Consider the following 56,314-nt stretch of genomic DNA (forward strand, 5'->3'; position numbering starts at 1 on the left):
GTCGCGGGCGGCGACGCTGCCCGAGATCATCCAGGAGATGCTGCTGACCCGCACCAGCGAGCGCTCGGGTCGGGCCATCGACCGCGATCAGGCGGGGTCGATGGAAAAAAAGAAACGCGAGGGGTACTTTTAAATGTCACACCAGTCTTCGCTCATCGCCGACAATATCGAGCAGTATCTCCACGAGCACGAGAACAAGGATCTGCTGCGCTTCATCACCTGCGGCAGCGTCGACGACGGCAAGTCGACCCTGATCGGGCGGCTGCTGCACGACTCCAAGATGATCTACGAGGATCAGCTCGCCGCCATCACCCGGGACTCCAAGACCAGCGGCACCACCGGTGACAAGGTCGACCTGGCGCTGCTGGTCGACGGCCTGCAGTCGGAGCGCGAGCAGGGCATCACCATCGATGTCGCCTACCGCTTCTTCTCCACCGACAAGCGCAAGTTCATCATCGCCGACACCCCGGGGCATGAGCAGTACACCCGCAACATGGCCACCGGGGCCTCCACCGCCAGCCTCGCGGTGATCCTGATCGACGCCCGCCACGGGGTGCAGACCCAGACGAGCCGGCACAGCTTCATCGCCGATCTGCTGGGTATCCAGCACCTGGTGATCGCGGTCAACAAGATGGACCTGGTCGACTACTCCGAAGAGCGCTTCAACGAAATCGTCGCCGAGTATCGCGCCTTCGCCGAGAAGCTCGACGCTCGCGACATCCGCTTCGTGCCGCTCTCGGCGCTGGAGGGCGACAACGTCGTCAACCCCAGCGAGCAGATGGATTGGTACGCCGGTCCGCCGCTGCTCGAGCTGCTGGAGGCGGTCGAGATCGCCCACGACGCCAACCTCTCCGATCTGCGCCTGCCGGTGCAGTACGTCAACCGCCCGCACCTCGACTTCCGCGGCTACTGCGGCACGCTCGAAGCCGGCATCCTGCGCCCCGGCCAGGCGGTCAAGGCGCTGCCCTCGGGCAAGCGCTCGCAGGTGGCACGCATCGTCACCTTCGACGGCGACCTCGAAGAGGCGTATCCGGGGCAGGCGGTGACGGTGACCCTGACCGACGAGATCGATCTTTCCCGCGGAGACTGGCTGGTGGCGGCGGATGCCGAGGTGACCCAGGCCAGTGCGCTGGAAGCGGACATCGCGTGGATGCACGAGAACGCCCTCGAACCCGGCCGGCTCTACGACTTCAAGCTGGGCACCCAGGAAGTGGCGGGGCGAGTGGCGGAGATCGACTACCAGATCGACGTCAACAGCCTGGCGCAGATGCCGGCGGCGGCACTTGCGCTGAACGCCATCGGGCGCTGTCGGGTGGAGCTGACCGCGAGCGTGCCGCTGGACGACTACCGGCGCAGCCCGGGAACCGGCAGCTTCGTGGTGATCGACCGTCTGAGCAACGTCACCGTGGGCGCGGGCCTGATCCGCGGCGCGGCGGCGGGTCGCGAGGCGAGTGGCGAGGTCGACTGGCAGGCCTTCGAGGTCGAGTTCAACGCTCTGATCCGCAAGCACTTCCCGCACTGGGAAGCGAAGGATCTGCGCACCGTTCTGCGCGGGATCGGTGACTGACCCGCGCCGACACGCTGCCAAACCCCACCGCCATGTCAAGCCCCCGGTGCGTCGCCCGACGCCGCCAGGGCATCGATTCACGCTGCGATCACTCATCGACGGGAGTGCCATGAGCCTGCTGATCCAGACCCGCTATCGTCTGAAAAAGAGCCCCCTGGCCAAATCCTTGATCCTGGGCCTCAACGACCGTCTGCCGCTGGAGGTGAGGGATCGCCTCTATCGTCACCTGGTCGACCCCTATTCCGAGCAGGAGGAGAACAACGACGTGGTCTTCGTGCATGTGCCCAAGACCGCCGGCAACAGTATCTTCCAGGCGCTGTTCGGGGTGCCGGCCCACGGCCACGACCCGGCAGAGCGTTACCGCCGCTTCGATGCCGAACGCTTCGCGCGCTACTACAAGTTCGGCTTCGTGCGTCATCCGCTGGACCGTCTGGTCTCCGCCTACGCCTATCTCGAGAAGGGCGGCATCGGCCGCTACGACCGCGCCTTCCGCGACAAGTATCTGCGCGGCGTCTCCGGTTTCGATGAGTTCCTGCGCCGACTGGCCTCACGGCCGCGCTATCGCCGCCGGGTGATGCGCTGGATCCACTTCCGGCCCCAGGCCGATTTCCTGTGCGACGCCCAGGGCCAGCCGCTGGTCGACTATGTCGGGCGTTACGAGAATATCGATGCCGACTACCGGCGTATCGCCGCCGATCTGCGCATCGGCCGGGTGGTGCCGCTGGCGGTGGTCAACGCCACCGCGCGCCGGGACTATCGCGACTACTACGACAGCGAGCTGACAGCGATCGCGGCGCGCCTCTACCGGCGCGACTTCGAGATCTTCGGCTACACGCCCTGAGCGCCGCATGACCCCTTCGTACTCACGGACCCGAGACATGCTGGTCATCGATGCCAAGCGCGTTTTCGTGGCGCTGGTGGCGATCTTCGCCATCGCGCTGCCCAAGTCGGGTGTCGCCCTCGGCGGCATTCCGCTCAATACCATCTATCTGCTGATCGTGCTGACGTTCCCGATCCTGTTCCTCAAGGCGATGCTGGGTAGTGGCCAGCTCTTCCGCCAGGACCGCTACGCCTGTTATCTGTGGCTGCTGGTGCCGTTCTGGCTGCTGTTTCTGGCGGTCACGCTGCTCAACGGCATTGCCAGCGTGGGCATCTACTTCGGCTACGTGATGGCACTGATCGTGGTGCCGATCTTCTTCTACGTCTGGTCGAAACGCCTTGGGCCGGCGCAGATCGCCTATCTGCTCGTCTGCCTGCGCCACTGCATCCGCTTCGCCATCGTCTTCGGGCTGGCGCTGTTCCTCTACAAGATCGCCACCGGCCAGTACTTCTCGATCCCCATGCTGACAACCACCTACGGGGCGGAGCTGACGCTGGAGGCGAAGATGAACGATCGCGGGGGGCTGTTCAAACTCTTCTCGACCTACAACAACGGCAACATCTACGCCGTGTGCATGATCATGCTGCTACCGCTCTACAGCGTGATCGAGACCCGCCGGCTGTGGGTGCTGGGGCTGATGCTGACGATCATGCTGACACTGTCACGCACCGCCTGGGCGCTGCTGCTGGTCTACTGCGTGTTCGAATATCTGCTCTTCAATCGCGCCATCTCGGTCAAGAAGTTGATCCTGATCTGCTTTGCGCTGTGCCTGGTGGTGCCGGGCATCGTCGGCCTGCTGGGGCTGATGGGCCGCGACATCACCTTCCTGTTCGACAGCGACCTGGGTGGACGGGCGGGGTACCTGCAGTACTTCTTCGACGCCGGCCTGATCTCGCACACGCCACTCTACTGGTCCTACGAGATTCCCTACGTCTCGATCGCCGAGTTCGTGGGGCTGATCGGCCTGCTGCCGTTTCTGCTGTTCTTCGCCAACGTGGTGATGGCGCGCAGTCTGTTCGACCCCTCGCGCCCCGTGAGCCGCAGTGCCTGCATCGGCTGCGTCATGTACTGGGTGGCCACCTTCTCCGATGCGGCGCTGGTTCTGGTGCCGACCTTCATCATCTTTTCTTTGCTGGTAATGCTCTCCTTCAGCGAGTGATCTCATGAAAATCATGCATGTATGCGAGACGGTGACGGGCGGCATCGCCACCTATCTCAACAATGTCGCGGGTGAGCAGCTGCGCCATCCTGATGTCAGCGGGGTCTCTCTGGTGCTGCCGGCGGCACAGCGTGAGGAGATCGCGCTGGGGGCAGCGGTGCGCATCCACGACTTCCCCGGGGAGAGCCGCCCGCAGCGGCTGCGCCACCTGGCGGCGTGTCTGTCGGCGGCGCTGGCCGCCGAGACACCGGATGTGGTCCATGTCCACAGTACCTTCGCCGGACTCGTCTGCCGCCTGCTGCCGCTGTCGCTGCGCGGTGCCAAGCTGGTCTACCAGCCACACGGGGTCGCCTTCGATCCGCACCGGGTCGGCGGGCTCAAGCGCCGCGGTATCCAGTGGGTGGAGCGCGCGCTCTACGCACGCAGCGATGCGGTGGTCGCGATCTCTGAATATGAGCAGACGCTGCTGAACGAGGCGGGCATGGGCGAGCGCACGCTGTTGATCAAGAACTGCGTGCGCGACACCCGCGACTCCCGTGTCGGCGCCGCCAAGGAGGATTTCTACCTGTTCATCGGACGCTTCGACCGCCAGAAGGGATTCGACCGTCTCTACGCCAGCTGGGGTGAAGCCCATGGCGAACTGCAGGTGGTCGGCGGCAGCGTAGTGGATGCCGGGGCGGCGTTCGCGCCCAAGCAGAACATGCAAATGCTCGGTTGGCTCGACAATGCCAGCCTCGATGGTCTGATCGCCCGGGCCAAGGCGCTGATCGTGCCCAGCCGCTGGGAGGGATTCGGGCTGGTAGTGCTCGAGGCCTACCGTAATGCCACCCCGGTGATCTGTTCCAACCGCGGCGCGCTGCCGGAGCTGGTGCGCGATGGCGAGACCGGCCAGGTGTTCGATTTCGACGACTTCACGCCGTCGTTGAACGCCGCCCTGGCGCGCTTCGAGGCGAGCGACCGTGAAGCCATGGGGCGTCGCTGTCGGGAGTGCTACGAGCGTGAATTCTCGCCCGCCAGCATGAATGCGGCGCTTCTCAAACTCTACCGCGCAAGCGAGCAGTGCTATGTATAGTCGGATCCTGATCAATATCTCCAACCCGGAAGACTACCGCTTCTTCAGGCGGGTCTTCGCCGCCCCCGGCGCGCAGGCGTGCCGTGTCGATTTCGTGGCCAACAATCTGATCATGTACGTCTACTTGAAGCTCAAGCGCGAGACGGTGTTCATGCCGCGCCGCGGGCGTGGCCGGCACTGCCGCGAGGACAACTTCAGCATCAAGACAGGGCGGCTGACGCAACGCCAGGCGGATCGGGTCTATTCGGGCTTCGCCGACTTCATCGAGCGTGAGCAGCCGCGCCACGGCTGGGAGCTCTACATCCTCCCCAGCGGTCGGCTGGCGTCGCAGTCGGCACTGGCGGCTCACGCCCGGGCCCAGGGGATCGATGTGCTCTATACGGGCTACGGCAATATCGGCAACAAGACCTTCGCCGATCCCCAGGGCACCGACATGCAGTCCTATCTCTACGCCCATGTGGAGCTGCTCGACGGCTATGCGGTCGACCTCGACGCCTTCCGCCGCTGGAAGCGTGACTACACCCAGGCGCGCATGCAGAAGCACGTGATCGGGCAGGCACGCAAGCTGGATCTGAAGACGGTGCTGCAGAAGTGCGTGCAGGTGGCGGGCTGCCGGCTCGAGGCACTGCTCGGGCTCGCTGGCGAAAACGCCTATGGCCTCTCGGAGCTGGCCAAGCTGCGCAAGGCCGATGACGTCGCGCTCGACACCATGGATTGGCAGACGCCCTATCTGTTCTTTCCGATGCAGGTGAGCACCGATGCCCAGATCATTCTCAATTACCCCCAGGGCAGCGTGATCGACGGGCTCAAGCGGGCGATCCAGATCGCGGCGGAGAGGGGGCTTGCGCTGGTGATCAAGCCGCATCCGGCGGAGATCAATCAGGCGATCCCGGCGGTTCTGGCCAGGCTGCGCCGAGAGCACGGCTTCAGGATCGTCAACGAGAACACCTTCCGGCTGCTCGAGGGGGCCGAGTCGGTGGTGACGATCAACTCCACCGTGGGGCTCGAAGCCAAGCTGCTCGACAAGCCGGTCACCTTTCTCGGCAACACCTTTTATGCGCGTTTCGACGAGCGCCGCCTGGCAGCTTATGTCGACCATTACCTAGTGAACGAAGACTATTTTCGGGATACTCCGTTCAGCGAGGCGAACTTCGCCAAGCTGATGGAAAGAGCCAGATTGCCCATTTTGGATCGAAGCGAGGTAGCTTGATGAAATCCGTACCCATTGCCGGTCTGACGGTTGCGAACGATGCCCCTTTCACGCTGTTCGGTGGCATCAACGTGCTCGAGGACAGGGAGAGTACGTTGAAGGCGTGCGAGACCTATGTCGAGGTCACGCGCAAGCTGGGCATACCCTATGTGTTCAAGGCCAGCTTCGACAAGGCCAACCGCTCCTCGATCCACTCCTTCCGCGGTGTCGGTCTGGACGAAGGGCTGGAGATCTTCGCCGCGGTCAAGCGCGAGTTCGGCGTGCCGGTGATCACCGACGTGCATGAAGTCGCCCAGGCGGCACCGGTGGCCGAGGTCGCCGATATCATCCAGCTGCCGGCGTTCCTCGCCCGCCAGACCGATCTGGTGGTGGCGATGGCGCGTACCGGCCGCCCGATCAACGTCAAAAAGCCGCAGTTCCTGAGTCCCGCGCAGATGAAGAACATCGTCGACAAGTGTGCCGAGGCGGGCAACCAGCAGATCGTGCTGTGCGAGCGCGGCAGTTGCTTCGGCTACGACAACCTGGTGGTCGATATGCTCGGCTTCCGCGAGATGATGGACGCCAGCGGCAATGCCCCGGTGATCTTCGATGTCACCCACAGCCTGCAGCGCCGCGATCCCGCCAGTGAGGCCTCCGGCGGACGCCGGCGCCAGGCACTGGAACTCGCTCGCGCCGGCATGGCCGTGGGACTGGCGGGGCTGTTCCTGGAAGGGCACCCGGACCCGGATCGTGCCCGCTGCGACGGTCCCAGTGCGCTGCCGCTGGACAAGCTCGAGCCGTTCCTGGCCCAGATCAAGGCGCTCGATGATCTGGTCAAGGGGTTCCCCACGCTGGAGATCCGCTGATGGCCGCCGGTGTCCACGCCGATTCCCGCGGTGGCATCGAGCTGATGCTGTTCGACGTCGATGGCGTGCTCACCGACGGTACGCTGTTGATCGGCCCCGAGGGCGAGGCGCTCAAGCCTTTCAACGTCCGCGACGGCGTGGCGGTGGGGCTGCTGCGCCAGCATGGAATCAAGAGCGGGGTGCTCTCGGCCAAGTCGAGCCAGCCGCTGCTCACCCGGGCTACCCAGCTGGGGATGGATGTGATCAAGCTCGGCTTCAGCCGCAAGCTGGAAGCGATCGCCCAGATCAGCGCCGAGTGGCAGATTCCGCCGGCGCGTATCGGCTTCGCCGGTGACGACATCATCGATATTCCGGTGATGCGCCGGGTGGGGGTCGCCTATGCCCCGGCCGACGCCCATCCGCTGGTGCGCGAGGCCGCGACTCACGTGACCGCCAGCCGTGGCGGCCGCGGCGTGGCGCGCGAGATCGCCGAGGATCTGCTCTCGGCCCGCGGCCTGACCCTGGCCGAGATGTACGCCCATCTGCTCGAGGACGATGACGCCCTGGGGGATCTGGTCCAGTAGTCATTCGGCCACGCAGGGCACCTACTTACCCCATTGACCCCGTGTATCCCTTGGCGCCAGGCGCCAACGGGTGCCGAGGGGGCCGCCGCCATCGCCCGATGGCGGCGGTATCGCTGAGGCAATGCTGAGGTTTTCACTCGGCATGGCCACCAGAACGGCAGGGCGACGCCCCTGCACTAGTGACTTGATACGTTCGCGCTGATTCAGCGCTATCCGGCACTCATCCAGCCCTATCCCGCGCTACACCAGCAGATGCCTGCGCCGCCGGTGCGGCTTGCCTTGCCCGATGTCGGGTCGGGCACGTCGTCGCGCGGCCGGCCATCGCTGTCGCGGGCCATCAAAACGGTCATGCAGTCGGTCATGAGACACATGGAGGTCCCTATGAATCTGACCTATCTCGATACCGCCCGGCAGGTCTTCGCCAAGGAAGCCGAATCCCTGCTCGAAGTCTCCCGCAAGCTCGACAACGACCTGATCGCCGCGGTCGACGCCATCCTGCGTACCCCGGGGCGGGTGGTGGTGTGTGGCATGGGCAAGTCCGGCATCGTCGGGCGCAAGATCGCCGCCACGCTGGCGAGTACCGGCACGCCGAGCTTCTTCATGCACCCGGGGGAGGCCTACCACGGCGACCTGGGCATGGTCACCGAGCACGACGTCTTCCTTGCCATCTCCAACTCCGGCGAGACCGAGGAGGTGGTCAAGCTGATCCCTTTCCTCAAGGACAACGGCAACTACCTGGTGGGGCTGACCGGCAGCCCGGGTTCGACCCTGGCGCAGGCGGCGCACAGCCATCTCGACATCGGCGTGCTGGAGGAGGCGTGCCCGCTGCAGCTGGCGCCGACCTCTTCGACCACGGCCACGCTGGCGATGGGCGATGCGCTGGCGGTGACACTGATGAAGGCGCGCGATTTTCAGCCAGAGAACTTCGCTCGCTTCCACCCCGGCGGCTCGCTAGGGCGGCGTCTGCTGAGCCGGGTCGAGCATGAGATGCGCAGCGACAACCTGCCGCTGGTCGAGGCCGACGCCCAGGTGCTCGACGTGATCCAGGCGATGTCCCGGGGCCAGCTCGGCATGGCCGTGGTTCGCCATGGCGAGCGCTGGGGAATCATCACCGATGGTGATCTACGCCGCGCGATCGAGAAGTACGGCGAGCGTGTGTTCACGCGCCGGGCGTTCGATTTCATGACGCCCCAGGCCTCGCGGATCGCGCCCACCGCCCGGGTGGAGGATGCGCTGGCGCTGATGGACAGCAAGCAGATCGGCGCACTGCTGGTGTTCGACAACGAGCGCCTGGTCGGCGTTTTCAAGAAATGAGGGACGCGGGGATGCAGGGCAAGGGAGTGCAAGGCAAGGAAGTGCAGGGCAGGAAAAAAGGCGCCTGCATGAGCGACAACACCGTCTGGCATGCCCATCGCGTGGATCGGTCGCAGCGCGAGGCGCTCAACGCCCAGCGCGCCTGCCTGCTCTGGTTCACCGGACTGAGCGGCTCCGGCAAGTCGACCATCGCCGGGCTGGTCGAGGAGCGGCTGCACCAACTCGGCAAGCTGACCTACCTGCTCGACGGCGACAACGTGCGCCAGGGGCTGAACGGCGATCTCGGCTTCTCCGATGCCGATCGGGTCGAGAACGTGCGGCGCATCGGCGAGGTGTCGGGGCTGTTCGTGGATGCCGGGGTGATCACGCTGTCGGCGTTCATCTCGCCGTTTCGCAGCGAGCGGGGTGCGGTACGCCAGCGCCTGGCGGCGGGGGACTTCATCGAGGTGTTCGTCGATGCCCCGCTCGCGACCTGCGAGGCGCGGGACCCCAAGGGGCTCTATCGGCGCGCGCGGGACGGCGAGATCGCTGACTTCACCGGCATCGACTCGCCCTATGAGGCGCCTCAGGCGCCCGAAGTGCATCTGCATAACGATGGCAGCCGCTCGCCGGCGGTGATGGCGCAGCAGGTGGTCGACTATCTCGCGCGTCGGCGCTGCGTATGACGCGGATAACGGTCACAGCTGCGCTCGGTGAGGCAAGCGGGTTCGTGGAGACTCACGCGTTCAGGGTGAACCACGCGTTCAAGGGAGAACCAAAATGAAAAGCCTGAATCCGGTCCGGCGCCTGGCGCCGCTGATGGATGTGATGGCCATAGTGCTGGCAGGCGTGCTGGCCAGCGAGGTGCGTTTCGCCACCGCGCGGCTCGACAGCGGCAACGCGCTGGTGCTGGTGCTGGTCGCACTGGCGGTGGTGCTGATCAATCTGTTCGGCGGCGGCTACAGCAAGTGGCGGTCGACCCGGCTGCGCAGTCGTGTCTATCGGCTGCTGTGGGTATGGGTGGCGGTGTTCGCGGTGATCGCCAGCCTGCTCTATCTGTTCAAGCTCTCCGACAGCGTGTCGCGGCAGTGGCTGGTGTTCACCTTCCTGCTGTCGTTCTGCCTGGTGTGCGCCTCGCGGGCGCTGTTGATGATGCTGACGCTCTACCACAACGCCAGCGCCAAGAACCGGCGCAGGGTGTTTCTGGTCGGCCCCGAGGAGAACCTGCTCGACGTGGCACGCTCGCTGCGTCGCCACCGCGAGCAGGGCTATGCGCTCGCCGGCATCTGCCGTGCGCGGGTGCTGCGCAGCCAGAAGACGCCGCGCCACCTGGCCCAGCGGGTCGAGAGGTCGGGCGCCGACGAGGTGTGGATCTGCCTGCCCGTCTCCGAAGGCGCCCACGTCAGGGCGATCATGTACAACCTGCGCCATCTGCCGCTGGAGATTCGCTTCATCCCGCACTTCGCCGATATTCCGCTGCTCAACCATCGGGTCAGCCAGGTCGCCGGCAACCACGCCTTCGATCTCAGTGTCAGCCCCATCGCCGGCAGCGCGCAGTGGGCCAAACGGCTGGAGGACATCGTGATCGGTGGCTTGATTCTGCTGTTGATTGCGCCGGTGTGCCTGGCCTGTGCGCTGGCGGTGAAACTGTCGTCGCCGGGGCCGGTGCTGTTCAAGCAGCTGCGCACCGGGGCCAATGGCCACGATGTCCAGGTCTACAAGTTCCGCTCGATGAAGGTGCACCAGGAGTCCGCCGGCCAGATCTCCCAGGCGACCCGGCGCGATCCGCGTATCACCCGGGTCGGCGCCTTTCTGCGCCGTACCTCGCTGGATGAGTTGCCCCAGTTCATCAATGTGCTGCAGGGGCGTATGTCGATCGTCGGCCCGCGCCCGCACGCCCTGGCACACAACGACTACTACAAGGATCTGGTCGAGTCCTACATGCAGCGGCACATGGTCAAGCCGGGCATCACCGGCTGGGCCCAGGTGTGCGGCTATCGTGGCGAGACCGACACCCTGGACAAGATGCAGCGCCGGGTCGAGCACGACCTCTGGTACATCAACAACTGGTCGCTGCTGCTCGACCTCAAGATCATCTTCCTCACCGTATTCAAGGGCTTCACCGGTCAGAACGCCTACTGACCCTGAGCTTCTGACCCCTCATCCGTTACGTTCGAAGGAGCTGAACGTTGGCTAGACACTCAAGCTCAAGCTACCTGTACGAGATTCAGGGCTTGCGCGCGGTGGCGGCGCTCATGGTCGCCGTCTATCACATCTGGATCCAGAAGGTCTCCGGCGGCGTCGACGTATTCTTCGTCGTCGCCGGCTTCTTCATCGTCGGTTCGCTGACCCGCGGCGGGCCGCCGACGCTGGGCGGGCTGTCCGACTACTACGCCAAGACCCTGCGCCGGGTGGTGCCGAGTGCGGCGGTGGTGATCGTGACCACGGTGGCACTGTCGCTGTGGCTGATGCCGGATTCGATGTGGCGCAATCAGATCAAGCATGCCCTGGCCTCGACGCTGTTTCTCGAGAACTGGGCGCTGGCTTTCACGGCCACCGACTATCTGCAGCAGGGCTCGCCACCGTCGCCGTTCCAGCAGCTGTGGGCGCTGGCGGTTCAGGTGCAGTTCTACTGCCTGTTTCCGCTGCTGCTGTGGGCGGCGGGCCGCGTCGGCCGGCGCGATGAGCGGGGCTATCGGTACCGGGTGATCGCCGCGCTGGTGCTGGTCGGTCTGCTGTCGCTGGGTTACAGCCTCTACATGACCGCGCGCAATCAGCCCTGGGCCTACTTCGACAGCGGTACGCGGGCCTGGGAGTTCGCTATCGGGGGCTTGCTCGCCTTTGCGGTGACGCGGCTTGCGCTGTCGCCCCTGGCGGCCAAGCTGCTCGGCTGGGTGTCACTGGTGGTACTGCTCACCTTCGCGCTGTTTCTCGAAGTGTCGTCGTCGTTCCCCGGGGCGGTAGCGCTGATACCGGTGCTGGCGGCCTGCGGCATCATCGTCGCGGCGCGCAATCACTGTGATATCTGGCTGCTCAACAACCGTGGCGTGGTGTGGTTCGGCGATCTCTCGTTCGCTTTCTATCTGTGGCACTGGCCGCTGCTCTCCTGCTACCGCTATGCCACCGGCGGTTTCGATGTCGGGCTGCTGCCGGGGCTGGCGATCATCGCAACCGCCGCGCTGCTGGCCGGCGTGACCACCTGGGGCTTCGAGAATCCGGTGCGCCGCTCGGCGTGGCTGTCGAAGCACAGGCTCGCCGCCTACGCGAGCTGTGCCGCGCTGCTGGCGCTGCCGCTGGCGGCGCTGAGTGGCTGGTATCATGACTATCAGGGGCGCCGCGCCAGCGCCGAGGCGTCCCTCGATCAGTTCCTGCGCAACGCTCGGCCGGCGGACGCGGCGGTCTATCCGCCGACCCTGATCGCGAGCATGGATCTGCCGCCGTCGTCCCGGGATGGTTGCCATCAAACGGCGACGGATGCCGCGCTGGTGGAGTGCAGCTACGGTGACCCGGATGCCGACAAGACGGTGGTGCTGGCAGGCGGCTCCCATGCCCAGCAGTGGCTGGCGGCGCTGGAGCAGGTGGCGGTGCGAGAGCGCTTTCGTCTGGTCACCCTGACCAAGGGCGGTTGCATGCTCTCCCTCGACGCCGATGCCGACTACATGGATTACCCCTCCTGCCACGCCTGGAACGAGCGGGTGATCGCACGCATTCGGCAGATCGCCCCGGACTATGTCTTCACCAACTCGACCCGCGGGCAGGGCGCGGCGGAGCATGTGCCCGAGGGCTATCTGGCGGCGTGGCGGGAACTGGCCGAGGGTGACGTGCGGGTGCTGGCGCTGCGCGACAACCCCTGGTTCGGTTTCGACGTGCCCGAGTGCGTCGATCTGCATCAGGACGCCGCGGACGCCTGCGCCAAACCGCGGGATGCGCTGCTCAGCCGGCGCTCGCCCACCGCCGACTATCACTTGGACAACGTCTATTTCGCGGATATCAGTGATCTGTTCTGCGATGACCAGGTATGTCGGCCGCTGCAGGGGCAGGTGCTGCTCTATCGCGACGACCATCACATCACCAATACCTTTTCGCAGCTGGCTGCGCCGCGTATCGCCCGCACCCTCGAGCAGGCAGAGTTAGCATTCGCCGCGAAAGAGGCGGGGCACTGGGTCGCCAGCGCCCCCGGGGGCAGTGGGCGGGTCACCCTGCAGGAGGGGTCATGAGTCTGACACGCCGTCAATTCATCAGCGCTGCCCTGGCCATGGCCGCAACCGCCGCGCTGCCTGTGCTTTCTTCACCCGCACGCACGCCGCAGGGTGGGCGTGCGGCGCGTCCGGCCGCTGGCGGCTTGCGTATCGTGGGGGATGCCAACCGGGTGATGCTCGGCTGACGCTCTTGGGCGTGTCCACGCGTTTCCCCTTGCCGGGGCCCGCCATACGCTTCTCCTCGAAGCAAGACGCCCGCCGAATTCGGCGGGCGTCTTGCGTGTCTGTCGGTGTGACTGCGGTCGCCGGCGTCAGTCGCCGGCGTGAGCCACTTCGAGGCCGAAGCGGAGGGCGGCGTAGCGCTGGGTGCCACCCTCGTTCAGCGCCTTCACCTCCACCGGGGTGAAGTCGAGGGTGCGGTTGTCGCCAGCATCGAGCTGTAGCGCGTCGCCACCCGACTGGCGGTTGAGGGCGAGATCGATGATGTCGCTGTGGGCCGGGATCAGGTTGCGAGCGAGGCGGAAGGCGTGGCCTGGGCGGCGCCCGGACTGACGCGTATCGCAGATGGCGATCGCGGTCTCGACTCCGGGGACGTCGATGCGCAGATCGTCGACATCGAAGATCGCGGTGCCGGCATAGGCGCACAGCTGGCCCAGCAGCGGCACCACGCCGGCGGGTTGCGGCACCCGAGAGACGATCGCGCCGCCTTTCCAGTAGCCGTAGTCGTCGCGGTTGGTACCCAGGGCCACCAGCACGTCACCATCCCGGGCAGGGCGGGTGAAGGTGAAGCGGCAATCCTTGAGGTAGGGCGACTGGGCGTTGCTGTGGCCGCGCAGGTCCATGACCACGTCATGGTGGCTGATGTTGCGATAGGTGACGTCGGCCCAGGAGTCGATGATCACTGCGCCGAAGCCTTGGCCCTCATAGACGAAGGCGCCGGTATCCAGGGTCACGTCCTGACTGAAATCCGGGTCCTCGAATCCGGCCAGACGGCGGAACAGAGTGCGACCCAGCCCGGGGCCGAATTTGGGTTCCGCGAGCCGCTCATGCAGGGTCGCGGCGCTGGCGCTCTGGCGGGCGACGAAGTTCTTGATCACGTTGCCGCGGGTGGCATAGAAGATCGAGATGCCGAAATTGGCCGCGTTCTCGGCATAGAGGCCGTCGAACAGACAGTAGGTGCAGCCCTCGAGATCGAAGGCAGTGTCGCTCACCTCCTTGGCGCTGCAGCCATAGACCTTGACGTTGTGGGCGTTGTTGAAATAGATCGCGCCATTGGTCCAGCGGCAGTGGACGTCCTGGATGAAGCCGTCGCGCAGGCGCCGCATCCATCGGAGCTCGCCGCCCTTGCCCGGGCGTGCCGAGCCCCCCCAGCCGGAGACGTTGCAGTAGTCCATGTGCACATGGGAGATGCTGAAGTCGCGCACGAAGTTGAGGCGCACGGCCCCGGCGCGCCTGCTGTCGCCGGGGCTGAGGGTGTAGCGACCGGCGCCGCCGGAGAGGTCGCTGATGCGGACGCGCTCGCTCAGGTCGTCGGGCACCTCGGGATTGAAACCGGCAGTCACCGCGTTGTCGCTTTCCGGGTCCTCCTCCCGTGTGGAATAGCGTCCGTTGAGCTCCAGCTCGTGGAATACCTTCAGCCCGCCGCAGCGCACGTGATGGATATCGCGATAGAGCACGTCGCGGACGCAGATCAGGGTCACTGCGCTGCGGCAGAAGTCGCGTGCCTCCAGGGTGAGGCCGCTGATCTGGATATCGTGGCTGAAGGCGGCTTCCAGATCACCGTGTGGCCGACCCTCGGCCCAGGCGGCGATCACGTGGGGCTCGCGCAGCAGGAACAGGCCGTCGCGGAAACCGCTGGCCACGTAGTCGCTGACCAGGCGGCTGTTGGCGCGCGCTCCGGCGCCGACCAGACGGGTGCCCGAGCGCAGCGCGATACGTTGCTTGCCCAGATAGAGCGCACAGCCCTGGGGCAGATCGGGCAGGTACTTGGTGCGGTAGGGGGTCTTGTCCAGGGTCTCCTGGAACCAGGCCGACTCGTCGCTGCCGCTGCCATCGACATAGTCGGCGCGAAAGCCCACCTTGAGTAGATCGATGTCGTCGCCGGGCTGGACATAGGCGGCGCCATCGGCGGCCCACAGGGTGAAACGGTGGAAGTCGTCGCGGTGCGGGTGGGCGCTGGGCAGCCACGCCATCTGATTGGCCCGCGCGGAGTCGTCGAGCGCGGCGACCCGTTGCAGCTGGATATCCAGTTCGAAGGGGCGATCGCGATAGAAGCTGCGGCAGACCAGCCAGCAGCCGTCGGCAACCCGGGCGCCGGGCCAGTCGCGCAGCGTATCCACACTGTCGACCACCACCAGACGCTGGTCGAGGGCCTGGGCCAGCGGCTGGGTGCCCGAGGCCGAGTGGATCTCGCCCTGATCGAAGAACTGGGCGTGCAGGTGCTGGCGCCGGGTGCCGTCATCCACCTCCACCACATAGTGGCCGTTGGGGGCGGCGAACTGGATGCGGCCGTCCGCATCGGCGTGGAACGGATTGGGCAGCGGCTGGCCGCGGCCATCCTCGAGATCGGCTGCCAGTGTCTCCTTGCCTCGAGGCAGCACGCTGACGGCGGCGCGCGGCAGCGCTTGACCGTCGGCGCGCTGGGCGAAGAAGGTTTTGACTTCCATGGGGCGCACTCTCCGCGTCTTGAACTCGCCGAGCATTATCCGAAACTCACCGCCCGCGCTCTTTTGCGAGTTGTTGTGGTTTTGTCAGCCAGCGGTGGAGGTGCGTATCCGCCACCGGCAGCGCTCGAGCGCTGCCGGTGGGGGCTCGGAGGGTATCTACCAATTCGCCGAGCGCAGGCATTGGGTAAACGCCCTCTCAGAGGCCGAACAGCTGTACCAAGGGCGGCAGCACGAAGGCGGTGACCAGACCGGAGAGCCCCATGGCCAGGCCGGAGAAGGCGCCGGCGATGGCCCCGTAGGTGGAGAAGCAGTAGGCGGTACCGAAGCCGTGGGCAGCCAGCCCCATGGAGAAGCCGCGAATGGCGGGGTCGGTGATGCGGGTCAGACGTAAGACCCAGGGGCCAATGATGCAGCCGATGACCCCGGTGAGCAGGACCAGACCGGCGGTCAGCGAGGGGATGCCGCCGATCTTCTCGGCGATGCCCATGGCGATCGGCGACGTCACCGACTTGGGCGCCAGCGACAGCACGGTCGCATGGTCGGCACCCATGACCAGGCTGATACCCACCGCCGAAACCACCGCGGTGGCGACGCCGGCGAGGGTGCCGGCAATCACCGGCCACAGCAGACGGCGTACGCGCTCGCGCTGGTCGAACAGGGGAATCGCCAGCGCCACGGTGGCCGGACCGAGCAGGAAGTGCAGAAACTGCGCGCCGGCGAAGTAGGTGGGGTAGTCGGTATGGGTGAGTAGCAGAAAGGCGATCAGCATGGCGATCGACAGGATCACCGGGTGCAGCAGCGGCGTGCCGCCGGCCCAGCGGTTGATGCGGCTGGCGATGACGAAGGCGATCAGGGTGGCGAACAGATGCAACAGCGGGCTGGCGGCGAGATAGACCCACACCTGGCCGAAAGGCAGCGAGCTCATGCGTCCTCCTCCTGCGCTTTGCCGCCGCGGTGGGCGAGACGCTGCATCACCTGGCTGGTCACCCACAGGGTCACCGCCGCCGACAGCACCAGCGTCACCAGCAGGACCCAGAATTCGCGCTGGATCAGCCCGACGTGTTCGATCAGTCCGACGCCGGCGGGCACGAACAGCAGGGTGAGATACTTGAGCAGACCTTCGCCCATGCTGCGCAGGCTGGGTGGGACGCTGCCGCGAATGATGAGACCGACGAGCAGGATCAGCATGCCGATGACTGGGCCGGGAATCGGCAGCGACAGTGCCAGGCTCAGCACCTCGCCGAGAAATTGACAGCCGAGCAGAATGCTCATGCCGATGATCAGGGACATGGTGACCTCTTGCGCGCGTGGAGGGGTGACAGGCGGGGCGCCCAGCAAGGGGGTCATTGTACGTCGATTGTGGCGGTGACCAAGCGTGTCCTGCCGCTGTCCCGCAAGCGATTGATAAAAAAGATGAAAGAAGCGCTTTTCATTTCCACAAACGCAAGGTAGTATACGCAGCGTTTCGCAGGGTAGCCCACGGGCAAGCCCGGGCGGAGCCGGAGCGTGGCGCAGCTTGGTAGCGCGCTGCAATGGGGTTGCAGAGGTCGCAGGTTCGAATCCTGTCGCTCCGACCAAATCGAGAAAATGGCCAATCGGATTCGCTTCGATTGGCCATTTTTTTATGTCCTGATTTTCTACTCCGACTGTTCATCGACGTGTCGGCATGGGTCGGCCACGTGCCACATCCCGCACCCCATGCGGCTATGTCTATCAACAGATTTCCACGCTCCACCTGCCGTGCCGGCCGCCGCTGAGGGTGCGGCGCGTGCGGTGGTCTAATATCATGCGTGCATGTCGCGGCCGTCCTTGGATCGGCTGCCCACCCGCTGCGCGGCGACGGCGGTAGCGCCGCCGGTGACCTAGGATGACCCCATGAGCGCTTCTTTCTATCCCTCGCTCGACGCCTTGGCGTCGCTCTGCAGGCGCGCCGGCGAGGCGATCCTGAGCGTCGCCGGCGACAGCCTGGAGACGCGCTTGAAGACCGACGCCAGCCCGGTGACCGCGGCCGATCTCGCCGCCCACCGGGTATTGGTGACGGGGCTGCCGACGCTGGACGATGCACGCTTGCCGGTGCTCTCCGAGGAGGCGGCTGCTACCCCTTGGGAGACGCGGCGGCACTGGTCGCGCTACTGGTTGATCGATCCGCTGGATGGCACCAAGGAGTTCATTCGTGGCTCCGACGAGTACAGTGTCAATATCGCGCTGATTCACGAGCAGCGGGCGGTGCTGGGCGTGATCGCCAAACCCGGTAGTGGCGAGGTGTGGGCCGGCAGCGGCGAGTCGGGTGCCTGGTATCAGGCGGCCGGCGGGGCGGCCTGGACCCGACTTGGCTGCACGTCGCGTACGCCTCCGCGGGTGATGGTGAGCCGCCATCACTGCGATGCGCGCACCCAGGCGTTCCTCGAGCGGCTGCCCGGCGCACGGGTGGAAGCTCTCGGCAGCTCGCTCAAGTGCTGTCGCATCGCCGCCGGCGAGGCGGATCTCTATCCGCGCTTTGGCCCGACCAGCGAGTGGGATACCGCGGCGGCGCAGGCAATCTTGGAGGGCGCGGGTGGGGCGCTGGTCGACCCGCGTGACTGGCAGCCGCTGCGCTACAACACCAAGGCGTCGTTGCTCAACCCGGATTTCGTCGCCTGTGCCGACCTCCAGGGAGCGTGGCGGATGGCGTGGCAGTAGGCGCCGTGAGCGTGGCGACGCCAGCGAAGACAACCGATCGGTTCAGGAGAGTGTCATGTCTGCATGGGAAGTGAGCGCGCTGCTGCTGGTGGCGCTGGCAGTGGTGGTGGGGCTGGCCCTCTACGCCCGCCGGCTGTGGCGCGAGGTGCGGCGACGCGAGGCGTTTCGCCGCGATGAGATCGCGCGTGCCAATCGCAACTGTATCGATAGCCTGGCGGCAATTTCGCAGGCGATGCTCGAGCGTCAGGTGGATCTGGTCGAGGGCGCCCTGCGCTGCAAGGTACTGCTGGACATCGTCGATCACCAGCTGGTGACCCATGAGCGCTTCAAGGTGATCGCCGAGGTCCAGGCGCAGGCGGCGCATCTGCGCACACACGGAGCGCGGAGCGAGTTGACCCCGCGCCAGCGCCATCGCGAGGACCTTGCCCGGGTGGCGATCGCCGAGCAGTACGAAGGGCGACTGGATGACGCTGCCCGGGCTTTGCAGACGCTGTGTGCCGAGTGGCCCGACAAGGGGGCGACAATCACGCAAACGGCGTGAACTTTTCGTCGCCACGCTTTGCCAATCTCGCAAATGATGCTAAAAAAGAACAGTGTTTCCGACGCGGGTTTGCATACCGGCAAGGAATCGACAATGCTGTTACGGAGCTGCAAAGAAAAAAAGGGACAATGGGAACATTGACCGCTACTCGACTCGATGGGTTTCCATCGCGAGAGATTTCTTTGTCGTTGAGGGAGGGGAATGACTTTCTCCCAACGAATTCGGCTTCTATACTCGAAGCCGCTGGGTAACGCCCGTTACGACTAGCGCTGTGTTAAGAAGGAGTCTTACATGAAAAAATCAACGACTGGCCTGCTGCTGGGCTCTGCTCTGGTAGTCGGTCTTTCTGGTTGTGCCAGTTCTGGCATGGAGTCCACCGGTAGCTCTTCCGATCAGGCGTGGTACAACTCGCCGTTCGTATGCGGCATCGCTGGCGGTCTGATCGGCGGTGGTCTGGGCTACGCAACCAGCGGTAGTTCCGACGAAGACACTGGCGCAGCCGTGGGCGGCGTTGCCGGTGCGACTGCTGGTGCTCTGCTGTGTGCCGACTACTCCTCCAACGTCGTCGACAGCGACGGTGATGGCGTGCCGGACGATCGCGACCAGTGCCCGAACACCCCGGCTGGTGTCGCGGTTGACGCGGTAGGTTGCCCGCTCGACACCGACGGTGACGGCGTACCGGACTACATGGACCAGTGCCCGGGTACCCCGGCTGGCGTCGAAGTCAACGCCCAGGGCTGCCCGCTGGATTCCGACGGTGACGGCGTGCCGGACTACCAGGACCAGTGCCCGAACACCCCGGCCGGCGCCAAGGTCAACTCTCTGGGTTGTGAAGAGAGCGTGATCCTGCGTGACGTCAACTTCAAGTTCGATTCCGCTGAGCTCACGCCGAAGGCCGAGTCGATCCTGAACGGCATCTCCGACAAGCTGATGGCCAGCTCCAACACCAACGCCCAGCTGCGTATCCGTCTCGACGGCTATACTGACTCCGTGGGTCCGGCTGACTACAACCAGAAGCTGTCCCAGCGTCGCGCTGACTCCGTCAAGGCGTACCTGGTCAACAAGGGCTTCAATGCTGACAACATCATGACCTACGGTCACGGTGAGAGCGATCCGATCGCCAGCAACGACACCGCTGAAGGTCGTGCCCAGAACCGTCGCGTCGAACTGGACGAGTGGAAGTAAGCTCGCACTAGATCGATGTGATCAAGAGGGCGCCTTCGGGCGCCCTCTGTCGTTGTGGGGCGGTTGTGACGCTCCCTGCGGCTATCGCTCCCACCGTACCTGCCTCGGACGATAGCGTAATCGATGGCATCGCTCCCCCGGCGCTGCTACGCTAGTGCCCCCAAACTCGCCACACGGCGATATCGTCAAGTCGACGCCTGTTTCCGCCGAGCATCGGCCTGCCCGTATGCGGGCTGATCGTGGATAACGGCGTCACCGTATCGAACCGTTCACGTGGTCCTTGGTGTGGACCACCACTGAACATAAGGATGTCTTCATGCCTATTGTCACGCTGCCCGACGGCAGCCAGAGAACCTTCGAGAACCCCTTGAGCATCATGGCGCTGGCCGAGTCCATCGGGCCGGGTCTGGCCAAGGCGTGTATCGCCGGCAAGATCGATGGTGTCGAGGTCGATGCTGCGGATCTGATCGAACACGATGCCGAGGTCGCCATCATCACCGCGCGCGATCCGGAGGGGGTGGCGATCATCCGCCACTCCTGCGCCCACCTGATGGGGCATGCGATCAAGCAGCTCTATCCGGCAGCCAAGATGGCGATCGGGCCGGTCATCGAAGACGGCTTCTATTACGACATCGATTTTGGCGAGTCGATCTCGTCGGAGGATCTGGAGCAGATCGAGGCGCGCATGAAGGCGCTGATCGACCAGGATTACGACGTCGTGCGCGAGTACGTCGACAAGGCTCAGGCGCTGGCGACCTTCGTCTCCCGCGATGAGCCATACAAGCAGGAGATCGTCGAGGGTATTCCCGATGGCGAGACGATTCGTCTCTACCATCACCAGGAGTACATCGACATGTGCCGGGGGCCTCACGTGCCCAATACGCGGCACCTCAAGGCGTTCAAGCTGACCAAGCTGGCCGGCGCCTACTGGCGGGGAGACTCCGCCAATCCCATGCTGACCCGTATCTACGGCACCGCCTGGGCCGACAAGAAAGCGCTCAAGGCCTATCTGCAGCGGCTGGAGGAGGCCGAGAAGCGCGATCACCGCAAGCTGGCGCGGCGCTTCGACTTCTTTCACATGCAGGAAGAGGCGCCCGGCATGGTGTTCTGGCACCCCCGCGGCTGGACCCTGTGGCAGGTTGTCGAGCAGTACATGCGCCAGGTCTATAAAAGCGGCGGCTATCAGGAGATCAAGTGTCCCCAGGTGATGGACGTGTCGCTATGGAAGAAGTCCGGGCACTGGGACAACTACGCCGAGAACATGTTCTTCACCGAGTCGGAGAAGCGCGAATATGCGCTCAAGCCGATGAACTGCCCAGGCCATGTCCAGGTCTTCAACTCGGGGCTGCGCAGCTATCGCGAGCTGCCGATCCGTTACGGCGAGTTCGGTGGCTGCCATCGTAACGAGCCTTCCGGCGCGCTGCACGGTATCATGCGTGTGCGGGCCTTCACCCAGGACGACGGTCACGTCTTCTGTACCCCGGAGCAGATCGAGCCCGAGGTGACCGCCTTCCATCGTCAGGCGCTCCAGGTCTATGCAGACTTCGGCTTCGACGACATTGCAGTGAAGATCGCGTTGCGTCCGGACAAGCGCCTGGGCAGTGACGAGACCTGGGATCGGGCGGAAGGTGCGCTGCGTGCCGCGCTCGCCAACTGTGACGTCGAATGGCAGGAGTTGCCCGGCGAAGGTGCTTTCTATGGTCCCAAGATCGAGTACCATATGAAGGACTGCCTGGGTCGCGAGTGGCAGGTCGGCACCATGCAGGTCGATTTCATGATGCCCGGCCGCCTCGGCGCCCAGTATGTGGCCGAGGATGGCTCGCGCCAGACCCCGGTCATGCTGCACCGTGCCATCGTCGGCTCGATGGAGCGCTTCGTGGGCATCCTGATCGAGCACTATGCCGGTGCCTTGCCGCTGTGGCTGGCGCCGGTCCAGGCGGTGGTGTTGAACATCACCGATGCACAGCGCGAATATGCCGAAAATCTCCTGAAGCGCTTGCGTGAAGCGGGCTTCCGCGTCGAAGCGGACTTGAGGAATGAGAAGATCGGCTTTAAAATTCGCGAACATACGCTGCAGAAGATCCCTTATCTGCTGGTTGTCGGAGATAAGGAAGTCGAATCGGGTGCCGTTGCCGTGCGTACTCGGTCCGGCGAGGATCTGGGCTCCCTGTCGGTAGAGGCGCTGCTGGCGCAGCTCGAGCAGGCAGGCAAGCCGGATCAGCACTGAGCAGCAACGTGAATCGCCAAACGGAGATCTAACGATCAAGCGTAATAATCAGCGCGGGCGTCCTCAGGAAAAGCGCGCGCCCATCAATGACCGTATTCGTGCAGACGAAGTTCGCCTTATCGATGCCGAGGGTGAGCAGGTGGGAGTCGTTCCCATGCAAGAGGCGTTGGAACGTGCCGAGGAAGCCGGTATGGACCTCGTGCAGATTTCCAATGCCGACCCCATCGTCTGCAAGATCATGGACTACGGTAAATTCCTCTTCGAGCAGAAGAAGCAGAAATCCGCTCAGAAGAAGAAGACCAAGCAGATTCAGGTCAAGGAAGTCAAATTCCGGCCTGGCACGGACGAGGGTGACTATCAGGTGAAGCTCAAGAACCTGATACGTTTCCTCGAAGGTGGCGACAAGGGCAAGGTCACGCTCCGCTTCCGCGGTCGCGAGATGGCGCACCAGGACATCGGTCGTCGACTGATGGAACGGATCGCCGGCGATCTCGAGGAGATGGCCACTGTCGAATCCTTCCCCAAGATGGAAGGCCGGCAGATGATCATGATCCTTGCGCCCAAGAAGAAGTGATCCGCGGGCAAGTCGAACGGGGTGTGGCGCCAGTGCCACGCCCGGCCTCGGGTTTTCTAAAGAAATCGGATCGGAGTTTCTACTCATGCCGAAAATCAAGAGCAACAGCGGCGCTGCCAAGCGCTTCAAGAAGACCGCCAATGGCTTCAAGCACAAGCAGTCTTTCCGTAGTCACATCCTGACCAAGAAGTCCACCAAGCGTAAGCGTCAGCTGCGCGGTATGAAGCAGGTTCACGCTGCCGACAAGCAGCTCGTGGCCCGCATGCTGCCGAACCTCTGAGCCCCTTTGGTCGACCTTTTTTAACGTCAGGAGAGTACTATGTCTCGCGTCAAGCGTGGTGTCGTCGCACGTCGTCGTCACAAGAAGATCATGAAGCAGGCCAAGGGCTACTATGGTGCGCGTTCGCGCGTCTTCCGCGTAGCCAAGCAGGCGGTCATCAAAGCCGGTCAGTACGCCTATCGTGACCGTCGTCAGCGCAAGCGTCAGTTCCGCGCGCTGTGGATCACCCGTATCAATGCGGCGGCACGCAACAACGGCATGTCCTACAGCCGTTTCGTCGCCGGCCTCAAGCAGGCGGGTATCGAGATCGACCGCAAGGTGCTGGCCGATCTGGCCGTTCACGAGAAAGCCGCTTTTACGGCGCTCGTCGAGAAAGCCAAGGCTGCATAAGCCGGTCATCCTCGGCCCCTAGCGGGTCGTGGTAGTCACGTGACCGATCCAGGGGAAGGGCAGCCGCTCTTCCCCTGTTTTTTTCCCATACCCTGTTTTTGAGTGCACCGCGGCAGCGACACGCGGTGCGTCACGAGAGACAAGCGGAGCTCGACGGATGGATCATCTTCCTGCCCTGGTCAACGAGGCGAGCGCGGCCATCGCCGCCGCCGAGGACGCCCAGGCTCTGGATCAGGTGCGCGTGCGCTACCTGGGCAAGAAAGGCGAGATCACGGCGCTGCTGAAGGGGCTCGGTCATCTGCCCCCGGAGGAGAGACCGGCTGCCGGCGAGCGCATCAACGAGGCGAAGCAGGCGCTGCAGCAGGAGCTGGAGCAGCGTCGTCAGGCGCTGGAGCAGGCGGCGCTGACGGCGCAGCTGGACGCCGAGCGCATCGACGTCACCCTGCCCGGGCGCGGCGAGACCAATGGTGGCCTGCACCCGGTGACTCAGACGCTGGAGCGTATCGAGGCGCTGTTCCAGCACATCGGATTCGATGTCGCCGTGGGCCCCGAGATCGAGGATGACTTCCATAACTTCGAGGCGCTCAACATCCCGGCCCACCATCCGGCGCGAGGCATGGCGGATACCTTCTACTTCGACGCCACGCGGCTGTTGCGCACCCATACCTCCCCGGTCCAGGTGCGTACCATGCAGGCGCAGGAGCCGCCGATCCGTATCGTCTGCCCGGGGCGCGTCTACCGCAGCGACTCCGATCTGACCCATACGCCGATGTTCCACCAGGTCGAGGGGTTGCTGGTCGACGAAGGGGTCTGCTTCGCCGACCTCAAGGGCACCATCGCCGACTTCCTGCAGGCTTTCTTCGAGCGTGACGATCTGCAGGTCCGCTTCCGGCCCTCCTACTTCCCGTTCACCGAGCCTTCCGCCGAGGTCGATATCCAGTGCGTGATGTGCCGTGGCGAGGGTTGCCGGGTCTGCTCCCACAGCGGTTGGCTGGAGGTGATGGGCTGCGGGATGGTGCATCCTGAGGTGTTCCGCCACGCTGGCATCGATGCCAGCCGTTTCACCGGCTTCGCCTTCGGCATGGGGGCGGAGCGTCTGGCGATGCTGCGCTATGGCGTCAACGATCTACGCCTGTTCTTCGACAACGATCTGCGATTCCTGCGCCAGTTCAACTGAGTTCTTCGCCAGTCAAGGAGTATCAAGATGAAGTTTTCCGAAGCGTGGCTGCGCGAGTGGGTTTCTCCTCAGCTCGATACCCAGGCCCTGGCGGACGCCATCACCATGGCCGGCCTGGAGGTCGATGCGATCGAGCCGGTCGGCGCAGTGTTCGCAGGGGTGGTGGTCGCGGAAGTGGTGGCCAAGGCGCCGCATCCGGACGCCGACAAGCTCAATGTCTGCCAGGTTCAGGATGGCAGCGGCGAGCCGGTTCAGGTGGTGTGCGGTGCGCCCAATGTCGCCGTCGGCCAGAAAGTGCCGTTTGCCCGGGTCGGTGCGGTGCTGCCCGAGGATTTCAAGATCAAGCGCGCCAAGCTGCGCGGCGTCGAGTCCCATGGCATGATCTGCTCCGCCTCCGAACTGGGGCTGGAGGAGGGGCACTCCGAGGGGATCTACGTGCTGCCCTCGAATGCGCCGGTCGGGGCGGACTTCCGCGCCTGGATGACCCTAGACGACAGCACCATCGACGTCGATCTGACCCCCAACCGCGGCGACTGTCTCAGCCTGCGCGGTATTGCCCGTGAAGTCGGCTGCGTCACCGCGACCCGGGTGGTGGAGCCGAACATCGCGCCGGTGGTGGCGCGCAGCAATGCCCAGTTCCCGATCGCGGTGAGCGACGAGGCGGGCTGCCCGCGCTATCTCGGCCGGGTGATCCGCGACGTCGACCTGAGTGCACCGACGCCGCTGTGGATGCGTGAGCGGCTGCGCCGCAGTGGCATCCGCAGCATCGACCCGGCAGTCGACGTCACCAACTACGTGATGCTCGAACTGGGTCAGCCGATGCACGCCTTCGATCTCGACGTGCTCGAAGGGGGCATCGAGGTGCGCCGGGCCCACGACGGCGAGCGACTGACCCTGCTCGACGGCCAGGAAGTCGTGCTGGATGGCACTACCCTGGTGATCGCGGATCAGGCCAAGGCGCTGGCGATCGCCGGCGTCATGGGGGGCGAGGATAGCGGCGTCGGTGCCAACACCCGCCACCTGTTTCTCGAAGCCGCCTTCTTCGCGCCGCTCGGCGTAGCGGGCAAGGCGCGTCAGTTCGGCCTGCACACCGACGCTTCCCACCGCTTCGAGCGCGGCGTCGATCCGGACATCACACGTCCGGCAATGGAGCGCGCCACCGAGCTGCTGCTGGCGATCGTCGGCGGTACGCCGGGGCCGATCTCCGAGGTGCGCAAGCCGACCCATCTGCCCCAGCGCGGCGATGTCGCGCTGAGTCGCGAGCGCCTCGCCGCCTGCCTCGACGTGCGCCTGCCCGATGAGGAGATCCAGCGTATCTTCCGCGGCCTGGGCATGACCGCATCGGCGCCCGGCGACCGCTGGCGGGTGCAGATTCCGAGCTGGCGCTTCGACATCGCCATCGAGGAGGATTTGATCGAGGAGCTGGCACGCGTCCACGGCTACAACCGACTGCCCGTGCGGCGGCCCCAGGCGCGGCTGAGCCTGAAGTCGGCCGACGAGGCGCTGCAGCCGCTGCGCCGGGTGCGCCGCCACCTGGTCTCGCGTGGCTATCAGGAGGCGGTGACCTACAGCTTCGTCTCCCCCGAGCTGCAGTCGCTGCTGCTGCCGGAAGCGGTGTCGCCGACCCTGGCCAACCCCATCTCCAGCGACATGTCGGTGATGCGTCACAGCCTCTTCCCGGGGCTGCTCAAGGCGCTGATGCACAACCTCAATCGCCAGCAGCAGCGGGTGCGCCTGTTCGAGACTGGCCTGGTGTTCCAGGGTGAGCTCGACGCGCTGGTGCAGACGCCGATGATCGGCGGGCTGGTGTGTGGTAGCCGCGACGTGGAGGGCTGGGCCGCGGGGCGTGAGAGCGTCGACTTCTTCGACCTCAAGGGCGATCTCGAGAGCCTGCTGGCGCTGAGCGGCTGCGCCGACGAGTGGCAGTTCGTCGCCGCCAGTCACCCCGCGCTGCACCCGGGGCGAACCGCCCAGCTCTATCGTGGAGGCCAGGCCCAGGGCTGGATCGGGGCGCTGCACCCGTCGATCCGGTCGCAGCTGGGCATCAAGCCGGAGGTCTATCTCTTCGAAGTCGCTCAACAGGCGGTGCTCGAGGGGCGGATCGCGGCCTTCCAGCCGCTGTCGCGCTACCCCGAGGTGCGCCGGGATCTGGCTTTCGTGGTCGATGCCGAAGTGGGCGTGGCACCGCTGCTGGAAGCGATCCGCGCGCGTGCCGGCGAGTGGCTCACCCAGTGGCAGCTGTTCGATGTCTATCAGGGGCAGGGGGTGGCCGAAGGGCACAAGAGCATCGCCCTGGGCTTGACCTGGCAGCATCCTTCGCGCACTCTCAATGACGATGAAATCAATCAGTTAATTGCAGCCGTGGTGGACGAAGCCGAGTCCCGCTTCGGCGCCAGGCTGCGCAGTTGATCTGTCGTCCTGTGCGAAGGAGCGATCATGGGAGCGCTGACCAAGGCTGAACTCGCCGAGCACCTGCACACGGAGCTCGGCTTCTCCAAGCGGGAAGCCAAGTACATGGTGGAGACGTTCTTCGAGGAGATTCGCGGCTGCCTACGCGAGAACGAGCAGGTGAAGCTGTCGGGGTTCGGCAATTTCGACCTGCGGGACAAGCGCGAGCGGCCGGGACGCAATCCGAAGACGGGTGAGGAGATACCGATCTCCGCCCGGCGCGTGGTCACCTTTCGACCCGGGCAAAAGCTGAAGGCCAAGGTCGAGAGCTTCGACGGCGAGCTGCAGGACCCCTGAGCGCGACCCGCACATCCAAGACCGCCTGCCGNNCGGCAGGCGGTCTTGCGTTGGGCCGGCGCCGGATGAGCCGCCCCGGGCGGGTGTGCTAAGCTCGCGCCCACGGCGGGCGGCGGCCGTTCGCCCGTGCTTTTCACCCACTCTAGACCGAACCCATATGCCCAGACTGAAGATCTACGTAGGAACCGTCTACGGCGGCGCGCTCGATGTCGCCGAGCAAATCTCGCCGCTGTTCGAGCAGGCCGGCTACGAGGTCGCCGTGATCGAGCAGCCGACGCTGGCCGACCTGGTCGACGACCGCCCCGATCTGGCGCTGTTCTGCCTCTCGACCACCGGCAGCGGGGATTTTCCCGGCGATTTCGTGGCTTTCGTGCGTGCCCTCAAGGAGACGCCGCCGACGCTGAACGGGCTGCGCTACGGCCTGATCGCGCTGGGTGACAGCTCCTATGGCGACACCTTTTGCGGCTCGGGCCGGGCACTCGATGAGATCCTGGCCGATCTCGGCGCGCAGCGGCTGGGCGAGCGGCTGGAGATCGATGCCATGGAGACCTTCATGGCGGATGACGCCGCGCTGCCATGGGCCGAGGCGTGGATCGCCGAGCAGGGGCTGGGCGCATGAGTGACAGCCCGACCTCGGCGCGGGCGCTGACCGCGACCCGCTTCAGCACGCTGCTGGGCCTGTGGCTGGTGATGCTGCTCTCGTTGCCGCGCTATTGGCTGCTGGGTGACCAGACCCGTCTGGTCCTGCTGGGTGCCTTCGTGGTGGCGGTGAGCGTGGCGCTGGCGGCGGTCTGGCGGCTGATGTCAGCGGCAGAGCGCGGCCGCTGCCCGCGGGCCATACGCCACCTGCTGATCTGTCTGGTGGTGGCGCTGGTGGTGGTGGCCGCCTGGCATCTGCTGAGCGGAACCGGCGTGGTCTGGGCAATGACGCTCTCCCAGGGCATGGCGCTGGGGCTGGTGCTGCACGTGGTGCTGCGGCTATGGCGGCGCCGCTGAAGGCCGAGTGAGACAGCGCAGGCTCAGCGCTGATACCCAAAAGCCAACGGGCGACGGNNCCGTCGCCCGTTGGCGTTATGGCTCGCTGCCCGCGCGGTGTGCGTCGCGCAGGGCGGACTCAGTGTGGCGCGGCCAGCGTATAGCAAGGCACGTACTCGCTGCCCGGTAGCTTCATGCGCCCTTGGGCCACGAAGGAGGTGAGCAGGGTGTCGAGGCGCTCCATCAGCTCGGGTTCGGCATGCAGACGGAAGGGGCCGTGCTCGGCGATCGCGCGCACCCCCGGCTCCTTGACGTTGCCGGCGACGATGCCGGAAAACGCCCGGCGCAGGTTGGCGGCCAGCTCGTGGCGCGGCTGGTCACGATGCAGCGCCAGGTTCGCCATGGCCTGGTGGGTCGGCTCGAACGTCTGCTGGAAGCTGCGCTCGATGTTGAGACGCCAGTTGAAATAGAAGGCGTCGTTCTGAGTGCGGCGGAACTCGGCGACGTCGTCGATGCCGTGGCGCATCTCGCGGGCTACGCTGACCGGATCGTCGACGATGATGCGGTAGTGGCGACGCACCGACTCGCCCAGGGTATAGCAGAGGAACTCGTCGATGCGCTGGAAGTAGTCACTGGCGCTGGCCGGCCCGGTCAGGATCACCGGGAAGGGAATGTCGCGATTGTCCGGGTGCATCAGGATGCCGAGCAGGTAGAGGATCTCCTCGGCGGTGCCGACCCCGCCGGGGAATACCACGATGCCGTGACCCACGCGCACGAAGGCTTCGAGGCGCTTCTCGATGTCCGGCATGATCACCAGCTCGTTGACGATCGGATTGGGTGACTCCGCGGCGATGATGCCGGGTTCGGAGATACCCAGGTAGCGACCGCCACGCCGGCGCTGCTTGGCGTGGGCGAGATTGGCGCCTTTCATCGGGCCTTTCATCGCGCCGGGGCCGCAGCCGGTGCAGATGTCGAGTTCGCGCAGCCCCAGGTGGTAACCCACCGCCTTGGTGTAGTCGTACTCCTCGCGGCTGATCGAGTGGCCGCCCCAGCACACCACCAGACTCGGCTCGTGGGCGGTGCGCAGGGCGCTGGCGTTGCGCAGGATGTGGAACACCGCGTTGGTGGCGCCCTCGTTGGTATCGAGGTCGAAGCGAGGGTTGTTCTGGATCTCGTTGTAGACGTAGACGATGTCGCGCAGGACCGAGGAGAGTTGCTCACGGATACCGCGGATCATGCGGCCGTCGACGAAGGCGCAGGCCGGGGCGTTGGAGAGCTTCAGGCGGATACCACGATCCTGCTGCAGCACCTCGATGTCGAAGTCGTGATACGCCTGCATCACCGCCAGGCCATCGTCGGTCGGAGTGTCGCAATTGAGGATCGCCAGCGCACAGCGCCGCAGCAGGTCGTGGAGACCGCTACTGGAGGTGTCGCGCAGACGGTTGACTTCGGACTGGGAGAGAACCTCGAGGCTTCCTTCGGGGGAGACGATGGTGGAGAGCGTCTCGGGCATGGCCGTTTCCTTGCGCAGAAGTGCCCGCCGGGGCGGGCGACGTGGGGATTATTGGGGGGTACGGTCGATGGCGCTCTGCCACAGCGCGGCGATCTGTGCGCGATCGGCGTCGCTCATCCCGTCCTGGGCGAACGTGCTCTCGAGCCACTGCCAGTAGGTGGCATCGAAATCTTCCGCCACCACATCGGCAGGATCGTAGTCGGCCATCTCCTGGACCAGACCGATCTGCGGAATCATGTAGCCGAGGGCGAACAGGTCGTTCTCCGCGGCGTTCTCTTCCATCTCGAGCAGGGTGCGCTGGACGGCTTGGGCGCGTTGCGCGAAGGCATCTGACATAGGACTCTGAGCTATCCGAAAAAAGGGTCCAGGCATGCTAACACGGGTGCTGATGCGGCGCAGTGACGGCGGCGGCGGTGCGTCTCCGGGTATAAATTGCTATAATCGATGCAAGCCTGAGATAACAATGAAACGTTATCCAGCACCAGTAGAGCGACGTCTTGGCGTCCTTTGACTCCCTTCTGCCCTGCGTGAGTGAACCGCGTTTTTCCATGTTCAACGCCCAGTATTTTCGTACTTTCATGATGCTCGTCGAGACCGGCAGCTTCACCCAGACCGCAGGCAAGCTCGATATGACCCAGCCCGGGGTCAGCCAGCACGTGCGTAAGCTCGAGGAGTACCTCGGGCGCTCGCTGCTCAATCGCCAGGGGCGCAAATTCTCCCTCACCGATGCGGGCCGCCGCGCCTACGACTACGCGGTCAAGCTGTTCGCCGAGCACGAGTACTTCCGCCACTCGCTGGACGACGACTCCCCCGATAGCGGCGAGTGCCGTATCGCCTCTCCGGGCAGTGTGGGGCTGATGTTCTACCCGTTCCTGCTCGGCTATCAGCAGATGCACCCGGGGCTCACGGTCAACTACAGCTTCGCCTTCAATCAAGAGATCGCCGCCGACGTGCTGGCGGGGCGCTATGACGTGGGCATCGTCACCGAGGCGGGCAAGCAGCCGGATCTGCATTTCGAGGCATGGCATCAGGAGCCGTTATGCCTGGTGGTGCCGGCCGACTTCGCCGGTACTACCTTTGCGGAGCTGCAGGCGCTGGGCTTCGTCAACTATACCGATGGCAACACCAACGCCAGCCTGGTGCTGCGCAACAATTTCGGTGGCGAATTTCGCAGCATGACGCACTTTCCGCGCCAGGGATTCACCAATGAGGTGGGGCAAGTGCTGGATGCGGTCGCCCGCGGGCTGGGATTCACCGTGGTCTCGCGACCGGTGCTGGAAACCTCGCCATGGCAGCGCCAGGTCCGCGAGCTGCCGCTGGCGCAGCCGGTCTACGACACGCTTTATCTGGTCACCCGGGGTGACGTCGAGCTGCCCAAGCGTTATCGCCAACTGCTCGAGACCTTCCGCCAGCAGCGACTCAACTCGCTCTACGGCTACAGCGAGCTGCCGTCTCTGGAGGACGCCTGATAGGGAGGGGGCTAGCGAGAAGCGGTGTCTCGCTAGAAGAGAGGGGGCATAGCCCTACACCGGGTCGATGCGCTCCCCGGACAAGGCAACGGCCGCTCGATGAGCGGCCGTTGCTTTTTCACGCGTGGCTCTTATGCATCTGTCACTTTTGCGTGTATCTCAGACGGCGTCGCGGTAGGCATCCATCGGCGGGCAGCTGCAGATCAGGTTACGGTCGCCGAAGACGTTGTCGACCCGATTGACCGCCGGCCAGTACTTGGCCTCCCGGGATGCCTGGGAGGGGAAGGCGCCGAGTTCGCGGGAGTAGGCGCGTTCCCAATGGGCTTCTGCCAGGTCGGCCATGGTGTGGGGCGCCATCACCAGCGGGTTGTCATCCTTGGGCCAGGTGCCGCTCTCGACCTGGGCGATCTCTTCGCGAATCGCGATCATGGCGTCGCAGAAACGGTCGATCTCATAGCGCGACTCGGACTCGGTCGGCTCGACCATCAGCGTGCCCGCGACCGGGAAGGACATGGTCGGGGCGTGGAAGCCGTAATCCATCAGACGCTTGGCGATATCCTCCTCGCCGATCCCCGATGCCGCCTTGAGCGGACGGATGTCGAGAATGCACTCGTGGGCCACGGTGCCGTTGGCGCCCCGATAGAGCACCGGATAGTGATGCTCGAGCCGCTTGGCGATGTAGTTGGCGTTGAGGATCGCCAGCTCGGTTGCCTCGCGCAGCCCGCGGGCGCCCATCATCTTGATGTAGGCCCAGGAGATCGGCAGGATCGAGGCGCTGCCGAAGGCCGCTGCGGAGACCGCACCGGCAGCCGGGTCGATCGCTTCCTGCGGGGTCACCACGTGGTTGGGCAGATGGCGCGCCAGGTGCGCCTTGACTCCGATCGGGCCCATGCCTGGGCCACCGCCGCCATGGGGAATGCAGAACGTCTTGTGCAAATTGAGGTGCGAGACATCGCCGCCGTAGTCGCCGGGGCGGCAGAGGCCGACCTGGGCGTTCATGTTGGCGCCATCGATATAGACCTGGCCGCCGTGCTCATGGACGATGCGGCAAGCGTCACGGACGCTCTCCTCGAACACGCCGTGGGTGGAGGGGTAGGTGAGCATGATCGCGGAGAGGCGCTCGCTGTGCTTCTCCGCCTTGGCCTGCAGATCGCTCAGATCGATGTTGCCATCACGGTCACACTCCACCACCACTACCTGCATCTGCGCCATCGCTGCCGAGGCCGGGTTGGTACCATGGGCCGAGCTGGGGATCAGGCAGATATTGCGATGGCCCTCGCCGCTGGCCTGCTGATAGCGGCGAATCGCCACCAGGCCCGCGTATTCGCCCTGGGCCCCCGAGTTCGGCTGCATCGAAATGGCGTCATAGCCGGTGATCTCGACCAGGAAGTCGCTCAGTTCGGTGATCATCTGACGGTAGCCCGCGACCTGCTCGGCGGGCGCGAAGGGGTGGATATTGGCGAATTCGGGCCAGGTGATCGGGATCATCTCGCTGGTGGCGTTGAGCTTCATGGTGCACGAGCCCAGCGGGATCATCGCATGGGTCAGCGACAGGTCACGATTCTCCAGGCGCTTGAGGTAGCGCAGCATCTCTGTCTCGCTGCGGAAGCGCTGGAAGTTGGGATGGGTCAGGAAGTCGCTGTGGCGTGTCAGCGCAGCTGGAATGCCGGTGATCGCGTCGCGCTGGGCCTGGCGGTCGAGTTCGCTCACCGACAGGCCGTGCTCGTCGCCCAGCAGCACGTCGAACAGCGCCGCCAGATCGGCCGCGGTGGTGGTCTCGTTGAGACTCACGCCGACTTCGCCGTCGCTGGGGTAGCGCAGATTGATCTCGCGGGTCAGGGCGCGCCCCTGGATGCGGTGGCTGTCGACCCCGCACAGGGTCAGGGTGTCGAACCAGCTGTCGTGCTTGAGCGCGATACCGTGCTGAGCCAGGCCCGTCGCCAGCAGCGAGGTGAGGCGGTGGATGCGCGTGGCGATGGTACGCAGCCCCTCGGCACCGTGATAGGTGGCGTAGAAGCCGGCGATGTTGGCCAGCAGCGCCTGGGCGGTACAGATGTTGGAGGTCGCCTTCTCGCGCCGGATGTGCTGTTCACGGGTCTGCATCGCCATGCGCAGCGCGGGACGGCCACGGCTGTCCTTGGAGACACCGATCACCCGACCCGGCAGCGAGCGCTTGAGCGCTTCGCTGGCGGCGAAATAGGCCGCGTGCGGGCCGCCGTAGCCCATCGGGACGCCGAAGCGCTGGGAGTTGCCGAGTACGATGTCGGCGCCCATCTCGCCCGGCGGCTTGAGCAGCACCAGGCTCATGAGGTCGGCGGCGACGCAGGTCATGATCTGGCGTTCGCCGGCGGCCGCGATCAGCGCTTCGAGATCCGCAGGCACTTCACCATCGACCCCGGGGTACTGCAGCAGGGCCCCGAACACCTCCTCGTCGGCCAGACGCGCACGCGGGGCGACGACCAGTTCGAAGCCGAGATAGGCCGCCCGCGTGCGCAGCACGTCGAGGGTCTGCGGCAGCACGTCATCGGCGACGAAGAAGCGCTCGCTCTTGCTTTTCTTGTTGGCACGTCGGCACAGCGCCATCGCCTCGGCGGCGGCGGTCGCCTCGTCGAGCAGCGAGGCGTTGGCGATCGCCATGCCGGTCAGATCCATCACCATCTGCTGGAAGTTGAGCAGACCCTCGAGCCGCCCCTGGGCGATCTCCGGCTGGTACGGCGTGTAGGCGGTGTACCAGCCCGGGTTCTCGAGCACGTTGCGCTGGATCACCGGCGGCAGATGGGTGGGGTAGTAGCCTTGGCCGATATAGCTCTTGAACACCCGATTCTGGCGCGCCAGACCCTTGAGATAGTCGAGCGCCTCCGCTTCCCCCTTGGGGCCATCCAGCGCCAGCTCCCGGTTCAGGCGAATGCCCTGGGGCACGGTCTGCTCGATCAGCGTCGGCAGCGAGGTCATGCCGAGCGTCTTGAGCATCGCGGTGACATCTTCACCGTTCGGGCCGTTGTGGCGCTTGAGGAAATCGTCGTGGTTGGCCAGCTCGGCCAGGGTGCGGGTATCGGTAGGCATGGGGCGTCCAGCGGATCGGCGGTGGGAGAGAGAGGCCACCCGGCGGGGCGGGTGGCCGCGACTGGGCCTGGGGGCGGATCAGCCGTCCTGATCTTCCTCGGCGGCGACGAGATCGGCGTAGGCCTCGGCGGAGAGCAAGGACTCGAGTTCGGCCTGGTCGGCCAGCTTGAGCTTGAGGATCCAACCATCGCTGTAGGGCGAGTCGTTGACGGTCTCGGGGGCATCCTCGAGCGCTTCGTTGACTTCGAGAATCTCGCCGGCCAGGGGCGCATAGAGATCGGAGGCGGCCTTGACCGACTCGATGACACCGAATTCGTCGCCGGCATCGAGGCTCTTGCCCGGCTCGGGCAGTTCGACGAAGACGACGTCACCCAGCGCTTCCTGGGCGTGGTCGGTGATGCCGACAGTGACGCTGCCGTCGCCGTTATCCAGCACCCATTCGTGGCTATCGGTATAGAGCAGGTTGTTGGGGATATCGCTCATGAGGGTTTCCTATAAGAAACGTGTTTCGGCACAAGAGACTCTGGCGAGCATTATGCATCAATGTTTCGTCAATTGGCATAGGCTCGCGACCGCCACGGCCACGATCGCCGCCGCCACGCCCCTAGGTTGGGGTGAGAACGCGCCGACGTCCAGTGGCAACCGCCCGCTTGATGCGGGAGGCGCGCCACTGGCGGCTCGCGCAGGCCGCGCAGGTGGTGAAGGGGCGGGTGGGAAAGGCCGGAATCGCGCGGTACGAGCCAGGTTTGGCGCGCCTGGCGGGGGCAAGCCGTGTTCCTGATCGGAGTGCATGTTTCTTATCGGAAACACGAATGCTTTTCGCGCCAGGCCTTTTCGCATAAGGTTAGCGACATCCTCCGTGTCGTTGCTGCCGCGTCGCCCGATCCGCCATGGGTCTGATTGTGTAAGCGCAGCATAATCCTCTATCGTTGCGAGGTTTTTTCGACACAAGCGCCTAGGCTCTGTCCGAAAACTGCCTGCGTTCGCCGACTTTTCGTACAGACCTTGGGACGTTGCCTCACAGCTCGCCGTCGAGGCACTGGGCAATAACAATCTCAACAGGGGGTTGCCGTGGAACTTCTGACCAATATCTTCGGATCCATCAACGGGGTCGTCTGGGGCCCGTTGATGCTGATACTGCTGTTCGGGGTAGGTATCTACCTCCAGCTTGGCCTCAAGCTGCTGCCGATTCGCAAGCTCGGGCTCGGCTTCAGCTTGCTGTGGCAGGGCCGTCGGAGTGCCGACGATGACCGCAACGACGGCGAGATCTCACCGTTCAACGCGCTGATGACCGCCCTCTCGGCGACCATCGGTACCGGCAATATCGCCGGCGTGGCGACGGCGATCGCGCTCGGCGGCCCCGGGGCGGTGTTCTGGATGTGGCTTACTGCACTGGTCGGCATGGCGACCAAGTTCTCTGAGGCGGTGCTGGCGGTGCGCTATCGCGAGACCGACTCCCAGGGCAACCATGTCGGCGGGCCGATGTACTACATCCGTAACGGCCTCGGCCGGCGCTGGGCCTGGCTCGGCGGGCTGTTCGCCTTCTTCGGTGCGGTGGCGGCGTTCGGGATCGGCAATACGGTGCAGGCCAACTCGGTGGCGGATGCGCTGACCACCTCCTTCGGCGTGCCAGCGTGGCTGACCGGGGTGATCATCATGCTGCTAGCCGGGGCCGTGATCCTCGGGGGGATCAAACGTATCTCCCAGGTCGCGGGCAAGCTGGTGCCGCTGATGGCAGTGGCCTATGTGGTCTCGGGGCTGATCATACTCGTGATCAACGTCGACCAGATCGGCAGCGCCTTCGGCCTGATCTTCGACCACGCCTTCAATCCGATCGCCGCCACCGGCGGTTTCGCCGGCGCGGCCGTGGCGGCGGCGATCCGTTTCGGTGTCGCCCGCGGTATCTTCTCCAACGAGGCGGGCCTGGGCAGTGCGCCGATCGCCCACGCCGCGGCCCAGACCCGTAACCCGGTGCGCCAGGGGCTGATCGCGATGCTCGGCACCTTCATCGACACCCTGGTGGTGTGCACCATGACCGCGCTGGTGATTCTCACCTCGACCCACTGGCTGGATGGCGAGAGCGGCGCCGGCTTGACCTCGCTCTCCTTCGACAGTGCGCTGCCGGGGGTTGGCCAGCACGTGGTCGCCATCGCCCTGGCGGTCTTCGCCTTCACCACCATCCTCGGCTGGTCGTTCTACGGCGAGAAGTGCTTCCAGTACTTGTTCGGCGACAAGCCGATCATGCTCTATCGCATTGTCTTCGTGCTGGCAGTACCGGTGGGTGCCATGGCCAAGCTCGATTTCATCTGGCTGGTGGCGGATACCTTCAATGCCATGATGGCGATCCCCAACCTGATCGCGCTGGCACTGCTGTCACCGGTGGTGTTCAAGCTGACCCGCGATCACTTCGCCGGCAAGACGGTGCTGCCGGGCGAGGATCTCGAACGCCACCGCGACTGACGCCAAGGGTGGGCCGCTGTCTCGGGCAGCGGCCTCTCGGCGCAGTTTCCCTCTCGATTCGATCTGGAGAATCCCCCATGTCCGACCTCAAACAGACGCCGCTTCACGCCCTGCATCAGGAGCTGGGCGGCAAGATGGTGCCCTTCGCCGGCTACAGCATGCCGGTCCAGTTCCCCCTCGGGGTCAAGAAGGAGCACGAGCACACCCGCCACGCCTGCGGCCTGTTCGATGTCTCTCACATGGGCCAGGTGCGGGTGACGGGTCCGTCGCCGGCTCAGGCGATGGAGACGTTGGTGTGTGCGGATGTGGTGGGTATCCCTGAGGGCGGCCAGCGCTATGCGCTGTTCACCAGCAGCGAGGGAGGCATTCTCGACGACCTGATGATCGTCAACCACGGTGATTCGCTCTACGTGGTGGTCAACGCCGCCTGCAAGGATGAGGATGTGGCGCTGATGCGGGTCGGGCTGGACGCCGAGCACGAGGTCGAGGTGCTCGACCGCGCGCTGCTGGCGTTGCAGGGTCCGCAGGCGAGTCAGGTGATGGCGCGACTTTGTCCTGCAGCATGCGAACTCACCTTCATGCAGCACGGGCGCTTCGAGGTCGACGGCGACACCCTGTGGATCAGCCGCAGCGGCTATACCGGCGAAGATGGCTTCGAGATCTCGGTCGCCGCCGAGGCTGCCGAGAAGCTGGCGCGCTGGTGCCTGGCCCAGGCGGAGGTGGAGCCGATCGGTCTGGGGGCGCGCGATTCGTTGCGCCTGGAAGCGGGGCTGTGTCTCTACGGCCACGACATCGATGCCACCACCACACCGGTGGAGGCGAGTCTCTCCTGGGCGGTGGGCAAGGCGCGCCGGATCGGCGGCGAGCGCGAGGCGGGCTTCCCCGGGGCGGATGTCATCCTGCACCAGATGCAGGCCAAGGATCACCAGCGCAAGCGGATCGGGCTGGTCGGCGAAGGGCGGGCGCCGGTACGTGAGGGTAGTGCGCTCTACGACGCCGATGACAACGCCGTCGGCGAAGTCACCTCCGGCAGCTTCGGACCGAGTGTCGGCGCGCCGGTGGCCATGGCCTACGTCAAGGTCGAAGCGGCACAGTCCGATGCCATGCTGTACGCCGACGTGCGCGGCAAACGCCTGCCGATGCGCGTCAGCCGGATGCCGTTCGTCAAGGCCAACTATCAGCGCTGAGCGCTGCTGGTGAGACCGATTTCACGATCGCGATCGACAGGTTTATACCGTTATCTTTTCTGGCCTGGATAACGTCTCTGAGCCTCCCGCCCGGGAGGCTTTTTTGGGTTGCTCAGACCAGTGAACAGGACCGGTGCGCTCTGGTTGTCAGCGCGCATTCGCCCTCTCTACCAGGGCCATGTGTCCTGGTGCGGCTCAGCCGCAGACGCGACGGAAGGTGAGGCTGACGCGGGGGCCGGGGATCGCCCGCGGGGTGAGGGCGTGCTGCCAGCGGGATTGCGCGCCGGGGCCCATCAGCAGCAGGCTGCCGTGGGGCAGCCAGACGTTGAACGCCCGCTGCCCGGAATCCCGGTGACGCTCGCGGAAGCGTAGCGGTCGCTCGGCGCCGAGCGAGACCGCGGCGACCACCGGGTCTGGGCCCAGCTCGGGCTCGTCGTCACTGTGCCAGCCCATGCGTTGCTGGCCATCCTGATAGCGGTTGAGCAGAACGCTGTTGAACTCGGTGGTCGGCAACCCGGCGTGGGCCAGGGCTTGCTGCACCCGAGTGGCCAGTTCGGCCACGGTCGGGTGCCAGGGGGTCGGTACCAGCTGGCTGCCGGAGTAACGGTAGCTGGCCTCGGGGTCACCCATCCAGCACTGGGCGCGGGGGATGACGTGGTCGCGTCCGTAGACGCGGATAGCCGGGCTCTCCCATGCCACCTCGCGCAGCAGGGTGTCGAGCAGCGCACTGGCCGCCGCGGGGGAGAGAAAGGTATCGAGCCGGGCCAGCACCGGTCGGGTCTCGAGCCACTGCCACTCCCCGCGCGATGCGGCGCCAGCGCTCAAAGCGGGGGAAAGATCAGCGCTGCCAGCGCCTGGCTGGACCAGGCGAGGCCGGCGCCGATCAGGCCACCGATCAGGACGTCGCTCAGGTAGTGCAGCCCTAGCACCACCCGTGAGGCGGCAATCAGGCAGGCCAGGGGGAACACCACCGGCAGCAGGCTGGGCGTGGTGGTGGCGGTGAGCAGGGTGAACATCACCGCATGCAGGGTGTGTCCGCTGGGAAAGCTGTAGCGGTCCACCGGCGGCATGCTGCAGCGAATGGTCGAGAAGGTGATGTAAGGTCGCTCGCGGCACAGTCGGGTCTTGAGCAGCCGATAGAGCAGGGCGGCCACCGCGGTGGTCAGCCCCCAGTAGACGGCGATCAGCCAGCCGCGGGTGCCGTGCCACAGTGGCTGGCACAGGCACAGCAGTACCCACGCCGGCCAGTCGCCCACACGGCTGACCAGCCGGAACAGCCACAGCGTCGGCGAGTGGCGCGAAAGTTCGGCGAAGCGGTGGCTGAGGCGGCTCTCGAAGCGGTCGAGACGTTCAAACGTGAGACGTGTAGTGCGCGGCAGCATGCTGTGGCCTCTGGACCTGGATCATGTGGGCGAGGAAGCGGTCACCGATGTTGGACCAGCTCAGGGCGGCGGCGCGTTGCCGCGCCTGACGGCCGAGCTGGGCGTAGAGTGCGGGTTGGCCACTCAGTTTGCTGGCGGCTTGAATGAAGCCGTGGCGATCATCGGGGGCGATCAGGCGCCCGTCGACGCCATCGGTGATCAGTTCCTGGGCGGCGGCGTGCTCGAAGGCGACCACGGCCAAGCCACTGGCCATGGCCTCGGGCACCACGTTGCCGAAAGTCTCGGAGAGCGAGGGAAACACGAACAGGTCAGCGCTGGCGTAGTGTGCCGCCAATGCCTCGCCGGTCTGGAAGCCGGTAAAGATCGCCTCCGGCAGACGTCGGGCGAGGGTCTTGCGTGCCGGGCCGTCGCCCACCAGGACCTGGGCCAGGGCGGGATTGCTGCGCTGCATCGCCGCCATGCTGTCGGCGAGCAGTTCGATGTTCTTTTCCGAAGCCAGGCGGCCGACATACAGCGCCACCGGCTGATGCGGGCCGACGCCCCACTGGCGACGCAGCTCGGCGCTGCGCTTGCCGGGAGCGTAGCGCTGGGCATCGACACCGCGGGCGAGCACCGAAACGCGCTGGTAGCCCTGGCACTCGAGATGCTGGCGCTGGGCTTGGGTGGGCACCAGGGTCGCCTCGCAGCGATTGTGGAAGTAGCGCAGGCCACGCCGTGCAATGGGGATGCTCCAGCCCAGATGGTAGTTGCCGGCGTACTGATCGAAATTGGTGTGAAAACCGCTGACCACGGGAATCTGCAGATCGCGGGCGGCGTTGAGCGCCGACCAGCCGAGCGGACCCTCGGTGGCAATATAGAGCGCGTCGGGGCGCTCCTGGCGCCACAGCTTCAACAGCCGCCGCCGGCACGGCAAACCGATATGCACGTCGGCGTAGATCGGCAGCGACATGCCCCTGACATGAACGTCGCGCTCGGCCAGCTGGTCACGCTCGCCGCCGACCGGTTGCGGGCGGATCACCTGCAGGGTAACGCCCTTGGCGACGAGGTGGTTGGCCAGGTGGCGCAAAGTGTGCGCCACGCCATTGACTTCCGGAGACCAGGTTTCGCTGACCAGGGCTATCCGCATCACGATCACTCCCTTGCACGGCGAACGACCGCGTTGGCGGCGCGTGCGACCGTGTTGACCCTTCCTAGATCCTGCGTATCGCCAGTGACGTCAATGCGTCAAAGCGATGACGGTTCCATGACAAACCCCGTTATCGATCAGCGTAGCACGCGCGCGGGATCGATGGGCTTGCCGCCATGTCGTAGATCGAACAGCAGATGATAGTTGTTGGCGTTGGCGTCGTGGGCGATGTCGCACACGGGGTCTCCGCGGCTGACGCTCTGGCCCTCGCTCACCAGCAGCTTGCTGCAGAACGCGTAGACGCTCTGCATGTTGTCGGCGTGGTGCAGGATCACCACCTGGCCGAGCTGACGCATGCCACTGGCGAAGCGCACCTTGCCGGCGTTGGTCGCCTTGGCCTGGGCGGGCCCGCTGGTGGAGAGCAGCATCGGTTGCAGCGTGCCGTTGGCGTCGCGGCCGAAGGGGCGCGCGATGCGGTAATTGGACAGCGGCCAGGCCCACCCGTGCGCTGTGCGCGGCAGCGGGCCCGGGTCGGGCAGGCTGCGGCGGGCGGCGGGCGCACTGGCGTGAGCGCTGCTGCGGCGGCTGCCGGCGCTGCCAAGTGGTACCTGAATCAGCTGGCCCACGGCGAGGTTGCTCGGATCGAGCCCCGGATTGGCCGCCTGGACTCGCTGCGGGTCGGCACCGAAGTAGCGTGCGACGCCGTAGAGGGTGTCACCGCGGCGCACCTGATAGCGATAGGGGCCGCCGCCGGGGGCGCGCTCCTGGCGCGAGGGCAGCATCAGGCGCTGGCCCACCGCCAGGCGCCGTGCATCGACACCGGGGTTGAAGCGCTGCAGGCGCAGCAGCGGGATATCCGCCTGACTGGCGATCTTGCCCAGGGTGTCGCCGCGCTGCACCGTGATCCAGCCGTGGCTGGCCCGACCGCTGCCGCCCCCACCGCTGGCGCAGCCGCCGAGCAGCAGGATCAGGACCAGGAGTAAGAGGAGAGTGCCGCGTCTTTTTCCTGCCACAGGGTGTTGAGCCATGAATAGAAACGTTCCTTGTATTGGGCATCGTCGTAACGACCCGCGAGCATCCAGTCCGGCCGGTCGAGGCGTCTGACCACCAGTGCGATTTCTCCCTCGCGACCGCACAGAAAGTCCCAGAAGTTGGGCTGCTGACGCCGATAGTGCAGGGTCACGTCGAGGATGCCGTCGAGGCGCTCGCCGAGCAGACCGATCACCTGGGCCACGCCGCCGGCCTTGGGCCGCAGCAGATGCTCGAACGGGCTCGACTGGGCGTGACGCTTGACCGCGGTGAAGCGGGTACCCTCGACGAAGTTGTAGATCGCCATCGGCATTTCGCGGGCGTGGTCACACATGCGCTGGGTCGCCTGACGATCGCGCTCGGCGAGCTTGGGGTTGCGCGCCAGACGTTCGCGGCTGTAACGGCGCATGAACGGGAACTCCAGCGCCCACCAGGCGAGGCCGACGATGGGCACCAGTATCAGCTCGCGCTTGAGGAAGAACTTGGGCATCGGCAGGCGGCCGGTGAGCACGTAGAGCATGACGATGATGTCGGTCCAGCTGCGGTGGTTGGCGATCACCAGCCACCACTGCGTCGTAGAGAGGCCCTCCGGCAGCTCGCGATGGAGGCGCGGGCGCACCCAGTGGCGAATCCAGACGTTGTTGGTGCGAATCCAGGCCAACGCGATACGGTGCAGCCCGCCGAGCACGCGCAGTCGCGCCCGACGGGTGGGTGTGACCAGCTTGAGTGCGGTGAGCGCGATCAGCGGCACGCCCCAGAACAGGGTGTTGGCGATCAACAGCAGTACGCTGACGAGCCCCTTGAGGGTCGACATGCCATGCTCCATCAAAGACTTGGGGCAATGTTACTGGAATGTCGTCGAACTGCACAGATGGCCATGGCGGTGCGCGGGTCAAGGGTCAAAATCGTCATGCTGCCGGGTTTGGCGAGTGCCGAAAATCTGATCAATCCGAGTGCAATGCCGAGATGCTCGGCGAGCGTCGCGCCCGGACACCGGAAATGCACAGCGTTATCCACAGAAGATGTGAATAATTCGTGGCGCGCCACATCGGGGGCCATTCGTGAGTCGGAATAGGGTGGGCAAGTTGTTAGAATGCCGCTCCTTTTGCTTCTGCCTCACCCCGCGCGCGGCGGGATGCGGCCCGCCGGCCAGCGGTGGCTGTGTGCCGCCGTCGTGCCGTGTCGTCATCTACCGGAGGACTGTTTGCGCTCACTGCCTGCGACGCTGCCCATTCTGTTTCTGTGCGAGATCAGTTTCCTGCTCGGTCATGGCCTGATCATGACGCTGCTCGGTGTACGCATGTCGCTCGAGTCGTTCCCGTCGCAGATGGCCGGGCTGTTGATGTCCTGCTTCTCGCTGGGCTTCGTCGCCGGTAGCTACTGGCTCGAGAAGCGCATTCGCAGCGTTGGGCATATTCGCGTCTTCGCCGCCTGTGCGGCGCTGCTGGCGGCGACCGCGATCCTCCATGGGCTGTGGGTCAATCCCTGGGCCTGGCTGGTGTGGCGGCTGTTCGGCGGGGCGGCCACTGCCGGTCTGCTGATGGTGATGGAGTCGTGGGTCTCGGGGGAGTCGACCAACGAGAATCGTGGCCGGGTGCTCGGCTGGTATCTGGTGATCTCGACGCTGTCGCTGGCCGGCGGCCAGTGGATGCTCAATGCCGCCGATCCCGGCACCTTCGTGCTGTTCTCGGTCGCCGGCATCCTGTTCGCGCTGTCGCTGGTACCGCTCTCGATCCACCGTATCCACGGCCCGCTGCGCGGCCAGCACAGCGCGGCGGCGAAGATCTCGCTGGCCCAACTGTTCAAGCGCGCCCCGGTGGGGCTGACAGGAGCGTTCGTTGCCGGGATGATGGTCCAGGCGTTTTTCGCCATGACCCCCTACTACGGCCAGGAGATCGGCCTGAGCACCGGCCAGACCGCCCAATTCATGTCGATCACCACGCTGGTGGCGCTGGTGGCCCAGTGGACCCTCGGCCGGATCTCGGACCGCTTCGATCGGCGCAAGGTGATCCTGTGCATGGCGATCGTGATGACGATTTCCGGGGTGCTGATCACCTTCGCCGCGCGCTCCAGCTTCTGGCTGCTGGTGTTTGTGGCCAGTTTTCACACCGCCATGCTGCACACGCTCTATTCGTTGAGTCTGGCTCATACCCACGATTGGCTGGAGCCGGAGGAGACGATCCAGGCCAATGGCAAGATCCTGATGTGCTATGGCGTGGGCTCGGTGATCGGCCCGTTCAGCGCCTCGCTGCTGATGGATATCGCAGGGCCTGACGGGCTGTGGTACTTCCTCGGCAGCGCGGCCCTGTTGCTGGCGCTGTTCATTCTCTATCGCCTGTGGCGGCGCGAGCCGATCAAGACTCCGCAAGAGCAGGAGCCGTATACGCCGCTGGTGCCGCTGGTGGAGTCGACCCACTACATCAACGAACTCGATCCGCGCCACGGGCCGATCCAGTACGAGCTCGATCTCGACGGCCACGACTGGGACGCCGAGGCGGCCTGAGCCGCGTAACCGGCCGGATGCAAAACGCCCGCCACCGATAAGGTCGCGGGCGTTGTCGTGCTGGGGTGTCGCTTACGGACGCTGTGGACGCCGACCTGTCGAAGGCGCCTGTGGCTCAGGCGCTTTCCGGCATCAGGGCGTGATCACGAACGTACTGATCGAACTCGGTGAAGCCGCCGATGTGAGTCTGATCGACGAAGATCTGCGGTACGGTCTCCACCGGCTTGCCGATGGTCTTTTCCATGTCTGCCTTGGTGATGCCTTCGGCGTGGATGTCGATATAGCGGAAGTCGAAATCGTCACGCGCCTGTTTGAGCTGTTCGGAGAGCTCCTTGGCACGCACGCAGAAGGGGCAGCCGGGACGGCCAAAAATGACGGTCAACATCGAGCGGTCTCCTGTGAAAAGGGAATGACGTGAAACTGAATAGTCAGTGGGGCCTTATTCTTTCGTATTAAACCCCGGGTCGCCAATAGCGTCAGTCTACTCGGCCCATTGCGCGGGACTATGTCTCATCCGGCGCTATCCCCGTGCGCTGCTATCGCGTCCCGGGGCGCTGCTCAGTGCCGGAGCCGGCCACCTTCGTCGGCGTGGCGCAGCAGCTCGCCCAGTTCGCGGTGGATGTCCGGAGCGCTCACCAGCAGGTTCTCGCCATAGAGATCGACAGGCAGGTTGTCCGGGCAGGTGTAGAGGTGGCCGGTGCGCGCACCCGCCTCGCGGGCGATCAGCAGCCCGGCGGCGAAGTCCCAGGGCGAGACGCTCTCGTAGTAGGCGTCCAGGCGTGCGCAGGCGACATGGCAGAGGTCGAGTGCGGCGGAGCCATTGCGGCGGATGTCGCGACAGGCGCCGAGAACGTGGCTGAGACGGCGCACCAGCGGCTCGCGCTTGTCGCGACCGTAGGGGAAGCCGGTGGCGACCAGGCTACGCGCCAGGCTGTCGGCCTGGCTGCAGCGGATCGCCTGGCCGTTGCACCAGGCGCCCTGGCCGCGCACTGCGCTGAAGGTCTCGTCCATGAAGGGGGAGTGGACCACACCCAGCTCGAGCTCGCCATCCACCGCCCAGGCGATGGAGACCGCCACGTGGACGTGGTCGTAGGCGAAGTTGACCGTGCCGTCGATCGGGTCGACGACCCACAGTGGCCCTTCGCGCTCGAGCTGACTGCGGTCGGGGGAGAGCTCTTCGGTCAGACGTGCCTCGCCGGGAAAGTTCGCCTCCAGTTCGTCGGCGATCAGCTGGTCGACCGCGACGTCGACGTCGGTGACCAGCTCGTCACCGCCCTTGTAGCTTTGCGAGTAGTCCTGCGCGCGGCGGGCATCTTTGATGCGCTCGCCGGCCTGATGGGCGATACGAATCATCTGTTCGAGGCGCTGGGTGTGATCCAAGTGAGACTCCTGCGGGGGTCGAAAGCGGGTTAAGGCGAAGATCTGAGCGGAGCTTAGTGACGCACCGGGCGTTTCTGCAGCTTGCGCTGCAGGGTGCGCCGGTGCATGCCGAGCGCACGCGCGGTGGCCGAGATATTGCCGTCGTGCTCCTGCAGCACCTTCTGGATATGTTCCCAGGTCACGCGGTTGACCGAGGGTGGGTTGTCGGCGATCTCGACGTCGACGTCGCCACTGTTGCGATCCAGCGCGTGCAGGATCTCGTCGGCGTCGGCCGGCTTGCACAGGTAATTGACCGCGCCGAGCTTGATCGCTTCGACCGCGGTGGCGATGCTCGAGTAGCCGGTGAGCACGATGACCCGGCACTCGGGCGCCACCGTCAGCAGCTCGGGCAGCAGCTTGAGCCCGGAGTCCGACTCCAGCTTGAGATCCAGGGTGGCCAGATCCGGTGGCGCCTGGCGCGCCGCCTCGAGCGCCTCGGCCTGGGTGTGGGCGATGCTCACCTCGTAGCCGCGTCGGCGCATGGCGCGCTCCATCACGAAGCAGAACTGATCGTCGTCGTCGACGATCAGCAGACGTTCCTGATCACTCATGGCTATCCGTCCTCGATACTTTCCTTGCCAGTTGATGCAGAGAGCGACGGCATGGCCGTCGGGGCGGGCGCTCAGGGCTGCTCGCCGGCGCTGACCCGCGGCAGCTTGACCTCGGTCAGGGTGCCGCCCTCCTCGTGATTGTAGAGACTCACGCCACCACCGAAGCGGTTGATGGTGGCGTGGCTCAGAAACAGGCCGATGCCCATACCCTTGCTCTTGGTCGAGATGAAGGTGTCGCCGAGCTGATCGGCGATCGACATCGGCACGCCGGGGCCGTGGTCACGGATATCGATGATCAGCTCCTCGACGTTCCAGTCGAGGCTGGTCACGACCGCTTCCGGGCTGGCATCGGCAGCATTGTTGAGCAGGTTGATCAGCGCCTGCTCCAGCGTGGTGTCGACTGCGATCCAGGGCTGTCCACGGCGCCCGACGATCTCCAGTTGATGATGCACGTCCGGGCGCAGCACCAGCCAGCGCTGGATCAGCGACTCCATCCAGGGAATCGCGCGCAGCGTCTCCGGCTTCTCCAGGCGCCGACGGTCGGCATTGGCGACCAGGGTCTGCAGGCGCTGCTTGCAGGTGTCGACCTGGCGACGCAGCAGCTCGACGTCCTCGAGCAGTTGCGGCTGGTCGGCGGCGTCGTGGCGCATCTCGTTGAGCAGCACCGCCATGGTCGACAGCGGGGTGCCCAGCTCGTGGGCGGTGCCGGCGGCCTGGGTCGCCACGGCGAGAATCTGCTCGTTGCGCAGTGCCGCCTCGCGGGTGCGCGAGAGCGTCAGATCGCGGCGGCGCAGGGCGTGCGCCATCTTGAAGATGAAGAAGCTGAGCAGGCCGCCGGAGAGGATGAAATTGAGCCACATGCCCACGGTGTGCAGCTGGATGCCCGAGACCAGTTCGGCGCTGGCGAGCTGCGGCACCGGTTCGTAGAAGAGCATCATGAAGGTGTAGCTGGCGGTGGCGGCGAAGGCGATGATCCAGGCGTAGGACCAGGGCAGGGTGGAAGCGGCGATCGCCAGTGGTACCAGCAGGTAGGTGATGAAGGGGTTGGTCGAGCCGCCGGTGTAGTAGAACAGCAGGCTCAGGCCGGCGATATCGACCAGCCAGTGCAGCAGGTATTCGGTGTCGGTCACCGCCAGTGGCCGGCCCAGACGCCACCAGGTGGCCACGTTGCACAGCCCCATGGCGACGATCACGCTGATGATCGGCAGCACGTGGAGCTGGAACTTGAGCACTTCGATGCCGAAGATGATCGCCGCCAGGAAGCCGGTCCAGGTGATGCCGCGCACGATCGTCAGGCGCACCAGGTTGCGGTTCGGGGTCGAAAGGGGAAGCGCCTGCAACATTATCTCTCCGCAACGGCGATCGGCGATGTCGTCGCGCCCGCGCCAGTGGTCGAATACCCGCCTATGGTAACGCAGCCGGGCGGCTGGTGTGAGCGTGCACTGCCCCGGCGTCGTCAGGGCGTGCCGGGGGTGCTAGACCTCAGCCGCTACACCTCGCCGCCGCCAGCGCGTACAATCGCGCCCATTCTGAGCCTCTCTACACCCTCGCACGCGCGGTCCACTCGGCCGACGTGCCCTGTTTCGGTCAGCGAATTCTCCATGTCAGACATTCAGATAGCCCAGGAAGCGGCACTGCGGCGTACCTTCGCCATCATCAGCCACCCCGACGCGGGCAAGACCACCATCACCGAGAAGATGCTGCTGTTCGGCAATGCGATCCAGCTGGCGGGCTCGGTCAAGAGCAAGCGCGCCGAGCGTCATGCCACCTCCGACTGGATGAAGATGGAGCAGGAGCGCGGCATCTCGGTGACCACCTCGGTGATGCAGTTTCCCTACAACGGGCGGGTGGTCAACCTGCTCGATACCCCGGGGCACGAGGATTTCTCCGAGGACACCTACCGCACGCTGACGGCGGTCGACTCGGCGCTGATGGTGATCGATGGCGCCAAGGGCGTCGAGGATCGCACCATCAAGCTGATGGAGGTCTGCCGCCTGCGTACCACGCCGATTTTGACCTTCGTCAACAAGATGGACCGCGAGATTCGCGATCCGGTCGAAGTGATGGACGAGATCGAGACAGTGCTCAATATCCAGTGTGCGCCGATGACCTGGCCGATCGGCATGGGACGGGCCTTCAAGGGGGTCTACCACCTCTATGACGATGTCGTTCACCTCTACACCCAGGGTCAGGGCAACCGGATCCCCGAGGACAAGCGCATCGAGGGCCTCGACAGTGAAGAGGTGGATCGCGTGCTGGGTGCCAGCGTGGCCGAGGAGCTGCGCATGGAGGTGGAACTGGTGCGCGGTGCCTCCCACGCGTTCGATCTCGATGCCTATCGCCGCGGCGAGCTGACGCCGGTCTACTTCGGTACCGCCATGGGCAACTTCGGCGTGCGCGAGATGCTCAACGGCTTCGTCGAGTTCGCCCCGGCGCCCCAGGCGCGCGAGACCGACGCCCGTGAAGTGGTCTCCGACGACGGCCGCTTCTCCGGCTTCGTGTTCAAGATCCAGGCCAACATGGACCCCAAGCACCGCGACCGGGTCGCCTTCCTGCGCATCTGCTCGGGCAAGTACGAACGCAACATGAAGATGCGCCACGTGCGTATCGGCAAGGACGTCAAGATCGCCGATGCCCTGACCTTCATGGCCTCCGATCGCGCCCACGTCGAGGAGGCCTGGCCTGGCGACATCATCGGTCTGCACAACCACGGCACAATCCAGATCGGCGATACTTTCACCGCCGGCGAGGACATGCGCTTTCTCGGTATCCCGCACTTCGCCCCCGAGCTGTTCCGCCGCGTGCGGCTGCGTGATCCACTCAAGATGAAGGCGCTGCAGAAGGGGTTGCAGCAGCTCTCCGAGGAGGGCGCGACCCAGGTCTTCCTGCCGCTGGACAACAACGATCTTATCGTCGGAGCGGTGGGAACGCTGCAGTTCGACGTGGTCGCCCACCGGCTCAAGGAGGAGTACAAGGTCGACTGTCTGTATGAGCCGGTCAACGTCCATACCGCGCGTTGGATCTACTGCGACGACGCCAAGAAGCTCGACGAGTTCAAGCGCAAGGCGAGCCTCAACCTGGCCTATGACGGCGGCCACTATCTCACCTATCTGGCGCCGACCCGGGTCAATCTGCAGATGACCCAGGAGCGCTGGCCGGATATCACCTTCCGCGCGACGCGTGAGCATTGATAGCGTGAGCCCCGACGTCGGAAGGCGCCGAACGCGCGCGCCAGCGGGCACCGATCGGGCGGCGGCAACGTGCTTGTCGCCCACTGGCGCCTGGGCCATGCTGTTGGCGTAGGGTATCTATCTAGGGGAGGACGCGCCGGCCGGCGTGTCTCGCAGCGGGTGATCGACTCAGTCAAAGGGAACGTCGATGGCTTCCAAATTTCTCAAGGAGTTCCGCGAATTCGCGGTCAAGGGCAATGTCGTCGACATGGCCGTGGGCATCATCATCGGTGGGGCCTTCACCCTGATCGTGCAGAGCCTGGTCAAGAACATCATGAACCCGCTGCTGGGGTTGCTGATCGGCGGCGTGGATTTCTCCAACTTCTTCGCCGTGCTCAAGGAGGGCGCCACGCCCGGGCCCTATCCGTCGCTGGCGGCGGCACAGCAGGCGGGGGCGGTGACCCTGGACTACGGGCTCTTCCTCAATGCGGTGATCAGTTTCGTCATCGTCGCCTTTGCCGTTTTCCTGCTGGTGCGCACCATCAACCGGCTCAAGCGTGAAGAAGCGGTGGCGCCCAAGGCGCCCAGCGACAAGGCCTGCCCCTACTGCTTCATGACCATCCCGATCAAGGCGACCCGCTGCGGCCACTGCACCGCCGACCTGCCCAGCGACGCGCCATCCACGCCCTGACGATGCTGTTCGACGCCCACTGCCATCTCGATTTCGCCGCCTTCGACGCCGACCGCGAGGCGGTGTTGGCGCGGGCACAGGCCGTCGGCGTCAGACGTTTCATGGTGCCCGCTACCACGCGGGCACGCTGGCCGGCGGTGAGTGCGCTGGCGGCGCGCGACGACGTGGTGATCGGGCTGGGGCTGCACCCCTATTTCGTCGCCACCCATCGTGACGAGGATCTCGACGCACTGGGAGAGGCGCTGGCGCAGCGCCGTGAGGTTGTCGCGGTGGGCGAGTGCGGCATCGATGCCCGGTTTGCGGAGACGTTGCCGCGGCAGTGGCAGCTGTTCGAAGCCCAGCTGCAGCTGGCCAAGCACTATCGGCTGCCGCTGGTGATCCACTGCGTGCACGCCAACGACCAGGTCGCCAAGCGGCTGCGGCAGCTGGCGCTACCCGCGGGGGGGCTGATCCATGCCTTTTCCGGTAGCCCGCAGCAGGCCCATCGCTTCGTCGATCTCGGCTACCATCTGGGCCTGGGCGGTGCTGCCACCCATACGCGTGCCCAGCGGCTGCAGCGGGCCATCGCTAGCTTGCCCGACGATGCCTTCGTGCTCGAGACCGATAGCCCCGACATGCCGCCGGCCGGGCGCCAGGGGCAGCGTAACGAGCCGGCCAACCTGACTGAGGTGTTGACGCGGGTCGCCGCGCTGCGCCGCTGCCCCGAGGCCGAGGTCGCTGCCCAGGCCTATGCCAATACTTGCCGTCTGTTCGCCTGCGCCTAGCCCACGAGGTAATGATCCGCGGCGCTGACCGGCGTCACGCCTGAGCGGGCTCGCTGGCAGCGGCCAGGGTTTCCGGATCGAGGCGTTCGAGCGGGTAGGGCAGTGGCTGGCGCGTCAGCTCGCGGCCCTCTACCTGGAGTGGCGCATCATCCGCGGCCGCGGTGCTGATCACGATCAGCAGCTGGCAGCCGGTGCCGCTCGGGTCGGCCTCTGCCTGGCACACCTCGCCGACACGCTTCTCCTGTCCATCGCGAATCTCGCTGCCGAGCGCCGGTGGCGTGTCGCCCGTGAGCCATGCCACCCCTAGACGGCGCTTCACCTGACCGCGGAAGTGGGCGCGTGCCACCACCTCCTGACCGGTGTAGCAGCCCTTGCGGAAGCTGATGCCTCCCAGCGCCTCCCAGTTGATCATCTGCGGCAGATAGCTGTCGCTGTGGGCCTGGGTCAGCCAGGCCAGGCCGGCGGCGATATCGGCGCGCTGCCAGCGGGCGGTGCCGCTCACCGGCAGCTCGGCGGTCAGTGCCGCCCATTGCGCCTCGGCCTGGGCCTCAGGCAGTGCCAGCAGCCAGCGTGGCTGGGGCCCGGGGTGGCGCACCACAACCGTATCTCCGTGCTGTTGCATGTGCCAGTCGGTCGAAGGCCACGCGGTCGTGGCCGGGGTGTCACCGATCACGCCGAGCAGCACCAGATCGTCGCGGGCGGCCAGGGTCATCTTGTAGAAGGGGGCGTACTTGTCGAGCTGCTGCTTGAGCGGCGCCACCAGCGAGGCGTGCAGCAGTAGCCAGTAGTGCTCGGGTGCCACCTGCAGCAGCTCGGCGTTGGCCAGTACCCGCCCCTTGGGGGTGCAGAACACCGTCAGCGGTGCCAGGTTGCCGTTGGCGTGCTCGACGTTGGCGCTGGTCTGGCCCTGCAGGAAGCGCGCGGCATCGGCGCCGCGGCACTCGAGCACGGCCAGATGTGTCAGCGGAACCAGCGCCGAGGCGCTGCTCTCCGGCTGACGGGCGTCGTCAGGGAACTGCCAGTGCAGCGCGTCGCGTGGCTCGCCGCCCTGGGCTTCGAGATGCGCCGTCCAGTCGTGCATCGGGTCACTCCGGTGGTCAATGGTGAGTGGGGGTCGTCGGCGATGACCATCCATCGCGAGCGAGGGGGCATGGGGCCCGACAATGGCCTCAACATGGTGACGATGGTGCCATATTGCAACGCTGTCCAGGTCAAGTCCGCAACGGACTCAGGTCAAGTCCAAAACGCACTATGCTTGCCCATGCGGCGTTGAAAATCGGCGCCGGAGACGCATTTACACCGCGTGAACGGGTAAGTCAGCCCGGTCCGTCTTCGCCAGGTTTCGCCCTTCATGGCCTTCGCGCGTCGACTTTTCAAACAAAGCCCAGGCGCTGAGGTGCTATTCTCATCAATGGTTTCGAATTCATCCCGCGGTTAGCGAGTCATCCATGTCCCGAATCAATCTGGCCCTCGACGGTGTCACCACTCCCGAGGATCTCAATCGTGTCACCACGGCGCTGATGATGGTCGATGGCGTCGAGAGCGTCGATATCGGCCGCGACTGGGCCGAGGTCGAAGGCAGTGCCCCGCGCAGCGCGCTGATCAAGGCCGTCAGCGAGCTGGGAAAGGGCTACGTCGCCCGTTGAGATTTCATCATCGCGATCATCGCGCGCCGCCCTTGAAGCGACCGGCTCTGGACCCTACCTAACGATCATGAACAAACCCTTCAAGATTCACTCCAAGTACCGCCCCGCGGGTGACCAGCCCGCCGCCATCGAGGGCTTGGTGCGTGGGCTCGGGGCGGGGCTGTCGCATCAGACGCTGCTCGGGGTCACCGGGTCGGGCAAGACCTTCACCATGGCCAACGTGGTCGAGACGCTGCAGCGTCCGACCATCGTGCTGGCGCCCAACAAGACGCTGGCGGCCCAGCTCTACGGTGAGTTCAAGAGCTTCTTCCCCGACAACGCCATCGAATACTTCGTCTCCTACTACGACTACTACCAGCCGGAAGCCTATGTGCCGTCATCGGACACCTTCATCGAGAAGGATGCTTCCATCAACGACCATATCGAGCAGATGCGACTGTCGGCGACCAAGGCGCTGCTCGAACGCCGCGATGCGCTGATCGTGGTCTCGGTCTCGGCGATCTACGGCCTGGGGGACCCCGAGCAGTACATGAAGATGCGGCTGCACTTCAACCGCGGCGAGCAGATCGACCAGCGCCAGTTCCTGCGCCGTCTCGCCGAGCTGCAGTACACCCGCAACGATGCCGACTTTCGCCGCGGTACCTATCGTGTGCGCGGTGACGTGATCGATATCTTCCCGGCGGACGCCGAGGACGAGGGCGTACGGGTGGAGCTGTTCGACGACGAGATCGACTCGATCCGGCTGTTCGATCCGCTCACCGGTGAAGTGCGCGGCCAGGTGCCGCGCATGACCATCTACCCCAAGACCCACTACGTCACCCCGCGGGACACCATTCTCTCGGCAATCGATGCGATCAAGCAGGAGCTCACCGAGCGGCTCGACTATCTGCGCAAGCACGAGCGGCTGGTCGAAGCGCAGCGCCTCGAGCAGCGTACCCTCTACGACATCGAGATGATGCTGGAGCTGGGCTACTGCAACGGTATCGAGAACTACTCGCGCTATCTCTCCGGCCGCGAGCCGGGGCAGGCGCCGCCGACCTTCTTCGACTATCTGCCCGACGATGCGCTGCTGTTCATCGACGAATCCCACGTCAGCGTGCCCCAGGTGGGCGGCATGTACAAAGGTGACCGTTCGCGCAAGGAGACGCTGGTGGAGTACGGCTTCCGCCTGCCCTCGGCGCTCGACAACCGCCCGATGCAGTTCGAGGAGTGGGAGAACATCCTGCCGCAGACGGTGTTCGTCTCGGCCACGCCCGGCCCCTACGAGCAGGCGCACGCCGGGCAGGTGGTGGAGCAGGTGGTACGCCCCACCGGGCTGGTCGACCCGGAGATCGAGGTGCGTCCGGCGTCTACCCAGGTCGACGACCTGCTCTCCGAGATTCGCCTGCGCATCGAGGTCGAGGAGCGGGTGCTGGTGACCACCCTGACCAAGCGCATGGCCGAGGATCTCACCGAGTATCTCGACGAGCACGACGTGCGCGTGCGCTATCTGCACTCGGACATCGATACCGTGGAGCGGGTCGAGATCATCCGCGATCTGCGGCTGGGCAAGTTCGATGTGCTGGTGGGGATCAACCTGCTGCGCGAGGGGCTGGATATTCCCGAGGTGTCGCTGGTGGCGATCCTGGATGCCGACAAGGAGGGCTTCCTGCGCGCCGAGCGCTCGCTGATTCAGACCATCGGCCGCGCCGCACGCAACGCCCATGGCAAGGCGATCCTCTATGGCGACCGGGTCACCGACTCGATGCGCCGGGCGATCGACGAGACCGAGCGTCGCCGAGCCAAGCAGGTGGCGCACAACGAGGAGCACGGCATCGTCCCGCGTACGGTGACCAAGTCGGTCGCCGACATCATGGAAGGGGCCCAGGCCCCGGGTCGCAAGGGCGGGCGCAAGCGCGCCGAGCAGCGCGTGGCCGAAGCGCCCGGCAGCTACACTCGCGACGAACTCAGTGCGATGAGTGCGCCGCAGCTGACCAAGGAGATCGGCAAGCTCGAGGATCGCATGTTCGAGGCGGCACAGAACCTGGAGTTCGAGCAGGCCGCCAAGCTGCGCGATCAGCTGCAGACGCTCAAGGCGCGTCTGCTCGAGCTGGGTTGAGAGGCGAGGGGAGGTCATGCCGGAGGGCCCCGAGATTCGGCGCGTCGCCGACCGCCTGGGCAAGCTGCTGATCGACGCGCCGCTATGTGAGGTGTGGTTCGCTTACGCCGACCTCGCGCAGGAGGCACCCAGGCTGGCCGAGAGCCGTGTGGTGGCGGTGGATAGTTGGGGCAAGGCGCTGCTGATCACCTTCGCCGATGATCAGGTGCTCTATGCCCACAACCAGCTCTACGGGGTGTGGAAGGTGCACCGGCGCGAACGCGAGCCGGATACCGCCCGCGTGCTGCGGGCGAGGCTGGTCACGCCGACCCACGCCGCCAGTCTCTACAGCGCTTCCGATATCTCGCTGTGGACCCGCGATACTCTCGCGCAGCAGCCGTTTCTGGCACGCCTGGGGCCAGATCTGCTCAGCCACGACGTCAGCCCGGGGGAGGTCGCCGAGCGCTTGATGCTGCCGGCGTTTCGCCGCCGCGGGCTGGGCGGGTTGCTGCTGGATCAGGGCTTCTATGCCGGTATCGGCAACTACCTGCGCTCGGAGATCCTGTTCTATGCCGGGCTGCCGCCCAAGATCACTGCCGAGCGGCTGTCGCCGCGCAGGCGCCGGCGTCTTGCCGAGGTGATGCTGCGCACCGTCGCCCAGGCCTACCACGAGGCCGGGGTGACCAACCGGCCGACCTGGCGCCGACGCCTGCAGCGTCAGGGGCTCAAAAGGGCGCGCTGGCGGCATGCGGTGTTCAACCGTGCTGGCCAGCCATGCCACGCCTGTGGCAGTGAGATCGTCAAGCTCATGGTCGCCTCTCGGCGGCTCTATCGCTGCCCGCATTGCCAGCCCGATACGCCGGCTGGCTGATCTCCACCGGGCCCATCTGGGCAAGTCAGCGTAGGAAGAACCCAAATTTATACCGTTATCTTATTTAACGAGATCATGATCACGCCTGCCGAATGTCAGCAATTGCGGTAAGATGCCGGCCACCAGAATACCCGCCACCCGCGCCGAACAGTGGGGGCAGTCACCGTGATAGCAGGAGTGCCGTGATGACCGTGATCCGTCAGGAGGATCTCATCCAGAGCGTGGCCGATGCGCTGCAGTACATCTCTTACTACCATCCCAAGGATTTCATCGATGCCATGAACGCGGCCTACGAGCGGGAAGAGAACCCTGCGGCGCGCGATGCCATCGCCCAGATCCTGATCAACTCGCGCATGTGTGCCACCGGTCATCGTCCGATCTGCCAGGACACTGGCATCGTCACGGTCTTCGTCCATGTCGGCATGGACGTGAGCTGGGCGTGCGAGCTGAGCCTCGATGACATGATCAACGAAGGCGTGCGGCGCGCTTACACGCTGCCGGACAACGTCCTGCGCGCCTCGGTGCTGGCGGACCCTGACGGCAAGCGCAAGAACACCGGCGACAACACGCCGGCGGTGATCCATCACAAGCTGGTGCCGGGCGACACCGTCGAGGTGCACGTGGCAGCCAAGGGGGGCGGCAGCGAGGCCAAGTCCAAGTTCGCCATGCTCAACCCGTCGGACAACGTGGTCGACTGGGTGCTCGAGCAGCTGCCCAAGATGGGCGCCGGCTGGTGCCCGCCGGGTATGCTGGGCATCGGCATCGGTGGCACCGCGGAGAAGGCGATGGAGCTGGCCAAGGAGGCACTGCTCGACCCCATCGACATTCAGGCGCTGCAGGCCCGCGGTGCCAGCAACCGCGCCGAGGAGCTGCGACTCGAGCTGTTCGACAAGGTCAACCAGAGCGGCATCGGCGCCCAGGGCCTGGGCGGTCTGACCACGGTGCTCGACATCAAGGTCAAGGATTACCCGACCCACGCCGCCAACAAGCCGGTGGCGATCATTCCCAACTGCGCCGCGACCCGCCACGTGCACTTCACGCTGGATGGCAGTGGGGCGGCTGAGCTGCCGGCACCCAAGCTCGACGACTGGCCCGAGATCACCTGGGAAGTGGGTGAGGGCGTGCGGCGGGTCGATCTGGATACACTGACGCCGGAGATGGTGCGT

Annotated in this window: 52 protein-coding genes, 1 tRNA gene and 1 pseudogene (1 of these 54 cut by a window edge); 37 read left to right on the plus strand and 17 right to left on the minus strand. The window is 65.5% G+C overall.

Annotated features, from left to right (window positions below):
- From DOM66_RS19850 to DOM66_RS19435, 13 genes and pseudogenes are all read left to right on the plus strand, one after another.
- Positions 1-133: pseudogene (locus DOM66_RS19850) on the plus strand (sulfate adenylyltransferase subunit CysD); the annotation flags it as partial.
- On the plus strand, positions 134-1,567 hold the full coding sequence (gene cysN / locus DOM66_RS02580; RefSeq protein WP_110689169.1) for a sulfate adenylyltransferase subunit CysN: 1,434 nt from the start codon (positions 134-136) through the stop codon (positions 1,565-1,567).
- Between the two features lie 109 nt (positions 1,568-1,676).
- Positions 1,677-2,408, plus strand: a complete 732-nt coding sequence (locus tag DOM66_RS02585) for a sulfotransferase family 2 domain-containing protein (RefSeq protein WP_110689170.1) — start codon at positions 1,677-1,679, stop codon at positions 2,406-2,408.
- Positions 2,409-2,415: 7 nt separating this feature from the next.
- Positions 2,416-3,606, plus strand: coding sequence for a hypothetical protein (locus DOM66_RS02590; protein WP_157958964.1), 1,191 nt, complete (start codon positions 2,416-2,418; stop codon positions 3,604-3,606).
- Between the two features lie 4 nt (positions 3,607-3,610).
- On the plus strand, positions 3,611-4,678 hold the full coding sequence (locus DOM66_RS02595) for a glycosyltransferase family 4 protein (protein WP_110689171.1): 1,068 nt from the start codon (positions 3,611-3,613) through the stop codon (positions 4,676-4,678).
- The gene (locus DOM66_RS02600; RefSeq protein ID WP_157958965.1) at positions 4,671-5,888 is read left to right on the plus strand and encodes a capsular polysaccharide export protein, LipB/KpsS family; all 1,218 of its coding nucleotides are present in this window, start codon (positions 4,671-4,673) and stop codon (positions 5,886-5,888) included. The genes DOM66_RS02595 and DOM66_RS02600 overlap by 8 nt, the downstream gene beginning before the upstream one ends.
- Positions 5,888-6,733, plus strand: a complete 846-nt coding sequence (gene kdsA, locus DOM66_RS02605) for a 3-deoxy-8-phosphooctulonate synthase (protein WP_110677974.1) — start codon at positions 5,888-5,890, stop codon at positions 6,731-6,733. Before DOM66_RS02600 ends, kdsA begins: the two co-directional genes overlap by 1 nt.
- The gene (locus DOM66_RS02610) at positions 6,733-7,296 is read left to right on the plus strand and encodes a KdsC family phosphatase (RefSeq protein ID WP_110689173.1); all 564 of its coding nucleotides are present in this window, start codon (positions 6,733-6,735) and stop codon (positions 7,294-7,296) included. Before kdsA ends, DOM66_RS02610 begins: the two co-directional genes overlap by 1 nt.
- 381 nt (positions 7,297-7,677) lie before the next feature.
- Positions 7,678-8,610: a KpsF/GutQ family sugar-phosphate isomerase gene (locus DOM66_RS02615; RefSeq protein WP_110677971.1), complete on the plus strand. Its 933-nt coding sequence runs from the start codon at positions 7,678-7,680 to the stop codon at positions 8,608-8,610.
- Positions 8,611-8,678: 68 nt separating this feature from the next.
- Positions 8,679-9,275, plus strand: a complete 597-nt coding sequence (cysC, locus tag DOM66_RS02620) for an adenylyl-sulfate kinase (protein ID WP_110677969.1) — start codon at positions 8,679-8,681, stop codon at positions 9,273-9,275.
- A 94-nt stretch (positions 9,276-9,369) separates the two neighbouring features.
- Entirely contained in the window at positions 9,370-10,731 is a 1,362-nt protein-coding gene (locus DOM66_RS02625; protein ID WP_110677968.1) for an undecaprenyl-phosphate glucose phosphotransferase, read from the plus strand.
- A gap of 47 nt (positions 10,732-10,778) precedes the next feature.
- On the plus strand, positions 10,779-12,806 hold the full coding sequence (locus DOM66_RS02630) for an acyltransferase family protein (RefSeq protein WP_157958966.1): 2,028 nt from the start codon (positions 10,779-10,781) through the stop codon (positions 12,804-12,806).
- Entirely contained in the window at positions 12,803-12,973 is a 171-nt protein-coding gene (locus DOM66_RS19435; protein ID WP_157958888.1) for a twin-arginine translocation signal domain-containing protein, read from the plus strand. The genes DOM66_RS02630 and DOM66_RS19435 overlap by 4 nt, the downstream gene beginning before the upstream one ends.
- Before the next feature lie 126 nt (positions 12,974-13,099).
- Here DOM66_RS19435 and DOM66_RS02640 read toward each other — a convergent pair whose 3' ends face one another.
- The 3 genes from DOM66_RS02640 to DOM66_RS02650 all read right to left on the minus strand — a co-directional run bounded on the left by DOM66_RS02640 (position 13,100) and on the right by DOM66_RS02650 (position 16,744).
- Entirely contained in the window at positions 13,100-15,454 is a 2,355-nt protein-coding gene (locus DOM66_RS02640; RefSeq protein WP_157958967.1) for a right-handed parallel beta-helix repeat-containing protein, read from the minus strand.
- Positions 15,455-15,650: 196 nt separating this feature from the next.
- On the minus strand, positions 15,651-16,379 hold the full coding sequence (locus DOM66_RS02645) for an LrgB family protein (RefSeq protein WP_110677960.1): 729 nt from the start codon (positions 16,377-16,379) through the stop codon (positions 15,651-15,653).
- The gene (locus tag DOM66_RS02650; RefSeq protein WP_110689176.1) at positions 16,376-16,744 is read right to left on the minus strand and encodes a CidA/LrgA family protein; all 369 of its coding nucleotides are present in this window, start codon (positions 16,742-16,744) and stop codon (positions 16,376-16,378) included. The genes DOM66_RS02645 and DOM66_RS02650 overlap by 4 nt, the downstream gene beginning before the upstream one ends.
- A gap of 210 nt (positions 16,745-16,954) precedes the next feature.
- Between DOM66_RS02650 and DOM66_RS02655 the strand changes: the two genes are divergently transcribed.
- The 13 genes from DOM66_RS02655 to DOM66_RS02715 all read left to right on the plus strand — a co-directional run bounded on the left by DOM66_RS02655 (position 16,955) and on the right by DOM66_RS02715 (position 28,248).
- Positions 16,955-17,031: transfer RNA gene (locus DOM66_RS02655), tRNA-Pro, on the plus strand.
- Between the two features lie 298 nt (positions 17,032-17,329).
- Positions 17,330-18,133: a 3'(2'),5'-bisphosphate nucleotidase CysQ gene (cysQ, locus tag DOM66_RS02660; RefSeq protein ID WP_110689177.1), complete on the plus strand. Its 804-nt coding sequence runs from the start codon at positions 17,330-17,332 to the stop codon at positions 18,131-18,133.
- Between the two features lie 55 nt (positions 18,134-18,188).
- Positions 18,189-18,674: a DUF2489 domain-containing protein gene (locus DOM66_RS02665; protein ID WP_110689178.1), complete on the plus strand. Its 486-nt coding sequence runs from the start codon at positions 18,189-18,191 to the stop codon at positions 18,672-18,674.
- A 291-nt stretch (positions 18,675-18,965) separates the two neighbouring features.
- Positions 18,966-19,859, plus strand: a complete 894-nt coding sequence (locus DOM66_RS02670; protein WP_110677953.1) for an OmpA family protein — start codon at positions 18,966-18,968, stop codon at positions 19,857-19,859.
- 316 nt (positions 19,860-20,175) lie between these two features.
- The gene (thrS, locus tag DOM66_RS02675) at positions 20,176-22,086 is read left to right on the plus strand and encodes a threonine--tRNA ligase (protein ID WP_110689179.1); all 1,911 of its coding nucleotides are present in this window, start codon (positions 20,176-20,178) and stop codon (positions 22,084-22,086) included.
- Positions 22,087-22,120: 34 nt separating this feature from the next.
- On the plus strand, positions 22,121-22,660 hold the full coding sequence (gene infC, locus DOM66_RS02680) for a translation initiation factor IF-3 (RefSeq protein ID WP_110677949.1): 540 nt from the start codon (positions 22,121-22,123) through the stop codon (positions 22,658-22,660).
- An 85-nt stretch (positions 22,661-22,745) separates the two neighbouring features.
- Positions 22,746-22,940: a 50S ribosomal protein L35 gene (gene rpmI, locus DOM66_RS02685; RefSeq protein ID WP_035470931.1), complete on the plus strand. Its 195-nt coding sequence runs from the start codon at positions 22,746-22,748 to the stop codon at positions 22,938-22,940.
- A gap of 39 nt (positions 22,941-22,979) precedes the next feature.
- The gene (gene rplT / locus DOM66_RS02690; RefSeq protein WP_110677947.1) at positions 22,980-23,330 is read left to right on the plus strand and encodes a 50S ribosomal protein L20; all 351 of its coding nucleotides are present in this window, start codon (positions 22,980-22,982) and stop codon (positions 23,328-23,330) included.
- Between the two features lie 157 nt (positions 23,331-23,487).
- A complete protein-coding gene (pheS, locus tag DOM66_RS02695) occupies positions 23,488-24,507 on the plus strand; it encodes a phenylalanine--tRNA ligase subunit alpha (RefSeq protein ID WP_110689180.1) in 1,020 nt (339 codons plus the stop codon).
- 27 nt (positions 24,508-24,534) lie between these two features.
- Positions 24,535-26,916, plus strand: coding sequence for a phenylalanine--tRNA ligase subunit beta (gene pheT / locus DOM66_RS02700; RefSeq protein WP_110689181.1), 2,382 nt, complete (start codon positions 24,535-24,537; stop codon positions 26,914-26,916).
- A gap of 27 nt (positions 26,917-26,943) precedes the next feature.
- A complete protein-coding gene (gene ihfA, locus DOM66_RS02705; protein WP_035470927.1) occupies positions 26,944-27,252 on the plus strand; it encodes an integration host factor subunit alpha in 309 nt (102 codons plus the stop codon).
- A 157-nt stretch (positions 27,253-27,409) separates the two neighbouring features.
- On the plus strand, positions 27,410-27,871 hold the full coding sequence (locus DOM66_RS02710) for a flavodoxin domain-containing protein (RefSeq protein WP_110677941.1): 462 nt from the start codon (positions 27,410-27,412) through the stop codon (positions 27,869-27,871).
- Positions 27,868-28,248 (plus strand): hypothetical protein, encoded by a 381-nt coding sequence (locus DOM66_RS02715; protein ID WP_110689182.1) that lies wholly within the window; start codon positions 27,868-27,870, stop codon positions 28,246-28,248. Before DOM66_RS02710 ends, DOM66_RS02715 begins: the two co-directional genes overlap by 4 nt.
- Positions 28,249-28,366: 118 nt before the next feature.
- Here the strand turns inward: DOM66_RS02715 and ppnN are convergent, their stop codons facing one another.
- Together ppnN and DOM66_RS02725 are read right to left on the minus strand one after the other, a co-directional pair.
- Positions 28,367-29,740, minus strand: coding sequence for a nucleotide 5'-monophosphate nucleosidase PpnN (gene ppnN, locus DOM66_RS02720; RefSeq protein WP_110677937.1), 1,374 nt, complete (start codon positions 29,738-29,740; stop codon positions 28,367-28,369).
- A 48-nt stretch (positions 29,741-29,788) separates the two neighbouring features.
- Positions 29,789-30,076 (minus strand): YfcL family protein, encoded by a 288-nt coding sequence (locus tag DOM66_RS02725; protein ID WP_110689183.1) that lies wholly within the window; start codon positions 30,074-30,076, stop codon positions 29,789-29,791.
- A gap of 212 nt (positions 30,077-30,288) precedes the next feature.
- Between DOM66_RS02725 and DOM66_RS02730 the strand changes: the two genes are divergently transcribed.
- Positions 30,289-31,209 (plus strand): LysR family transcriptional regulator, encoded by a 921-nt coding sequence (locus tag DOM66_RS02730; protein ID WP_110677933.1) that lies wholly within the window; start codon positions 30,289-30,291, stop codon positions 31,207-31,209.
- A 159-nt stretch (positions 31,210-31,368) separates the two neighbouring features.
- Here DOM66_RS02730 and gcvP read toward each other — a convergent pair whose 3' ends face one another.
- Together gcvP and gcvH are read right to left on the minus strand one after the other, a co-directional pair.
- The gene (gcvP, locus tag DOM66_RS02735; RefSeq protein WP_110689184.1) at positions 31,369-34,272 is read right to left on the minus strand and encodes an aminomethyl-transferring glycine dehydrogenase; all 2,904 of its coding nucleotides are present in this window, start codon (positions 34,270-34,272) and stop codon (positions 31,369-31,371) included.
- 78 nt (positions 34,273-34,350) lie between these two features.
- Positions 34,351-34,755, minus strand: a complete 405-nt coding sequence (gene gcvH, locus DOM66_RS02740; protein ID WP_110677929.1) for a glycine cleavage system protein GcvH — start codon at positions 34,753-34,755, stop codon at positions 34,351-34,353.
- A 588-nt stretch (positions 34,756-35,343) separates the two neighbouring features.
- Here gcvH and DOM66_RS02745 point away from each other — a divergent pair.
- Both DOM66_RS02745 and gcvT read left to right on the plus strand, forming a co-directional pair.
- Complete coding sequence (locus DOM66_RS02745; protein WP_110677927.1) at positions 35,344-36,732, plus strand: alanine/glycine:cation symporter family protein; 1,389 nt, start codon at positions 35,344-35,346, stop codon at positions 36,730-36,732.
- 77 nt (positions 36,733-36,809) lie between these two features.
- Positions 36,810-37,919 carry a glycine cleavage system aminomethyltransferase GcvT gene (gene gcvT, locus DOM66_RS02750; protein WP_110689185.1) on the plus strand — a complete coding sequence of 370 codons (1,110 nt, stop codon included), beginning with the start codon at positions 36,810-36,812 and terminating at the stop codon, positions 37,917-37,919.
- 195 nt (positions 37,920-38,114) lie between these two features.
- On the opposite strand, the gene DOM66_RS02755 is transcribed toward gcvT, so the two are convergent.
- The 5 genes from DOM66_RS02755 to DOM66_RS02775 form a co-directional block, all read right to left on the minus strand.
- On the minus strand, positions 38,115-38,744 hold the full coding sequence (locus tag DOM66_RS02755; protein ID WP_245392348.1) for an alpha-ketoglutarate-dependent dioxygenase AlkB family protein: 630 nt from the start codon (positions 38,742-38,744) through the stop codon (positions 38,115-38,117).
- Complete coding sequence (locus DOM66_RS02760; protein WP_110677921.1) at positions 38,741-39,301, minus strand: phosphatase PAP2 family protein; 561 nt, start codon at positions 39,299-39,301, stop codon at positions 38,741-38,743. The genes DOM66_RS02755 and DOM66_RS02760 overlap by 4 nt, the downstream gene beginning before the upstream one ends.
- Positions 39,270-40,427 carry a glycosyltransferase family 4 protein gene (locus DOM66_RS19990; protein WP_110689187.1) on the minus strand — a complete coding sequence of 386 codons (1,158 nt, stop codon included), beginning with the start codon at positions 40,425-40,427 and terminating at the stop codon, positions 39,270-39,272. The genes DOM66_RS02760 and DOM66_RS19990 overlap by 32 nt, the downstream gene beginning before the upstream one ends.
- Before the next feature lie 137 nt (positions 40,428-40,564).
- Positions 40,565-41,455 (minus strand): M23 family metallopeptidase, encoded by an 891-nt coding sequence (locus DOM66_RS02770; protein WP_110689188.1) that lies wholly within the window; start codon positions 41,453-41,455, stop codon positions 40,565-40,567.
- Positions 41,395-42,270: an acyltransferase gene (locus DOM66_RS02775; RefSeq protein WP_110689189.1), complete on the minus strand. Its 876-nt coding sequence runs from the start codon at positions 42,268-42,270 to the stop codon at positions 41,395-41,397. Before DOM66_RS02775 ends, DOM66_RS02770 begins: the two co-directional genes overlap by 61 nt.
- 390 nt (positions 42,271-42,660) lie before the next feature.
- Here DOM66_RS02775 and DOM66_RS02780 point away from each other — a divergent pair, with 390 nt between their 5' ends.
- The gene (locus tag DOM66_RS02780) at positions 42,661-43,959 is read left to right on the plus strand and encodes an MFS transporter (protein WP_110677913.1); all 1,299 of its coding nucleotides are present in this window, start codon (positions 42,661-42,663) and stop codon (positions 43,957-43,959) included.
- Positions 43,960-44,074: 115 nt separating this feature from the next.
- On the opposite strand, the gene DOM66_RS02785 is transcribed toward DOM66_RS02780, so the two are convergent.
- From DOM66_RS02785 to DOM66_RS02800, 4 genes are all read right to left on the minus strand, one after another.
- The gene (locus DOM66_RS02785) at positions 44,075-44,344 is read right to left on the minus strand and encodes a GrxA family glutaredoxin (protein ID WP_110677911.1); all 270 of its coding nucleotides are present in this window, start codon (positions 44,342-44,344) and stop codon (positions 44,075-44,077) included.
- A 173-nt stretch (positions 44,345-44,517) separates the two neighbouring features.
- Positions 44,518-45,339, minus strand: coding sequence for an inositol monophosphatase family protein (locus tag DOM66_RS02790; RefSeq protein ID WP_245392349.1), 822 nt, complete (start codon positions 45,337-45,339; stop codon positions 44,518-44,520).
- 53 nt (positions 45,340-45,392) lie between these two features.
- Positions 45,393-45,929 carry a response regulator transcription factor gene (locus DOM66_RS02795; protein WP_110677909.1) on the minus strand — a complete coding sequence of 179 codons (537 nt, stop codon included), beginning with the start codon at positions 45,927-45,929 and terminating at the stop codon, positions 45,393-45,395.
- A gap of 71 nt (positions 45,930-46,000) precedes the next feature.
- A complete protein-coding gene (locus tag DOM66_RS02800; protein ID WP_110677906.1) occupies positions 46,001-47,272 on the minus strand; it encodes an ATP-binding protein in 1,272 nt (423 codons plus the stop codon).
- A gap of 258 nt (positions 47,273-47,530) precedes the next feature.
- On the opposite strand from DOM66_RS02800, the gene DOM66_RS02805 reads away from it, so the two are divergent.
- The 3 genes from DOM66_RS02805 (at position 47,531) to DOM66_RS02815 (ending at position 50,554) form a co-directional block, all read left to right on the plus strand.
- Entirely contained in the window at positions 47,531-49,120 is a 1,590-nt protein-coding gene (locus tag DOM66_RS02805; RefSeq protein WP_110677904.1) for a peptide chain release factor 3, read from the plus strand.
- 187 nt (positions 49,121-49,307) lie between these two features.
- Positions 49,308-49,790 carry a large-conductance mechanosensitive channel protein MscL gene (mscL, locus tag DOM66_RS02810; RefSeq protein WP_110689190.1) on the plus strand — a complete coding sequence of 161 codons (483 nt, stop codon included), beginning with the start codon at positions 49,308-49,310 and terminating at the stop codon, positions 49,788-49,790.
- Between the two features lie 2 nt (positions 49,791-49,792).
- A complete protein-coding gene (locus DOM66_RS02815) occupies positions 49,793-50,554 on the plus strand; it encodes a TatD family hydrolase (RefSeq protein WP_110689191.1) in 762 nt (253 codons plus the stop codon).
- Between the two features lie 34 nt (positions 50,555-50,588).
- Here DOM66_RS02815 and ygfZ read toward each other — a convergent pair whose 3' ends face one another.
- On the minus strand, positions 50,589-51,635 hold the full coding sequence (gene ygfZ / locus DOM66_RS02820) for a CAF17-like 4Fe-4S cluster assembly/insertion protein YgfZ (RefSeq protein WP_110689192.1): 1,047 nt from the start codon (positions 51,633-51,635) through the stop codon (positions 50,589-50,591).
- Positions 51,636-52,002: 367 nt separating this feature from the next.
- Between ygfZ and DOM66_RS02825 the strand changes: the two genes are divergently transcribed.
- The 4 genes from DOM66_RS02825 to DOM66_RS02840 form a co-directional block, all read left to right on the plus strand.
- Positions 52,003-52,200: a hypothetical protein gene (locus DOM66_RS02825; protein ID WP_110677897.1), complete on the plus strand. Its 198-nt coding sequence runs from the start codon at positions 52,003-52,005 to the stop codon at positions 52,198-52,200.
- Positions 52,201-52,267: 67 nt separating this feature from the next.
- Complete coding sequence (gene uvrB / locus DOM66_RS02830) at positions 52,268-54,298, plus strand: excinuclease ABC subunit UvrB (protein WP_110689193.1); 2,031 nt, start codon at positions 52,268-52,270, stop codon at positions 54,296-54,298.
- A 16-nt stretch (positions 54,299-54,314) separates the two neighbouring features.
- Positions 54,315-55,148 carry an endonuclease VIII gene (nei, locus tag DOM66_RS02835; RefSeq protein WP_110689194.1) on the plus strand — a complete coding sequence of 278 codons (834 nt, stop codon included), beginning with the start codon at positions 54,315-54,317 and terminating at the stop codon, positions 55,146-55,148.
- A gap of 185 nt (positions 55,149-55,333) precedes the next feature.
- A protein-coding gene (locus DOM66_RS02840; protein ID WP_110689195.1) for a fumarate hydratase crosses the window boundary here: on the plus strand, positions 55,334-56,314 show its 5' portion. The gene runs 525 nt beyond the window's last position; 981 of the gene's 1,506 nt are visible here — the first part of the coding sequence; it begins with the start codon at positions 55,334-55,336; its stop codon lies beyond the right edge, outside the window.

The sequence above is a fragment of the Salinicola endophyticus genome, from assembly GCF_003206575.1.
Lineage (GTDB): Bacteria > Pseudomonadota > Gammaproteobacteria > Pseudomonadales > Halomonadaceae > Salinicola > Salinicola endophyticus.

What these genes read in the sequence shown, in the direction of transcription:
- cysN (WP_110689169.1), top strand. Translation starts at nt 134, where the DNA reads ATGTCACACCAGTCTTCGCTCATCGCCGACAATATCGAGCAGTATCTC.
- DOM66_RS02585 (WP_110689170.1), top strand. Translation starts at nt 1,677, where the DNA reads ATGAGCCTGCTGATCCAGACCCGCTATCGTCTGAAAAAGAGCCCCCTG.
- DOM66_RS02590 (WP_157958964.1), top strand. Translation starts at nt 2,416, where the DNA reads ATGACCCCTTCGTACTCACGGACCCGAGACATGCTGGTCATCGATGCC.
- DOM66_RS02595 (WP_110689171.1), top strand. Translation starts at nt 3,611, where the DNA reads ATGAAAATCATGCATGTATGCGAGACGGTGACGGGCGGCATCGCCACC.
- DOM66_RS02600 (WP_157958965.1), top strand. Translation starts at nt 4,671, where the DNA reads ATGTATAGTCGGATCCTGATCAATATCTCCAACCCGGAAGACTACCGC.
- kdsA (WP_110677974.1), top strand. Translation starts at nt 5,888, where the DNA reads ATGAAATCCGTACCCATTGCCGGTCTGACGGTTGCGAACGATGCCCCT.
- DOM66_RS02610 (WP_110689173.1), top strand. Translation starts at nt 6,733, where the DNA reads ATGGCCGCCGGTGTCCACGCCGATTCCCGCGGTGGCATCGAGCTGATG.
- DOM66_RS02615 (WP_110677971.1), top strand. Translation starts at nt 7,678, where the DNA reads ATGAATCTGACCTATCTCGATACCGCCCGGCAGGTCTTCGCCAAGGAA.
- cysC (WP_110677969.1), top strand. Translation starts at nt 8,679, where the DNA reads ATGAGCGACAACACCGTCTGGCATGCCCATCGCGTGGATCGGTCGCAG.
- DOM66_RS02625 (WP_110677968.1), top strand. Translation starts at nt 9,370, where the DNA reads ATGAAAAGCCTGAATCCGGTCCGGCGCCTGGCGCCGCTGATGGATGTG.
- DOM66_RS19435 (WP_157958888.1), top strand. Translation starts at nt 12,803, where the DNA reads ATGAGTCTGACACGCCGTCAATTCATCAGCGCTGCCCTGGCCATGGCC.
- DOM66_RS02640 (WP_157958967.1), bottom strand. Translation starts at nt 15,454, where the DNA reads ATGGAAGTCAAAACCTTCTTCGCCCAGCGCGCCGACGGTCAAGCGCTG.
- DOM66_RS02645 (WP_110677960.1), bottom strand. Translation starts at nt 16,379, where the DNA reads ATGAGCTCGCTGCCTTTCGGCCAGGTGTGGGTCTATCTCGCCGCCAGC.
- DOM66_RS02650 (WP_110689176.1), bottom strand. Translation starts at nt 16,744, where the DNA reads ATGTCCCTGATCATCGGCATGAGCATTCTGCTCGGCTGTCAATTTCTC.
- cysQ (WP_110689177.1), top strand. Translation starts at nt 17,330, where the DNA reads ATGAGCGCTTCTTTCTATCCCTCGCTCGACGCCTTGGCGTCGCTCTGC.
- DOM66_RS02665 (WP_110689178.1), top strand. Translation starts at nt 18,189, where the DNA reads ATGTCTGCATGGGAAGTGAGCGCGCTGCTGCTGGTGGCGCTGGCAGTG.
- DOM66_RS02670 (WP_110677953.1), top strand. Translation starts at nt 18,966, where the DNA reads ATGAAAAAATCAACGACTGGCCTGCTGCTGGGCTCTGCTCTGGTAGTC.
- thrS (WP_110689179.1), top strand. Translation starts at nt 20,176, where the DNA reads ATGCCTATTGTCACGCTGCCCGACGGCAGCCAGAGAACCTTCGAGAAC.
- rpmI (WP_035470931.1), top strand. Translation starts at nt 22,746, where the DNA reads ATGCCGAAAATCAAGAGCAACAGCGGCGCTGCCAAGCGCTTCAAGAAG.
- rplT (WP_110677947.1), top strand. Translation starts at nt 22,980, where the DNA reads ATGTCTCGCGTCAAGCGTGGTGTCGTCGCACGTCGTCGTCACAAGAAG.
- pheS (WP_110689180.1), top strand. Translation starts at nt 23,488, where the DNA reads ATGGATCATCTTCCTGCCCTGGTCAACGAGGCGAGCGCGGCCATCGCC.
- pheT (WP_110689181.1), top strand. Translation starts at nt 24,535, where the DNA reads ATGAAGTTTTCCGAAGCGTGGCTGCGCGAGTGGGTTTCTCCTCAGCTC.
- ihfA (WP_035470927.1), top strand. Translation starts at nt 26,944, where the DNA reads ATGGGAGCGCTGACCAAGGCTGAACTCGCCGAGCACCTGCACACGGAG.
- DOM66_RS02710 (WP_110677941.1), top strand. Translation starts at nt 27,410, where the DNA reads ATGCCCAGACTGAAGATCTACGTAGGAACCGTCTACGGCGGCGCGCTC.
- DOM66_RS02715 (WP_110689182.1), top strand. Translation starts at nt 27,868, where the DNA reads ATGAGTGACAGCCCGACCTCGGCGCGGGCGCTGACCGCGACCCGCTTC.
- ppnN (WP_110677937.1), bottom strand. Translation starts at nt 29,740, where the DNA reads ATGCCCGAGACGCTCTCCACCATCGTCTCCCCCGAAGGAAGCCTCGAG.
- DOM66_RS02725 (WP_110689183.1), bottom strand. Translation starts at nt 30,076, where the DNA reads ATGTCAGATGCCTTCGCGCAACGCGCCCAAGCCGTCCAGCGCACCCTG.
- DOM66_RS02730 (WP_110677933.1), top strand. Translation starts at nt 30,289, where the DNA reads ATGTTCAACGCCCAGTATTTTCGTACTTTCATGATGCTCGTCGAGACC.
- gcvP (WP_110689184.1), bottom strand. Translation starts at nt 34,272, where the DNA reads ATGCCTACCGATACCCGCACCCTGGCCGAGCTGGCCAACCACGACGAT.
- gcvH (WP_110677929.1), bottom strand. Translation starts at nt 34,755, where the DNA reads ATGAGCGATATCCCCAACAACCTGCTCTATACCGATAGCCACGAATGG.
- gcvT (WP_110689185.1), top strand. Translation starts at nt 36,810, where the DNA reads ATGTCCGACCTCAAACAGACGCCGCTTCACGCCCTGCATCAGGAGCTG.
- DOM66_RS02760 (WP_110677921.1), bottom strand. Translation starts at nt 39,301, where the DNA reads ATGCTGCCGCGCACTACACGTCTCACGTTTGAACGTCTCGACCGCTTC.
- DOM66_RS19990 (WP_110689187.1), bottom strand. Translation starts at nt 40,427, where the DNA reads ATGCGGATAGCCCTGGTCAGCGAAACCTGGTCTCCGGAAGTCAATGGC.
- DOM66_RS02770 (WP_110689188.1), bottom strand. Translation starts at nt 41,455, where the DNA reads ATGGCTCAACACCCTGTGGCAGGAAAAAGACGCGGCACTCTCCTCTTA.
- DOM66_RS02775 (WP_110689189.1), bottom strand. Translation starts at nt 42,270, where the DNA reads ATGTCGACCCTCAAGGGGCTCGTCAGCGTACTGCTGTTGATCGCCAAC.
- DOM66_RS02785 (WP_110677911.1), bottom strand. Translation starts at nt 44,344, where the DNA reads ATGTTGACCGTCATTTTTGGCCGTCCCGGCTGCCCCTTCTGCGTGCGT.
- DOM66_RS02795 (WP_110677909.1), bottom strand. Translation starts at nt 45,929, where the DNA reads ATGAGTGATCAGGAACGTCTGCTGATCGTCGACGACGACGATCAGTTC.
- DOM66_RS02800 (WP_110677906.1), bottom strand. Translation starts at nt 47,272, where the DNA reads ATGTTGCAGGCGCTTCCCCTTTCGACCCCGAACCGCAACCTGGTGCGC.
- DOM66_RS02805 (WP_110677904.1), top strand. Translation starts at nt 47,531, where the DNA reads ATGTCAGACATTCAGATAGCCCAGGAAGCGGCACTGCGGCGTACCTTC.
- mscL (WP_110689190.1), top strand. Translation starts at nt 49,308, where the DNA reads ATGGCTTCCAAATTTCTCAAGGAGTTCCGCGAATTCGCGGTCAAGGGC.
- DOM66_RS02815 (WP_110689191.1), top strand. Translation starts at nt 49,793, where the DNA reads ATGCTGTTCGACGCCCACTGCCATCTCGATTTCGCCGCCTTCGACGCC.
- ygfZ (WP_110689192.1), bottom strand. Translation starts at nt 51,635, where the DNA reads ATGCACGACTGGACGGCGCATCTCGAAGCCCAGGGCGGCGAGCCACGC.
- DOM66_RS02825 (WP_110677897.1), top strand. Translation starts at nt 52,003, where the DNA reads ATGTCCCGAATCAATCTGGCCCTCGACGGTGTCACCACTCCCGAGGAT.
- uvrB (WP_110689193.1), top strand. Translation starts at nt 52,268, where the DNA reads ATGAACAAACCCTTCAAGATTCACTCCAAGTACCGCCCCGCGGGTGAC.
- nei (WP_110689194.1), top strand. Translation starts at nt 54,315, where the DNA reads ATGCCGGAGGGCCCCGAGATTCGGCGCGTCGCCGACCGCCTGGGCAAG.